General features: G+C 60.5%; 49 protein-coding genes (1 of these 49 running past the window's edge). 33 read left to right on the top strand and 16 right to left on the bottom strand.

Going from position 1 to position 57,671, the window contains the following annotated elements; genetic code table 11:
* The 4 genes in view from gyrB to dnaA are tightly spaced (at most 38 nt apart) and all read right to left on the bottom strand, a layout consistent with a single transcriptional unit that may run on beyond the window.
* Window positions 1–788 carry the start of a DNA topoisomerase (ATP-hydrolyzing) subunit B gene (gene gyrB, locus ACW9IB_RS14585; protein ID WP_457365473.1) on the bottom strand. The gene continues 1,630 nt to the left of window position 1, outside the view, so the window shows 788 of its 2,418 coding nt (coding positions 1–788); the start codon lies at window positions 786–788; its stop codon lies beyond the left edge, outside the window.
* A 4-nt stretch (window positions 789–792) separates the two neighbouring features.
* A complete protein-coding gene (recF, locus tag ACW9IB_RS14580) occupies window positions 793–1,896 on the bottom strand; it encodes a DNA replication/repair protein RecF (RefSeq protein ID WP_457414201.1) in 1,104 nt (367 codons plus the stop codon).
* Between the two features lie 20 nt (window positions 1,897–1,916).
* The gene (gene dnaN / locus ACW9IB_RS14575; protein ID WP_457365475.1) at window positions 1,917–3,020 is read right to left on the bottom strand and encodes a DNA polymerase III subunit beta; all 1,104 of its coding nucleotides are present in this window, start codon (window positions 3,018–3,020) and stop codon (window positions 1,917–1,919) included.
* Window positions 3,021–3,058: 38 nt separating this feature from the next.
* Window positions 3,059–4,558: a chromosomal replication initiator protein DnaA gene (gene dnaA / locus ACW9IB_RS14570; protein WP_457365476.1), complete on the bottom strand. Its 1,500-nt coding sequence runs from the start codon at window positions 4,556–4,558 to the stop codon at window positions 3,059–3,061.
* Between the two features lie 586 nt (window positions 4,559–5,144).
* On the opposite strand from dnaA, the gene rpmH reads away from it, so the two are divergent.
* The 5 genes from rpmH to mnmE all read left to right on the top strand — a co-directional run bounded on the left by rpmH (window position 5,145) and on the right by mnmE (window position 9,073).
* The gene (gene rpmH / locus ACW9IB_RS14565; RefSeq protein WP_003213577.1) at window positions 5,145–5,279 is read left to right on the top strand and encodes a 50S ribosomal protein L34; all 135 of its coding nucleotides are present in this window, start codon (window positions 5,145–5,147) and stop codon (window positions 5,277–5,279) included.
* Window positions 5,280–5,292: 13 nt separating this feature from the next.
* On the top strand, window positions 5,293–5,700 hold the full coding sequence (gene rnpA, locus ACW9IB_RS14560; protein ID WP_457365574.1) for a ribonuclease P protein component: 408 nt from the start codon (window positions 5,293–5,295) through the stop codon (window positions 5,698–5,700).
* Window positions 5,693–5,938, top strand: a complete 246-nt coding sequence (yidD, locus tag ACW9IB_RS14555) for a membrane protein insertion efficiency factor YidD (protein WP_003213574.1) — start codon at window positions 5,693–5,695, stop codon at window positions 5,936–5,938. The genes rnpA and yidD overlap by 8 nt, the downstream gene beginning before the upstream one ends.
* Window positions 5,939–5,940: 2 nt before the next feature.
* Complete coding sequence (gene yidC, locus ACW9IB_RS14550) at window positions 5,941–7,623, top strand: membrane protein insertase YidC (RefSeq protein ID WP_457414199.1); 1,683 nt, start codon at window positions 5,941–5,943, stop codon at window positions 7,621–7,623.
* Between the two features lie 79 nt (window positions 7,624–7,702).
* Window positions 7,703–9,073, top strand: coding sequence for a tRNA uridine-5-carboxymethylaminomethyl(34) synthesis GTPase MnmE (gene mnmE, locus ACW9IB_RS14545; RefSeq protein ID WP_457414198.1), 1,371 nt, complete (start codon window positions 7,703–7,705; stop codon window positions 9,071–9,073).
* 19 nt (window positions 9,074–9,092) lie between these two features.
* Here mnmE and ACW9IB_RS14540 read toward each other — a convergent pair whose 3' ends face one another.
* The 3 genes from ACW9IB_RS14540 to ACW9IB_RS14530 all read right to left on the bottom strand — a co-directional run bounded on the left by ACW9IB_RS14540 (window position 9,093) and on the right by ACW9IB_RS14530 (window position 13,073).
* Entirely contained in the window at window positions 9,093–11,531 is a 2,439-nt protein-coding gene (locus ACW9IB_RS14540) for a TonB-dependent siderophore receptor (RefSeq protein ID WP_457414196.1), read from the bottom strand.
* Window positions 11,532–11,622: 91 nt separating this feature from the next.
* Complete coding sequence (locus ACW9IB_RS14535) at window positions 11,623–12,567, bottom strand: FecR domain-containing protein (RefSeq protein WP_457414195.1); 945 nt, start codon at window positions 12,565–12,567, stop codon at window positions 11,623–11,625.
* Complete coding sequence (locus ACW9IB_RS14530) at window positions 12,567–13,073, bottom strand: sigma-70 family RNA polymerase sigma factor (RefSeq protein WP_457414194.1); 507 nt, start codon at window positions 13,071–13,073, stop codon at window positions 12,567–12,569. Before ACW9IB_RS14530 ends, ACW9IB_RS14535 begins: the two co-directional genes overlap by 1 nt.
* Window positions 13,074–13,629: 556 nt before the next feature.
* Here ACW9IB_RS14530 and mnmG point away from each other — a divergent pair.
* From mnmG to ACW9IB_RS14435, 19 genes are all read left to right on the top strand, one after another.
* A complete protein-coding gene (gene mnmG, locus ACW9IB_RS14525; RefSeq protein ID WP_457414193.1) occupies window positions 13,630–15,522 on the top strand; it encodes a tRNA uridine-5-carboxymethylaminomethyl(34) synthesis enzyme MnmG in 1,893 nt (630 codons plus the stop codon).
* The gene (rsmG, locus tag ACW9IB_RS14520) at window positions 15,519–16,163 is read left to right on the top strand and encodes a 16S rRNA (guanine(527)-N(7))-methyltransferase RsmG (protein ID WP_457414192.1); all 645 of its coding nucleotides are present in this window, start codon (window positions 15,519–15,521) and stop codon (window positions 16,161–16,163) included. Before mnmG ends, rsmG begins: the two co-directional genes overlap by 4 nt.
* Before the next feature lie 18 nt (window positions 16,164–16,181).
* The gene (locus tag ACW9IB_RS14515; RefSeq protein ID WP_457365484.1) at window positions 16,182–16,979 is read left to right on the top strand and encodes a ParA family protein; all 798 of its coding nucleotides are present in this window, start codon (window positions 16,182–16,184) and stop codon (window positions 16,977–16,979) included.
* Between the two features lie 9 nt (window positions 16,980–16,988).
* Window positions 16,989–17,861 carry a ParB/RepB/Spo0J family partition protein gene (locus ACW9IB_RS14510; protein WP_457365485.1) on the top strand — a complete coding sequence of 291 codons (873 nt, stop codon included), beginning with the start codon at window positions 16,989–16,991 and terminating at the stop codon, window positions 17,859–17,861.
* 148 nt (window positions 17,862–18,009) lie between these two features.
* Complete coding sequence (locus tag ACW9IB_RS14505) at window positions 18,010–18,417, top strand: F0F1 ATP synthase subunit I (protein WP_457365486.1); 408 nt, start codon at window positions 18,010–18,012, stop codon at window positions 18,415–18,417.
* A gap of 16 nt (window positions 18,418–18,433) precedes the next feature.
* Window positions 18,434–19,303, top strand: a complete 870-nt coding sequence (gene atpB, locus ACW9IB_RS14500; protein ID WP_457365487.1) for a F0F1 ATP synthase subunit A — start codon at window positions 18,434–18,436, stop codon at window positions 19,301–19,303.
* Between the two features lie 133 nt (window positions 19,304–19,436).
* Window positions 19,437–19,694: a F0F1 ATP synthase subunit C gene (atpE, locus tag ACW9IB_RS14495; RefSeq protein ID WP_002555987.1), complete on the top strand. Its 258-nt coding sequence runs from the start codon at window positions 19,437–19,439 to the stop codon at window positions 19,692–19,694.
* A 57-nt stretch (window positions 19,695–19,751) separates the two neighbouring features.
* Window positions 19,752–20,222, top strand: coding sequence for a F0F1 ATP synthase subunit B (locus ACW9IB_RS14490; protein WP_457365488.1), 471 nt, complete (start codon window positions 19,752–19,754; stop codon window positions 20,220–20,222).
* A 12-nt stretch (window positions 20,223–20,234) separates the two neighbouring features.
* Window positions 20,235–20,771: a F0F1 ATP synthase subunit delta gene (locus tag ACW9IB_RS14485; protein ID WP_457414190.1), complete on the top strand. Its 537-nt coding sequence runs from the start codon at window positions 20,235–20,237 to the stop codon at window positions 20,769–20,771.
* A 21-nt stretch (window positions 20,772–20,792) separates the two neighbouring features.
* On the top strand, window positions 20,793–22,337 hold the full coding sequence (gene atpA / locus ACW9IB_RS14480; protein ID WP_101273699.1) for a F0F1 ATP synthase subunit alpha: 1,545 nt from the start codon (window positions 20,793–20,795) through the stop codon (window positions 22,335–22,337).
* A 50-nt stretch (window positions 22,338–22,387) separates the two neighbouring features.
* Window positions 22,388–23,248 carry a F0F1 ATP synthase subunit gamma gene (gene atpG / locus ACW9IB_RS14475; protein WP_457365490.1) on the top strand — a complete coding sequence of 287 codons (861 nt, stop codon included), beginning with the start codon at window positions 22,388–22,390 and terminating at the stop codon, window positions 23,246–23,248.
* 27 nt (window positions 23,249–23,275) lie between these two features.
* The gene (atpD, locus tag ACW9IB_RS14470) at window positions 23,276–24,652 is read left to right on the top strand and encodes a F0F1 ATP synthase subunit beta (protein WP_457365491.1); all 1,377 of its coding nucleotides are present in this window, start codon (window positions 23,276–23,278) and stop codon (window positions 24,650–24,652) included.
* A gap of 44 nt (window positions 24,653–24,696) precedes the next feature.
* Complete coding sequence (locus ACW9IB_RS14465; protein WP_457414189.1) at window positions 24,697–25,113, top strand: F0F1 ATP synthase subunit epsilon; 417 nt, start codon at window positions 24,697–24,699, stop codon at window positions 25,111–25,113.
* Window positions 25,114–25,235: 122 nt separating this feature from the next.
* The gene (glmU, locus tag ACW9IB_RS14460; RefSeq protein ID WP_457414188.1) at window positions 25,236–26,603 is read left to right on the top strand and encodes a bifunctional UDP-N-acetylglucosamine diphosphorylase/glucosamine-1-phosphate N-acetyltransferase GlmU; all 1,368 of its coding nucleotides are present in this window, start codon (window positions 25,236–25,238) and stop codon (window positions 26,601–26,603) included.
* Between the two features lie 229 nt (window positions 26,604–26,832).
* Window positions 26,833–27,600, top strand: coding sequence for a DeoR/GlpR family DNA-binding transcription regulator (locus ACW9IB_RS14455; protein WP_457365494.1), 768 nt, complete (start codon window positions 26,833–26,835; stop codon window positions 27,598–27,600).
* A gap of 10 nt (window positions 27,601–27,610) precedes the next feature.
* The gene (gene glmS / locus ACW9IB_RS14450; protein WP_457365495.1) at window positions 27,611–29,443 is read left to right on the top strand and encodes a glutamine--fructose-6-phosphate transaminase (isomerizing); all 1,833 of its coding nucleotides are present in this window, start codon (window positions 27,611–27,613) and stop codon (window positions 29,441–29,443) included.
* Between the two features lie 162 nt (window positions 29,444–29,605).
* Window positions 29,606–31,126 carry an AMP-binding protein gene (locus ACW9IB_RS14445; RefSeq protein ID WP_457414186.1) on the top strand — a complete coding sequence of 507 codons (1,521 nt, stop codon included), beginning with the start codon at window positions 29,606–29,608 and terminating at the stop codon, window positions 31,124–31,126.
* Between the two features lie 98 nt (window positions 31,127–31,224).
* On the top strand, window positions 31,225–31,806 hold the full coding sequence (locus ACW9IB_RS14440) for a LemA family protein (protein ID WP_457365498.1): 582 nt from the start codon (window positions 31,225–31,227) through the stop codon (window positions 31,804–31,806).
* Window positions 31,803–32,969 (top strand): hypothetical protein, encoded by a 1,167-nt coding sequence (locus tag ACW9IB_RS14435; protein WP_457414185.1) that lies wholly within the window; start codon window positions 31,803–31,805, stop codon window positions 32,967–32,969. Before ACW9IB_RS14440 ends, ACW9IB_RS14435 begins: the two co-directional genes overlap by 4 nt.
* Here the strand turns inward: ACW9IB_RS14435 and pbpC are convergent, their stop codons facing one another.
* The 3 genes from pbpC to ACW9IB_RS14420 form a co-directional block, all read right to left on the bottom strand.
* On the bottom strand, window positions 32,970–35,267 hold the full coding sequence (gene pbpC, locus ACW9IB_RS14430; protein WP_457414184.1) for a penicillin-binding protein 1C: 2,298 nt from the start codon (window positions 35,265–35,267) through the stop codon (window positions 32,970–32,972).
* Window positions 35,248–41,058 (bottom strand): MG2 domain-containing protein, encoded by a 5,811-nt coding sequence (locus tag ACW9IB_RS14425; protein ID WP_457414183.1) that lies wholly within the window; start codon window positions 41,056–41,058, stop codon window positions 35,248–35,250. Before ACW9IB_RS14425 ends, pbpC begins: the two co-directional genes overlap by 20 nt.
* Window positions 41,059–41,136: 78 nt before the next feature.
* Complete coding sequence (locus ACW9IB_RS14420) at window positions 41,137–41,766, bottom strand: LysE family translocator (protein ID WP_457414182.1); 630 nt, start codon at window positions 41,764–41,766, stop codon at window positions 41,137–41,139.
* 144 nt (window positions 41,767–41,910) lie between these two features.
* On the opposite strand from ACW9IB_RS14420, the gene ACW9IB_RS14415 reads away from it, so the two are divergent.
* The gene (locus ACW9IB_RS14415; RefSeq protein WP_457414213.1) at window positions 41,911–42,387 is read left to right on the top strand and encodes an Lrp/AsnC family transcriptional regulator; all 477 of its coding nucleotides are present in this window, start codon (window positions 41,911–41,913) and stop codon (window positions 42,385–42,387) included.
* Between the two features lie 64 nt (window positions 42,388–42,451).
* Here the strand turns inward: ACW9IB_RS14415 and ACW9IB_RS14410 are convergent, their stop codons facing one another.
* From ACW9IB_RS14410 to ACW9IB_RS14385, 6 genes are read right to left on the bottom strand one after another with little or no spacing between them, the layout of a single operon-like run.
* Entirely contained in the window at window positions 42,452–43,384 is a 933-nt protein-coding gene (locus ACW9IB_RS14410) for a phosphatidate cytidylyltransferase (protein ID WP_457365503.1), read from the bottom strand.
* A gap of 1 nt (window position 43,385) precedes the next feature.
* Window positions 43,386–44,006 carry a lysophospholipid acyltransferase family protein gene (locus ACW9IB_RS14405; RefSeq protein ID WP_457414181.1) on the bottom strand — a complete coding sequence of 207 codons (621 nt, stop codon included), beginning with the start codon at window positions 44,004–44,006 and terminating at the stop codon, window positions 43,386–43,388.
* A 9-nt stretch (window positions 44,007–44,015) separates the two neighbouring features.
* Complete coding sequence (locus tag ACW9IB_RS14400; protein WP_457414180.1) at window positions 44,016–44,459, bottom strand: hypothetical protein; 444 nt, start codon at window positions 44,457–44,459, stop codon at window positions 44,016–44,018.
* Window positions 44,449–45,747, bottom strand: a complete 1,299-nt coding sequence (locus ACW9IB_RS14395) for a phosphatase PAP2/dual specificity phosphatase family protein (RefSeq protein WP_457414178.1) — start codon at window positions 45,745–45,747, stop codon at window positions 44,449–44,451. The genes ACW9IB_RS14400 and ACW9IB_RS14395 overlap by 11 nt, the downstream gene beginning before the upstream one ends.
* A 2-nt stretch (window positions 45,748–45,749) precedes the next feature.
* Entirely contained in the window at window positions 45,750–47,498 is a 1,749-nt protein-coding gene (locus ACW9IB_RS14390; RefSeq protein ID WP_457414177.1) for a bifunctional alpha/beta hydrolase/class I SAM-dependent methyltransferase, read from the bottom strand.
* 11 nt (window positions 47,499–47,509) lie between these two features.
* On the bottom strand, window positions 47,510–48,130 hold the full coding sequence (locus ACW9IB_RS14385) for a CDP-alcohol phosphatidyltransferase family protein (RefSeq protein WP_457414175.1): 621 nt from the start codon (window positions 48,128–48,130) through the stop codon (window positions 47,510–47,512).
* 300 nt (window positions 48,131–48,430) lie between these two features.
* Between ACW9IB_RS14385 and hflK (ACW9IB_RS14380) the strand changes: the two genes are divergently transcribed.
* From hflK (ACW9IB_RS14380) to cfaB, 8 genes are all read left to right on the top strand, one after another.
* Window positions 48,431–50,335 (top strand): protease modulator HflK, encoded by a 1,905-nt coding sequence (hflK, locus tag ACW9IB_RS14380; protein WP_457414174.1) that lies wholly within the window; start codon window positions 48,431–48,433, stop codon window positions 50,333–50,335.
* A 12-nt stretch (window positions 50,336–50,347) separates the two neighbouring features.
* A complete protein-coding gene (gene hflC, locus ACW9IB_RS14375) occupies window positions 50,348–51,343 on the top strand; it encodes a protease modulator HflC (RefSeq protein ID WP_457414173.1) in 996 nt (331 codons plus the stop codon).
* On the top strand, window positions 51,340–52,374 hold the full coding sequence (gene hflK / locus ACW9IB_RS14370) for a protease modulator HflK (protein ID WP_457414171.1): 1,035 nt from the start codon (window positions 51,340–51,342) through the stop codon (window positions 52,372–52,374). The genes hflC and hflK (ACW9IB_RS14370) overlap by 4 nt, the downstream gene beginning before the upstream one ends.
* On the top strand, window positions 52,371–54,257 hold the full coding sequence (locus ACW9IB_RS14365; RefSeq protein WP_457414170.1) for a cation-translocating P-type ATPase: 1,887 nt from the start codon (window positions 52,371–52,373) through the stop codon (window positions 54,255–54,257). Before hflK (ACW9IB_RS14370) ends, ACW9IB_RS14365 begins: the two co-directional genes overlap by 4 nt.
* A gap of 116 nt (window positions 54,258–54,373) precedes the next feature.
* Complete coding sequence (bufA2, locus tag ACW9IB_RS14360) at window positions 54,374–54,628, top strand: BufA2 family periplasmic bufferin-type metallophore (RefSeq protein WP_457365512.1); 255 nt, start codon at window positions 54,374–54,376, stop codon at window positions 54,626–54,628.
* A gap of 68 nt (window positions 54,629–54,696) precedes the next feature.
* Complete coding sequence (gene bufB / locus ACW9IB_RS14355; RefSeq protein WP_457414168.1) at window positions 54,697–55,542, top strand: MNIO family bufferin maturase; 846 nt, start codon at window positions 54,697–54,699, stop codon at window positions 55,540–55,542.
* Complete coding sequence (locus tag ACW9IB_RS14350; protein WP_457414167.1) at window positions 55,533–56,321, top strand: HvfC/BufC family peptide modification chaperone; 789 nt, start codon at window positions 55,533–55,535, stop codon at window positions 56,319–56,321. The genes bufB and ACW9IB_RS14350 overlap by 10 nt, the downstream gene beginning before the upstream one ends.
* An 88-nt stretch (window positions 56,322–56,409) precedes the next feature.
* Window positions 56,410–57,594: a C17 cyclopropane fatty acid synthase CfaB gene (gene cfaB / locus ACW9IB_RS14345; RefSeq protein ID WP_457414166.1), complete on the top strand. Its 1,185-nt coding sequence runs from the start codon at window positions 56,410–56,412 to the stop codon at window positions 57,592–57,594.
* Window positions 57,595–57,671: the final 77 nt, after the last annotated feature.

The raw sequence follows: 57,671 nt of genomic DNA, 5'->3' as shown, positions 1-57,671 counted from the left end.
AAGCTGTCGTTCCACTGCAGGGCGATTTCCACGCCGATGCCATCTTCACGCTGGATGTTGAAGTGGAACACCTGGTTGACTGCGGTCTTGTTGGTGTTCAGGTATTCGACGAACGCGCGTAGGCCACCTTCGTACTTGAACAGCTCTTCCTTGCCGCTGCGTTCATCTTTCAGGAAGATGCCAACGCCGGAGTTGAGGAAGGAGAGTTCACGAATCCGCTTGGCCAGGATGTCCCAGCTGAAGTGGATGTTCTTGAAGGTTTCGGCAGATGCCTTGAAGTGAATCTGGGTACCGGTGGTTTCACTGTCACCCACGATCGCCATCGGTGCCTGAGGCACGCCATGGACGTAGGTTTGCTCCCAGATCTTTCCGCTGCGACGCACGGTCAGAACCAGCTCTTCCGACAGGGCGTTCACTACCGACACACCTACGCCGTGCAAACCGCCGGATACTTTATAGGAGTTGTCATCGAACTTACCGCCGGCGTGGAGCACGGTCATGATGACCTCTGCTGCCGAAACGCCTTCTTCTTTATGCACATCTACCGGAATACCGCGACCGTTGTCGCGCACGGTGATGGATTCATCCGGGTGGATGATGATGCTGATGTCGTCGCAGTAACCGGCCAGCGCTTCGTCGATAGAGTTATCGACCACCTCAAACACCATGTGGTGCAGACCGCTGCCGTCATCGGTATCGCCGATGTACATACCGGGACGTTTGCGTACGGCATCCAAACCTTTCAGCACCTTGATGCTGTTTGAGTCGTACGTTTGTTCTTCGCTCATGCCTTCACTCCCGATGGTCGTGGGTCTGGGTGATACGGCCCTGTTCCACGTGGAACAAAGCGACTGGCGTTTCCGTCTGCCAGCCTTCCCTCAATAATTCGTGGTTTACACAGGTAATGAACACCTGGCAGCGTAAGTCTTCCAACAAGCGGCATAGCGCCCGGCGGTGTTGATCGTCCAACTCGGACGGCAGGTCATCCACCAGATAAATACATTGACCGCGGCGGGCCTGGCTAACCAGATGCCCCTGCGCGATACGCAACGCACACACCACCAACTTCTGTTGGCCTCGGGACAAAATGTCCGCGGCGTTGTGCGCACCCAGTCTTAGACGCAAGTCCGCTCGCTGGGGGCCGGCCTGGGTATGACCCATCTGCTGATCCCGTTGCAAGGAAGCGCCGAGTACTGCACTCAGTTCCCGGTCCTTGTCCCAACCACGGTAATAACTCAGCGTCAGCCCCTCGAGGTCCAATAACTCACTCAAGGTCTGCTCAAAGACTGGTTTCAAGGCTTTGATGTAAGCGCGGCGGTATTCATCTATCTCATCGCTGGCGTGGCACAGTTCCCGGTCCCAAGCCGCTTGCGAAGCGGCGTCAAGTGTACCATGCCGTAGCCACGAGTTCCGCTGCCGCAGGGCCTTCTGCAACCGCTGCCAAGTGGCCATGAACCGTGGTTCCACGTGGAACACTCCCCAATCGAGGAATTGCCTGCGAATTTTAGGAGCACCTTCCAACAGCCGGAAACTGTCGGGGTTGATCAGTTGCAATGGCAGGATTTCGGCCAATTGCGCAGCACTGCGGGCGTTCTGCCCGTCGATGCGAATTTGAAATTCCCCGCCGCGATCACGGGATATCCCCAGATTACTGTGCCCTCCCTCGGCCAACTCGACCTGGCCAAATACCGTGCATGCCAGCTGTTCGTACTGAATCACCGGCAAAAGACGAGTACTACGGAAGGAGCGGGCAAGACCCAGCAGATGAATGGCTTCCAGCACGCTGGTTTTGCCACTGCCATTGGCGCCATGGAGGATATTGATGCGGGGGGAGGGGGAGAAGGTCACCGGGTGCAGATTGCGCACCGCGGTGACCGAGACGCGACTAAGGGACATCTAGGTTCTGCTGAGCATGATTACAGGCGCATCGGCATGACAACGTACGCCGAATCATCGTTGTCGGATTCCTGCACCAGGGCGCTGCTGTTGGAGTCGGACAGAATCAGGCGAACCTGCTCGGTAGTCATCACACCCAGTACGTCCAACAGATAGCTCACGTTAAAGCCGATCTCCAGCGAGCCGCCGTTATAATCGACACCCACTTCTTCCTCAGCTTCTTCCTGCTCCGGGTTATTCGCCTGGATCTTCAACTGCCCGTTGGCCAGTTGCAGACGGATGCCACGGTACTTTTCGTTGGACAAAATTGCGGTGCGGCTGAAGGCTTCGCGCAACGCTTGGCGATCGCCCAGCACCAGCTTGTCACCACCTTTTGGCAGAACACGCTCGTAATCCGGGAATTTGCCGTCGACTAATTTGGAAGTGAACGTGAATTCACCGGTGGTCGCGCGGATATGGTGCTGGCCCAACACGATGCTGACGTTGCCATCAGGCTCGGTCAGCAAACGCGCCAGTTCCAAAATACCCTTACGTGGAACGATCACCTGGTGACGATCAGGCTGACCGATATCGGCCTGCATCGCACACATCGCCAAGCGGTGCCCATCGGTGGCCACGGCGCGAATTACACCAGCGGACACTTCCAACAGCATGCCGTTGAGGTAGTAACGGACGTCCTGTTGCGCCATGGCAAAGCTGGTGCGCTCGATCAAACGACGCAGTTTGCTCTGCTCCAGGCTGCAGGTCAGCGAGCCCGGACCTTCTTCCACGGTAGGGAAGTCATTGGCCGGCAAGGTGGAGAGGGTAAAACGGCTACGACCCGCCTTGACCACCAGCTTCTGCTCGTCAACCTTGATGTCGATCAGTGCATCGTTCGGCAAGCTCTTGCAGATGTCCATCAGCTTGCGCGCGGGCACGGTGATCTCGCCAGGCTCGGCGGGCTCTTCCAACTGCACACGACCGACCAGTTCGACTTCGAGGTCGGTACCGGTCAAGGACAACTGCTGGCCTTCGACAACCAGCAATACGTTGGAAAGCACCGGCAAGGTCTGTCGGCGCTCGACGACGCCTGCGACCAGTTGCAGGGGTTTCAACAGGGCTTCGCGTTGAATGGTGAAATGCATGGTCTAGTCCCTTGCCTTAATAAGCTGCGCTGGTGTCATCACGTAGTCAGAGTACGCAGCAGGTTCTTGTAGTCCTCGCGAATATCCGCGTCGGATTCCTTAAGTTCGCTGATCTTGCGGCATGCGTGCAAGACCGTGGTGTGGTCACGGCCACCAAAGACATCGCCGATCTCCGGCAGGCTATGGTTGGTGAGTTCCTTGGAAAGCGCCATGGCCACCTGACGCGGACGAGCCACCGAGCGCGAACGGCGCTTGGACAGCAGGTCGGAAATCTTGATCTTGTAGTATTCGGCAACAGTGCGTTGGATGTTATCCACACTCACCAGCTTGTCTTGCAGTGCCAGCAAATCTTTCAAGGACTCGCGAATCAACTCGATGGTGATGTCGCGGCCCATGAAGTGTGAGTGCGCGATGACCCGCTTGAGTGCGCCTTCCAGCTCACGCACGTTGGAGCGAATGCGCTGGGCAATAAAGAACGCCGCATCGTGTGGCAGCTCGACTTTTGCCTGGTCGGCCTTTTTCATCAGGATCGCGACGCGAGTTTCCAGCTCCGGAGGTTCCACCGCGACGGTCAGACCCCAGCCGAAACGCGACTTCAGGCGCTCTTCCAGGCCTTCGATTTCCTTCGGATAGCGGTCACTGGTCAAGATGACCTGCTGGCCGCCTTCGAGCAGAGCGTTGAAGGTGTGGAAAAACTCTTCCTGGGAACGCTCCTTGCGAGCGAAGAACTGAATGTCATCGATCAGCAGCGCATCAACCGAGCGGTAGAACCGCTTGAATTCGTTGATGGCGTTGAGCTGCAGTGCCTTGACCATGTCGGCCACGAAGCGCTCCGAGTGCAGGTACACAACCTTGGCATTCGGGTTCTTCTTCAATAGATGGTTACCCACAGCGTGCATCAAGTGGGTTTTACCCAAGCCAACGCCGCCATACAGGAAGAGTGGGTTGTAACCGTGCTTGGGGTTGTCGGCGACCTGCCAGGCGGCCGCACGAGCCAGTTGGTTGGATTTACCTTCGACGAAGTTTTCAAAGGTAAAGGTGCGGTTGAGGTAGCTGGTGTGCTTGAGGGCACCTTCAACCTGCACGGTGCGCTGTTCGGCGCGTACCGGGGCCTGCTGGGAGCTGGCCCCGGCCATTGGGTCGAAGCTATCGCGGGACGGCTCTTCACTCTCGGGCGTGCTGTTCTGTGGCGTGGGCGCAGGCGCGGCAACCACCGGAGCTGCAGCAACCTGGGCTTGGGACGCCGCCGCGGCCGCCAACGGTGCGTTGGGTGCGGCACGAGGTGCCGAGCTGCGTTTGCTGCCTATTAATAAGGAGAGTACCGGGGCGAGACCGTTGCCATGCTCATCAAGCAATTCGAGAACGCGGCTCAGGTACTTTTCGTTAACCCAGTCGAGAACAAAACGGTTGGGCGCATAGACACGCAACTCGTCGCCTTCGGCTTCGACCTGTAGCGGACGGATCCAGGTGTTGAATTGCTGGGCAGGCAGCTCATCGCGCAATAGCTCCACGCACTGCTGCCAAAGTTCCACTGACACGGATATCCCCTAAGTTGAAAGCCGGTGAGGCAAAAACAAGCCGCCATTGTAGCGGCCAAGCGGCCACTTATCCACATGTAGGTTGCTGACAGACCACCCAAAATCAATGCTTTAACCGCTAAAAAAGCGACCGATGGTCTGTGCATAAGCTCTGTGGATAAACGTGCATGAGCTCATTGTACAAGTGGACTCGAAAGTCTGTGGGTAACCTGGCTGTGGATAAACATCCCTTCCACACACAGGTTATCCGACAGCGCAGCACAGGCAAGACACCGTTTCTCCCCGAGGTTGTCATTCTCTGTACAGCATATGAAACAAGGCTTTCAGCTACTTATCCACAGACCGATGGCTGTATAGCTTTTATAAGCTTTACAGAAAAGCTTTAAATAAGGTTCTTCTTTATTTTTATATCTGCGTCCGGATTCATCGGAAGACGGCGAACAGAAAAAGTACCGGCGTCTATAGAAGAGCGTTCAAAGGAAAAGCTGGTTGGAAATTGACCTAGAGGCTTGCTTTCTCTAGAATCGCCGGTCTCTTAAAACGGGGGCCATTCCGGCCCGTTGTCGACGAACCAGGTAACAACGCCATGAAACGTACTTTCCAACCCAGCACCATCAAACGCGCCCGCACCCACGGCTTCCGTGCTCGCATGGCTACCAAGAACGGCCGTGCCGTCCTGTCGCGTCGTCGCGCCAAAGGTCGTGCGCGTCTGGCAGTTTGATAATCCGGCACTGGTGGTGAGTCAGGACTTCAGTCGGGAAAAGCGTCTGCTAACCCCCCGGCATTTCAAGGCAGTCTTTGACTCCCCCACCGGCAAGGTTCCGGGGAAAAATCTCCTGCTCCTTGCGCGTAACAACGATCTGGATCACCCCCGTCTAGGGTTGGTGATCGGCAAGAAGAGCGTAAAGCTCTCCGTTGAGCGCAATCGCCTCAAGCGTCTTATGCGCGAATCGTTTCGCCTCCACCAGGACACTCTGGTTGGCTGGGATATTGTTATCGTCGCGCGCAAAGGCTTGGGTGATGTAGAAAACCCCGAATTGATTCAGCATTTCGGCAAACTCTGGAAACGTTTGGCGCGTACCCACAAGCCAGCACCAGCAGTGAGTCCCGAAACTGTAGGGGTAGACAGCCTTGATGCGTAAACTGGCCCTCGTTCCGATCCAGTTTTACCGCTATGCCATTAGCCCTCTGATGGCCAATCACTGTCGTTTCTACCCCAGTTGTTCCTGCTACGCGTTAGAGGCCATAGAAAATCATGGTCTTCTGCGCGGTGGCTGGCTGACCTTTCGTCGTTTAGGTCGCTGTCATCCGTGGAATCCCGGTGGTTATGACCCGGTTCCGCCTATCCCTACCTCCCGTTCTTCTTCGATGGCCGAGTAATCATGGATATTAAACGCACGATCCTGATCGTCGCCCTGGCAATCGTGTCCTACGTCATGGTCCTTAAGTGGAACCAGGACTACGGCCAGGCTGCCCTGCCGACTCAGAATGTTGCTACCAACCAGGCCGCGCCGGCCATTCCGGACGCGCCGCTGGGCACCAATGGTTCTGCCAGTGCCGATGTGCCTAGCGCGAATACCGATACCAGCGCCCCTGTAGAAACCCCTGTGGTCACCAATAAAGACCTCATCCATGTAAAAACGGATGTGCTCGACTTGGCTATCGACCCGCAAGGTGGTGATATCGCGCAACTGAAACTGCCGCTGTATCCACGTCGCCAGGACCATCCGGATGTACCGTTCCAACTGTTCGATAACGGTGGTGAACGTACTTATCTGGCGCAAAGCGGCCTGACCGGAACCAATGGTCCGGATGCGCGTGCTACCGGTCGTCCGGTTTACTCGACCGAACAGAAGGTTTATCAACTGGCTGATGGCCAGAACCAGTTGAATGTCGACCTGAAATTCAGCCTCGACGGCGTCAATTACATCAAGCGCTTCAGCTTTACCCGTGGCTTGTACGACTTGAAGGTCACTTACCTGATCGACAACGAAAGCGACAAACCCTGGACTGGCAACCTGTTTGCCCAGCTCAAGCGTGACAACAGCTCCGATCCTTCTTCCAGCACTGCTACCGGTACCGCGACTTACCTGGGCGCCGCCCTGTGGACAAGTAGCGAGCCGTACAAAAAAGTGTCGATGAAAGATATCGACAAGGGCTCGCTGAAAGAAACGGTACAGGGTGGCTGGGTTGCCTGGCTGCAGCACTACTTCGTGACCGCCTGGATCCCCGCGAAAGGTGACGCGAACCTGGTGCAGACCCGCAAGGACAACCAAGGTAACTACATCATTGGTTTCACGGGTCCATCGCTGACTGTAGCGCCGGGTGCCAAGGCTGAAACCAGCGCTACCCTGTACGCCGGTCCGAAAAGCCAGGCTGTTCTCAAAGAGTTGTCCCCAGGCCTGGAACTGACCGTTGATTACGGCTTCCTGTGGTTCATTGCCCAGCCGATTTTCTGGCTGCTGCAACATATCCACAGCATCGTCGGTAACTGGGGCTGGTCGATCATCTTCCTGACCATGCTGATCAAAGGCTTGTTCTTCCCCCTGTCGGCTGCAAGCTACAAGTCGATGGCACGTATGCGTGCCGTGGCGCCAAAACTGGCCGCCCTGAAAGAACAGCATGGTGATGACCGGCAGAAAATGTCGCAGGCCATGATGGAGTTGTACAAGAAAGAGAAGATCAACCCGCTGGGTGGATGCTTGCCGATTCTTGTACAGATGCCGGTTTTCCTATCGCTCTACTGGGTACTCCTGGAAAGCGTGGAAATGCGTCAGGCACCGTTCATGCTGTGGATAACTGACCTGTCGATCAAAGACCCGTTCTTTATCCTGCCGATCATCATGGGCGCGACCATGTTCATTCAGCAGCGCCTGAACCCAACGCCTCCGGATCCGATGCAGGCCAAGGTGATGAAAATGATGCCAATCATCTTCACCTTCTTCTTCCTGTGGTTCCCGGCGGGTCTGGTGCTGTACTGGGTGGTCAACAACGTCTTGTCGATCTCTCAACAGTGGTACATCACGCGTAAGATCGAAGCGGCTACCGCAAAAGCCGCTGCGTAATTTACTCTGTGGATAACCACTCAAAACGCCCCTTCGTGGGGCGTTTTGCTTTCCGCCACCTTTGTTCTGGAACCTGCTGATGAGTGCTCCCCGTGAAACCATCGCTGCTGTCGCTACCGCTCAAGGTCGCGGCGGTGTCGGTATCGTTCGTATCTCCGGACCGCTTGCCGGTAAGGCTGCCGAGGTCATCAGCGGTCGTACTTTGAAGCCACGTTACGCCCACTACGGGCCATTTCTGGATACCGATAACAGCGTGCTGGATGAAGGGCTGGCGATCTATTTCCCTGGGCCGAATTCATTCACCGGCGAAGATGTCCTGGAATTACAGGGACATGGCGGTCCTGTCGTCCTGGACATGTTGCTGCAGCGGTGCCTGCAATTGGGCTGTCGTCTGGCACGCCCGGGAGAGTTCAGCGAACGGGCATTCTTGAATGACAAGCTCGACCTCGCCCAGGCCGAAGCCATCGCTGACTTGATCGAGGCCAGTTCAGCACAGGCGGCGCGCAATGCATTGCGTTCGCTGCAGGGGGCGTTCTCCCTGCGTGTGCATCATTTAACCGAGCAATTGATCAGCCTGCGCATCTATGTCGAAGCGGCCATTGACTTCCCGGAGGAAGAAATCGACTTTCTTGCCGACGGGCATGTGCTGGCGATGCTCGACAACGTACGCAATGAGTTATCCACAGTGCTGCGCGAAGCCGGCCAGGGAGCATTATTGCGGGATGGCATGACTGTGGTGATAGCCGGTCGACCCAACGCCGGTAAATCCAGCCTGCTCAATGCACTCGCCGGGCGTGAAGCCGCCATTGTGACCGAGATAGCCGGTACGACCCGGGATATCCTGCGCGAACATATCCACATCGATGGTATGCCGCTGCATGTGGTGGATACGGCCGGTTTGCGTGATACCGACGACCAGGTGGAAAAAATCGGCGTGGAACGTGCGCTCAAAGCCATCGGTGAAGCTGATCGGGTGCTGTTGGTCGTGGATGCCACCGCACCCGAGGCTGTGGATCCTTTTGCGCTGTGGCCGGAATTCCTCGAGCAGCGACCTGACCCGGCCAAAGTGACCTTGATCCGCAACAAAGCCGACCTTACGGGTGAAACCATCGCGATGGAAACCAGCGCGGATGGCCATGTCACCATCAGCCTGAGTGCCAAGGCGGCGGGAGAAGGCTTGGAGTTGCTGCGCGAACACCTCAAGGACTGCATGGGCTATGAGCAGACCTCGGAAAGCAGCTTCAGTGCACGTCGCAGGCACCTTGAGGCACTGCGTCATGCAAGCGCGGCGTTGGAGCATGGCCGCGCGCAGCTGACCCTGGCGGGCGCAGGGGAGCTGCTGGCTGAAGATTTACGTCAGGCCCAGCAGCTGTTGGGTGAAATCACCGGCGCGTTCAGCTCCGATGATTTGTTGGGACGCATCTTTTCCAGCTTCTGCATTGGTAAATAAGCGAGTTATCCACAGCGTGTTACCAGTTATAGGACACCGTACCCAGCAGGGTACGGCTATCGCCCCAGTAGCAACGGCCTGCGTCGTTGCAGCCTGATACGTATTCCTTGTCGAACAGGTTTTTGGCGTTCAGGTCGACTGACCAGTGCGTGTCGATCTGATAGCCAACAGCTGCATCCACCAAGGTGACGCTACCTGCATCCAACTTCCCGTATAGCGTTGGCGCGGTGTAGGAAAAGGTACTGTCGAAATAGCGGACCCCCCCGCCAACGGACAAACCTTTGAGATGGCCATCGAGGAAGCGGTACTTGCCCCACACCGAAGCTTGATTGCGGGGAACACCTGTCATCTGATGCCCCTCGACCAGTGAGGTCGCCGAATCCTTGGTAATCCGCGCATCGGTGTAGGTATAAGCCGCAGTCACATTCAAGTTGGGTGTGAGGTTGCTGTTTATCTCGAGTTCCGCACCCTTGGCTCGGCTTTCACCGACCTGGCGGTAACTGTTGGTGGTGGCATCGAGGTAGGTGTCGTCTTCCTTGCGCAGGTCGTATACAGACACAGTCATCGCGGTATCCCACCCGACCGGCTCGTACTTCACACCCACTTCGTACTGGCTGCTGGTGATCGGTTTCAACGGTGAACCGGCATTGGAGATCTGCTGAACCGGAACAAACGCGGTGGAGTAGCTGACATATGGCGTGAGGCCGTTGTCGAACTGGTACATCACACCGCCCTGATAGGTGAACTTGCGGTCTTCGGAGCCTGTGTTGCTGGCCTTGTTCACCTTGTCGCGGAAGTCACTGTCGACCCAGTCCTGACGGCCTCCCAACAGGAACAACCAATGGTCGTACTTGCTCTGGACCTGTGCATAAACCCCCTTCATCTGCTGCTCCAGCAAGGTGTTTTGCACTGCCACCGGGGTGAGCGGGTCCCGCAGGTATACGGGGTTATACACGTTGATGGTGCCGGCAAAACCTGCGTTCCAATCCTGGTTGAATGAGGTCCGGTCATAGCTGGCGCCAAAGAGAACGGTGTTTTCCAGGCCACCCACCTGGAATTTGCCTTCCAGTTGGTTATCCAGGGAGTAGACCATCGACTTGTTGTAGCGGTCGTAGGCCGTCATGTTCAGTTGAGTACCAAAACCGCCGTTATTGAGCGCACTCGGCCAGGTTTCATGACGGTTGATCCGCGACTGCATGTAGCGCGAGTTTTGGCGGAACTGCCAGTCGTCATTGAAGCTGTGGCTGAACTCATAACCAGCGCTCCAGGCCTCCCGCTCAAAGGTGTTCCAATCCGGGTCGCCGAGCATTGTGTGCTTGGATAGCTTGCCATTGGGGTTTGTAAGCAAGGTACCGGCAGCGGGTAGGCCGAGCTCCAGATTGGTGTGGTCTTTCTGGTAGTTGGCCAACAGGGTGAGCGTGTTGTAGTCGTCGAAATTCAGGGTCAGGGAGGGGGCGAGGTATAGACGGTCGTCCGGGACGTGATCGGTCTGTGTATCCGACTTGCGGCCAAGCATCACAACACGTCCAAGGACAGTGCCACCGTCATTGAGCGGACCCGAGATATCCACACCCATCTGGCGTCGATTGTTCGAGCCATAGCCCAACTGGACTTCACCTTGAGGCGCAGCCGTCGGATGTTTGCTGACCAGGTTGACCAAGCCCCCCGGGGCGTTTTCGCCGTAAAGCAGGGAAGAGGGACCACGGAAGATTTCGACGCGTTCCAGGCCATAGGGCTCACTGGTGGTGTCGTACCGATTACCTTGTACACGCAGGCCATCACGCAGCAGGCCGTAGCCGTAATCCGTGGCATTGAAACCGCGAATGAAGAACAGATCACCCGCAAGGCCATCGCCGGCGGCGAAGGGGGGCGCGAAGATACCGGGCACATAGCCCAGCACTTCAGTCAGGGTCTGGGACTTTTGATCCTTGATGCGCTGGTTCGTAACGATCGATACCGAACGCGGGGTTTCCGACAACGGCGTGCTGGTTTTAGTACCGATGCGGCTGTTTTGCGCCTTGTAACCCACATCGCCGGCGATCTCCTGGTTGAAGCCTCCCTGTTGATAAGTACTGACAGTGGTCGGCGCGAGCGTCAGTTGTCCGGTGGGTGCAGCCTGCAACACATAACTGCCCGGCGCCTGGACCACAGCCTGTAGCCCGGAGCTTTGCAGCAGCAACGCAAAGCCCTGGTCCACCGAATAGTCCCCCTCCAGCCCTGGTGTATTCAACCGTGCGGTTTGCTGGGGAGAGAAAGACAGAATCACATTCGCCTTGGCAGCAAACTGGCTCAACGCACTGTCCAGCGGCCCGGCCGCAATGGAGTAATGCTGCTCCGCACTGGCCGCGATCGCGTGGGTCGATAACAGGACACTGGCGGTGGCTGCCGTGCCAAGCAGTAGGCTGCAGGTCATACCGTGGTAGGAAAATCGCTGGCGAAGCTTGTTGGAAAGGCGCATAGATGGGGAAGCCCTGAAGGTTGCATCGTGATTACCTGTAGGGCCGCGCCAGGCAAAAAAAAGATAACCCCTGCATGTGGAATTTTTGCGATCAACCGATTCGTTTCACCGATACCCAATAACGCGTGAAATACTTCACTTGAATCGGCAGCGTCGCCTGCAAGTTGGCCAGTACCGCGTCGGAAGCATCCAGGCGGAAGGTTCCAGAAACACGCAAGCGCGCCGACGCCAGATCACACTGCAGAACACCAGGACGATAACGGGCCAATTCGTCTATCACATCCCCGAGTCGAGCATCCAACACGACCAACTGCCCTTCGACCCAAGCCACCTGAGCGTTTCGATACACGTGGTTGGGGCCCACCTTTTGACGATCGAAATCAGCGCTTTCACCTGCACCCAGCAACCGTATCTGAGTGGGCTGGTCACCCGGCGATACGCTCACCTGGTCCTCCAGCACACCGACACGCGTGGTGTCCGGCAATTGGCGCACAGTAAACCGGGTTCCCAATGCCTGAACGCGGCCCTGGCGTGTTTCGACATAAAAAGGCGTGTGTCCACCTGACGTGCCGGTGTGGATAAGTACTTCACCTTCGCGCAGACGAATGAGACGTTGGTGCCCGTCGAACACCACATCGATCGCCGTGCTGGTATTCAGGTCAATCCGTGTACCGTCAGCCAACTCGACGCGCCGACGTGCGCCTACCGACGTTCGGTAGTCCGCCCATACAGTGCCCAGGCGTGTGTGTTGCTGAACATTCCAGCCCAGGTAGCCGGTACTGCCCATCATCAGCATCCACTTGAGTACCTGGCGACGCTGCTGCGTGGTCGATAACGCGCGCCGGGTCAAATCCCGGGGCAGGGCGCCAAGGCTACGTTGCAGTTGTTCCATCTGGTTCCATGCGGCCTGATGGGACGGATCCCCATCGAGCCATTGCTGCCAGGCCTGGCGTTGGGCAATCGTCGGCGTACAGGACTGAAACTGCACATACCAACTGGCAGCCGCTTCGAATGTCTTGCGATCTGGCATCGCCATTACAGACTGGCCATGATCAGCGAGCATTCAGTCAACGCGCGAATCATGTGCTTCTTCACCGTGGTCAGGGACACTTTCAGTTGATTGGCGATCTGTTGATAAGTCAGGCCGTCGATTTGCGACAACATAAAGATACTGCGCGCTCGCTCCCCCAAGCCTGACAGGGCTTTATCCACAGCCACCAGCGTTTCAATGATGATTGCCTTGTCTTCTTCGCTGACGGCTACCGGTTCAGGCCGCTCGGCCAAGGCTTGTTTATAAGCCTGTTCAATGGCGTGCCGGCGGTAACGATCGATCACCAGGCCCCTGGCGATGGTCGCCAGGTAATCCCGTGGCTCAACGATCTGCGCTGCATGCCGTCCCCCAAGAATACGGACGAACGTATCGTGCGCCACATCGGCCGCATCGCTGGCGTTATTCAACCTGCCTTTTAGCCAACCGTGCAGCCAGGAATGGTGTTGCTCGTAAATGATCTGGACTGCAGCCATGTGGGAGGGAGGAGGCATAGTGAATGACAAGGCTGGTTAATGATAATCGCTATTATTAACTACCCTGTGGATTTCCCACAACACCTCTCTTTTTTGCCGTACTCATGAGCGAGCAGAAGGATTTTCCATTCCCAGCTCACCGGGAAAACTCACGTTTGTGTGGATTAAGCCCTGTGAATAAACAGCCCTGTGCCCCGTTGATAACAGGGCCTGAAACCTGAGCAAAAACACCTCTGTGGATAACCATTACTTTAATCCACAGGCTTAAAGCACTTATCCAATGGCCTCATCCGCAGATGGCCACAGACTTTTGAAACGCTGTACACAACGTAAAATATGGCTTACAGAACGTTATCCACAGATAGGGGCCTGCCTAAGAATAAACATAAAAACAAAGATTTAATAAATTTCTCTCTTTTTAATTTCTATTGTCCGCAAGTCATCCACAACTGGTTAAATTTTGTGCAAAGGGTTCTTTAGGAAGGGCGAAGTCCCTATACTTGCCCGCAAAGCTGTAAAACCCTTTTCTACAATCAATTCCTGACTACCTACATAAGCAGGCACGAGGTGCGTGGTGGATTTCCCTTCCCGTTTTGAAGTGATCGTCATCGGCGGCGGTCATGCCGGTACCGAGGCAGCACTGGCGTCAGCACGCATGGGTGTAAAAACCCTGTTGCTGACGCACAACGTGGAAACCCTCGGTGCCATGAGTTGCAACCCCGCCATTGGCGGGATCGGCAAAAGCCATCTGGTGAAAGAAATCGATGCCCTGGGCGGCGCGATGGCCATGGCTACCGACAAAGGTGGTATCCAGTTTCGCGTCTTGAACAGCCGCAAGGGCCCGGCCGTACGCGCTACCCGTGCACAGGCCGATCGCATTCTTTACAAAGCGGCCATCCGCGAAACCCTGGAAAACCAGCCGAACCTGTGGATATTTCAACAAGCTGCGGATGACTTGATCGTCGAGCAGGACCAGGTGCGCGGTGTCGTCACCCAAATGGGCCTGCGGTTCCTTGCGGAATCCGTGGTGTTGACCACCGGTACGTTCCTCGGTGGACTTATCCACATCGGTCTGCAGAATTTTTCCGGCGGTCGTGCTGGTGATCCGCCGTCAATCGCGCTGGCTCATCGCTTGCGTGAACTGCCTTTGCGAGTGGGCCGCCTGAAAACCGGGACTCCGCCGCGTATCGATGCCCGCTCCGTGGATTTTTCGGTCATGACGGAGCAGGCCGGCGATACGCCGATCCCCGTGATGTCGTTCATGGGATCCAAAGAACAGCACCCCCGGCAGATCAGTTGCTGGATTACCCATACCAACGCGCGCACCCACGAAATCATTGCCGCGAACCTCGATCGTTCGCCGATGTATTCCGGGGTTATCGAAGGTATTGGTCCGCGTTATTGCCCGTCGATCGAAGACAAGATTCACCGCTTTGCCGACAAGGAAAGTCACCAGGTCTTCATCGAGCCCGAAGGACTGACCACTCATGAGCTGTACCCCAACGGAATTTCCACGTCCCTGCCGTTCGACGTGCAACTGCAGATCGTGCAATCGATGCGCGGCATGGAAAACGCCCATATCGTGCGGCCCGGTTATGCCATCGAATATGATTACTTCGACCCGCGTGACCTGAAGTACAGCCTGGAAACCAAAATGATCGGTGGTTTGTTCTTCGCCGGGCAAATCAACGGCACCACCGGTTACGAAGAAGCCGGCGCCCAGGGTTTGCTGGCTGGAACCAACGCAGCACTGCGCGCGCAGGGCAAAGACAGCTGGTGTCCGCGCCGCGACGAAGCGTATATCGGCGTGTTGGTTGACGACCTGATTACCCTGGGCACCCAGGAACCGTACCGGATGTTCACGTCACGTGCCGAATACCGCCTGATTCTGCGCGAAGACAACGCCGACCTGCGCTTGACCGAAAAAGGTCGCGAGTTGGGGCTGGTCGATGATGCGCGCTGGGCTGCGTTCTGCAAAAAACGTGAAGGCATCACGCTGGAAGAACAGCGCCTGAAAAGTACCTGGGTCCGTCCGGGGACCGAGCAGGGCGACGCGATTGCCGAAAAATTCGGCACGCCATTGACCCACGAATACAACTTGTTGAACCTGCTGTCCCGTCCGGAAATCGACTACGCTGGTCTGGTCGAAGTGACCGGCGGCGGCGCAGAAGATCCACAGGTTGCCGAACAGGTCGAAATCAAGACCAAGTACGCGGGCTACATCGACCGTCAGCAAGATGAGATCGCTCGTCTGCGCGCCAGTGAAGACACTCGGTTGCCTGTGGATATCGATTACACCGCGATTTCCGGCCTGTCGAAGGAAATCCAGAGCAAGTTGGGGATAACTCGCCCCGAAACCCTGGGCCAGGCATCCCGTATTCCGGGTGTCACACCGGCGGCCATTTCGCTGTTGATGATTCATTTGAAAAAACGCGGCGCGGGCCGTCAGTTGGAGCAAAGCGCTTGAGTTCGTTGGTCACCTCGCAACACGCCGAAGAATTATCCACAGGTGCACGCCAGTTGGGCGTCGACCTGACCCCGGTCCAGCACGAATTGCTGCTGGGTTACCTGGCCCTGTTGATCAAGTGGAACAAGGCTTACAACCTGACGGCGGTGCGTGATCCGGACGAAATGGTGTCCCGTCACCTGCTCGATAGTTTGAGTGTGATGCCATTCATCGAAAACGGTCGCTGGCTTGACGTTGGCAGTGGCGGTGGCATGCCGGGCATTCCGTTGGCGATCCTGTTTCCCGAGTCCCAGGTCACTTGCCTGGACAGCAATGGCAAGAAGACCCGCTTCCTGACCCAAGTCAAACTCGAACTCAAGTTGGATAATCTGCAAGTTATCCACAGTCGCGTCGAAGCCTTCACGCCTGAGCAGCCCTTCAACGGAATTGTTTCCCGGGCGTTCAGTAGCATGGAGAACTTCAGTAACTGGACACGCCATCTGGGCGACCGCGACACCCGCTGGCTGGCAATGAAGGGCGTCCATCCAAGCGATGAGCTGTTAGCATTGCCGGCAGACTTCCACCTCGATAGCGAACACGCCTTGGCCGTACCCGGTTGCCAAGGCCAACGCCATCTGCTGATACTGCGCCGCACGGCATGATTGGGAACACAAGCAAGAATGGCTAAGGTATTCGCGATAGCGAACCAAAAGGGTGGCGTGGGCAAGACCACCACCTGCATCAACCTCGCAGCATCCCTGGTCGCTACCAAGCGTCGGGTGCTGTTGATCGATCTCGATCCACAGGGCAACGCCACCATGGGGAGCGGTGTGGATAAACACGGCCTGGAAAACTCGGTCTACGACTTGCTGATTGGCGAGTGCGACCTGGCTCAGGCAATGCACTTTTCCGAGCACGGCGGTTATCAACTGCTGCCGGCCAACCGCGATTTGACCGCCGCCGAAGTCGTGCTGCTGGAAATGCAGATGAAAGAAAGCCGCCTGCGCAGTGCGCTGGCGCCGGTCCGCGAAAATTACGACTACATCCTGATCGACTGCCCGCCGTCGTTGTCGATGCTCACGCTGAACGCACTGGTGGCCGCCGACGGGGTGATCATCCCCATGCAGTGCGAGTATTACGCGCTGGAAGGGCTGAGCGACCTTGTGGATAACATCAAGCGTATCGCCGAGTTGCTGAACCCGAACCTGCAAATCGAAGGTCTGCTGCGAACCATGTTCGATCCGCGCCTGAGCCTGATGAACGATGTATCGGTGCAACTCAAGGAACACTTTGGCGACAAGCTCTACGACACCGTGATCCCGCGCAATATCCGCCTGGCGGAAGCCCCCAGCTACGGCATGCCCGCGCTGGCCTACGACAAGCAATCCCGTGGTGCCCTGGCGTACCTGGCATTGGCCGGCGAGATGGTTCGCCGTCAGCGCCGTCCTTCACGCACCGCTGCAGCCCAGCCAACTTAAGGAACCCCCATGGCCGTCAAGAAACGAGGTCTCGGACGTGGACTGGATGCACTGTTGAGTGGTCCGACTGTCACTTCGCTTGAAGAACAAGCGGTGCAGGCTGACGAGCGCGAGTTGCAACACTTGCCCCTGGACCTGATCCAGCGCGGCAAATACCAGCCGCGTCGGGACATGGATCCCCAGGCGCTGGAAGAACTGGCCAACTCGATCAAGACACAGGGCGTGATGCAGCCGATCGTGGTTCGCCCGATCGGCAGTGGACGTTTTGAAATCATCGCCGGCGAACGCCGCTGGCGCGCCAGCCAGCAGGCTGGCAAAGACACTATCCCCGCGATGGTGCGCGATGTACCGGATGAAACCGCCATCGCCATGGCGCTGATCGAGAACATTCAGCGTGAAGACCTCAACCCGATCGAAGAAGCCATTGCCTTGCAGCGTCTGCAGCAAGAGTTTCAGCTGACTCAGCAGCAAGTGGCGGAGGCCGTGGGCAAGTCCCGCGTGACGGTATCCAACTTGCTGCGCCTGATCGCGCTGCCGGAAGTCATCAAGACGATGTTGTCCCATGGCGATCTGGAGATGGGACACGCCCGTGCTTTGCTCGGTTTGCCGGAAAATCAACAGGTTGAAGGGGCGCGACACGTTGTCGCACGGGGACTGACCGTTCGTCAGACCGAGGCTCTGGTTCGCCAGTGGCTGAGCGGCAAACCTGCACCGGTCGAAGCGGCCAAACCTGATCCGGATATCGCACGCCTCGAGCAGCGCCTGGCCGAGCGGCTGGGCTCTGCGGTACAAATTCGTCACGGCAAGAAAGGCAAAGGGCAATTGGTTATCGGCTATAACTCATTGGATGAGCTTCAGGGCGTCCTTGCCCACATCCGCTGAAACATTTGCTTATGTAGCGTGCGATCGGAAAAGACTACCCGACAGTTGAATAGGGGCTGAACCGCCCCTATACTCTGCGCGCATTTTGTCGGCACAAATTATGCCAAGTTATTGATTTCCGGCAGCCGACCATTGAGGAGCAAGAGTGATGGAAACCCGCACGCCAAACACGTTGCCGTTCCATCGCTTGGCCGTTTTTCCGGTTTTATTGGCCCAGTTAGTCATTTTACTCATCGCGGCATTGGCGCTTTGGTATTGGCATGGAGTCGTTGCCGGATATTCAGGACTCTGCGGAGGCCTGATAGCCTTGCTGCCCAATATGTATTTTGCTCACAGGGCCTTTCGGTTTTCCGGCGCCCGAGCAGCCCAGGCTATCGTCCGGTCCTTTTATGCCGGCGAAGCGGGGAAACTGATTTTGACGGCAGTGCTGTTTGCACTGACCTTTGCAGGTGTGAAGCCACTGGCACCGCTGGCGGTATTCGGCGTGTTCGTGCTGACCCAACTGGTCAGCTGGTTCGCTCCCCTGCTTATGAAAACAAGACTTTCGAGACCTTAGGGCGTTTGAGGCAACCATGGCAGAAACAACCGCTTCGGGCTATATCCAGCACCACTTGCAGAACCTGACCTTCGGTCAGCTACCCAATGGCGGCTGGGGCTTTGCCCACTCCGCAGCAGAGGCCAAAGAAATGGGCTTCTGGGCATTCCACCTGGATACTCTGGGCTGGTCTGTCGCACTGGGCCTGATCTTCGTCTTCCTTTTCCGCCTGGCGGCAAAGAAGGCCACCTCCGGTCAACCGGGTGCCCTGCAGAACTTCGTTGAAGTACTGGTCGAATTCGTCGATGGCAGCGTGAAAGACAGCTTCCATGGCCGTAGCCCGGTGATTGCGCCGCTGGCACTGACCATCTTCGTCTGGGTGTTCCTGATGAACGCCGTCGACCTGATCCCGGTCGACTGGATTCCTCAGCTGGCCATCCTGATCTCCGGCGATCACCACATTCCTTTCCGTGCGGTTTCCACCACGGACCCTAACGCCACCCTGGGCATGGCCCTGTCGGTGTTCGCGTTGATCATTTTCTACAGCATCAAGGTCAAGGGCATCGGCGGCTTCATCGGCGAACTGACCCTGCACCCGTTCGGCAGCAAGAACATCTTCGTTCAAGCCCTGCTGATCCCGGTGAACTTCCTGCTGGAGTTCGTGACCCTCGTTGCAAAGCCTATCTCCCTGGCCCTGCGACTGTTCGGCAACATGTATGCCGGCGAACTGGTGTTCATTCTGATCGCTGTGATGTTCGGCAGCGGTCTGCTCTGGCTTAGCGGCCTGGGCGTTGTCCTGCAGTGGGCATGGGCTGTGTTCCACATCCTGATCATCACCCTGCAGGCCTTCATCTTCATGATGCTGACCATCGTCTACCTGTCGATGGCGCACGAAGAGAACCATTAAGACCAGTCTCGACTAGTCTGATGTCCTTCCCGGTGAAACGGGAAGGTGGCCCTTCAGGGCTATGAAACGATTTGTTTTACCGCTTTAAAATCTAAAAAACCTAAACCATACGACGTAAAAGTCGGGAGGAAAGATGGAAACTGTAGTTGGTCTAACCGCTATCGCTGTTGCACTGTTGATCGGCCTGGGTGCTCTGGGTACTGCCATTGGTTTCGGCCTGCTGGGCGGCAAGTTCCTGGAAGGCGCTGCGCGTCAGCCAGAAATGGTTCCAATGCTGCAAGTTAAAATGTTCATCGTCGCCGGCCTGCTCGACGCCGTGACCATGATCGGCGTTGGTATCGCTCTGTTCTTCACCTTCGCGAACCCCTTCGTTGGTCAACTCGCTGGCTAATCACTCGAATTTTCGAGTTGATTGGTGTGATGGACAACGAACGAGCGAGGTGTTGGCGTGAACATTAATGCAACCCTGATCGGCCAGTCCGTTGCGTTCTTAATCTTTGTACTGTTTTGCATGAAGTTCGTATGGCCTCCGGTCATCACTGCCTTGCACGAACGTCAGAAGAAGATCGCGGACGGATTGGACGCTGCCAACCGTGCAGCTCGCGACCTGGAACTGGCCCAAGAGAAAGCGGGTCAGCAACTGCGCGAAGCGAAAGCTCAGGCGGCTGAAATCATCGAGCAGGCCAAGAAACGCGGTAACCAGATCGTCGAAGAGGCCGTTGAAAAAGCCCGTGTCGACGCTGACCGTGTGAAGGTCCAGGCTCAAGCCGAGATCGAACAGGAACTCAACAGTGTCAAAGACGCGCTGCGTGCCCAAGTGGGCTTGCTGGCAGTCGGCGGCGCCGAGAAGATCCTGGGTGCCACAATCGATCAAAACGCGCACGCAGAGCTGGTTAACAAACTGGCTGCTGAAATTTAAGCGAGGGCGATCATGGCAGAACTGACCACGTTGGCCCGACCTTACGCTAAGGCGGCCTTCGAGCACGCTCAGGCCCACCAGCAACTGGCCAATTGGTCAGCCATGCTCGGCCTGGCTGCAGCGGTGTCACAAGATGACACCATGCAGCGCGTGCTCAAGGCCCCGCGACTGACGAGCGCAGACAAGGCCGCCACGTTTATTGACGTGTGCGGCGACAAGTTCGATGCCAAGGCACAGAATTTCATCCACGTCGTTGCTGAAAACGACCGTCTCCTGCTGTTGCCGGAGATCGCCGCTCTGTTCGACCTGTACAAGGCCGAGCAAGAGAAATCGGTAGATGTGGAAGTCACCAGTGCATTTGCATTGAACCAAGAACAGCAAGACAAACTCGCCAAGGTTCTCAGTGCACGACTCAGCCGGGAAGTGCGCCTGCATGCTACGGAGGACGCATCGCTGATTGGCGGTGTTGTTATCCGTGCCGGCGACCTGGTTATCGATGGCTCGATTCGCGGAAAAATCGCGAAACTTGCCGAAGCATTGAAATCTTGAGTTTGAAGGGGCAGCAGAGCAATGCAGCAACTCAATCCTTCCGAAATTAGTGAAATTATCAAGGGCCGCATCGACAAGCTCGATGTGACCTCCCAAGCCCGTAACGAAGGCACCGTCGTCAGCGTGTCTGACGGTATCGTGCGGATTCACGGTCTGGCCGACGTAATGTACGGCGAAATGATCGAGTTTCCGGGCGGCGTCTACGGTATGGCCCTCAACCTGGAGCAAGACTCCGTAGGTGCCGTTGTACTGGGCTCCTACCAGTCTCTGGCTGAAGGCATGAGCGCCAAGTGCACCGGCCGCATCCTGGAAGTTCCTGTTGGTAAGGAACTGCTGGGTCGCGTAGTCGACGCACTGGGTAACCCTGTTGACGGCAAAGGTCCACTGGGCAACACCGAGACCGACGCGGTCGAGAAAGTTGCTCCAGGCGTGATCTGGCGTAAGTCGGTAGACCAGCCTGTACAGACTGGCTACAAGGCTGTCGATGCCATGATCCCTGTCGGCCGTGGCCAGCGTGAGCTGATCATCGGTGACCGTCAGATCGGTAAAACCGCTCTGGCGATCGACGCGATCATCAACCAGAAGAACAGCGGCATTTTCTGCGTCTACGTAGCTATCGGTCAGAAGCAATCGACCATCGCCAACGTGGTTCGCAAGCTGGAAGAAAACGGCGCCCTGGCCAACACGATCATCGTGGCTGCCAGTGCTTCGGAATCGCCTGCGCTGCAATTCCTGGCACCGTACTCCGGTTGCACCATGGGTGAATTCTTCCGCGACCGCGGTGAAGACGCGCTGATCGTTTATGACGATCTGTCCAAGCAAGCAGTGGCTTACCGCCAGATTTCCCTGCTGCTGCGCCGTCCACCAGGCCGTGAAGCTTACCCAGGCGACGTGTTCTATCTCCACTCCCGTCTGTTGGAGCGCGCATCCCGCGTTTCGGAAGAATACGTAGAGAAGTTCACCAACGGCGCAGTGACCGGCAAAACCGGTTCCCTGACCGCACTGCCGATCATCGAAACCCAGGCTGGCGACGTTTCCGCGTTCGTTCCGACCAACGTGATTTCCATCACCGACGGTCAGATCTTCCTGGAATCGGCCATGTTCAACTCGGGCATCCGCCCAGCAGTGAACGCCGGTGTTTCGGTATCCCGTGTGGGTGGTGCCGCTCAGACCAAGATCATCAAGAAGCTGTCCGGTGGTATCCGTACCGCTCTGGCTCAGTACCGTGAACTGGCGGCATTCGCCCAGTTCGCTTCTGACCTGGACGAAGCGACCCGTAAGCAACTTGAGCATGGTCAGCGCGTTACCGAGCTGATGAAGCAGAAGCAATACGCCCCGATGTCGATCGCTGACATGGCGTTGTCGCTGTATGCCGCTGAGCGTGGGTTCCTGACCGACGTTGAAATCGCCAAGGTCGGCAGCTTTGAACAAGCGCTGATTGCTTACTTCAACCGCGATCACGCCGAACTGATGGCGAAGATCAACGTGAAGGGTGACTTCAATGACGATATCGACGCTGGCATGAAAGCCGGTATCGAGAAGTTCAAGGCCACCCAAACCTGGTAAGCCGCAGCGGGAGCCGCAAGGTTCCCGCTTGCTAACCTGATAGGTGTTACATGGCAGGCGCAAAAGAGATTCGCAGTAAGATTGCGAGCATCAAAAGCACGCAAAAAATTACCAGCGCCATGGAAAAAGTGGCGGTCAGCAAAATGCGCAAGGCACAAATGCGCATGGCTGCTAGCCGTCCTTATGCGGAGCGTATCCGCCAGGTAATTGGGCATTTGGCTAACGCCAACCCGGAATACCGCCACCCGTTCATGATCGACCGCGAAGTGAAGCGCGTTGGTTATGTGGTTGTGAGCAGTGACCGTGGTTTGTGCGGTGGTCTGAATACCAACCTGTTCAAGGCCCTGGTCAAGGACATGGCGGTAAACCGCGAAAAAGGCGTCGAGATCGATCTGTGTGTGATTGGTAGCAAGGGTGCGGCCTTCTTCCGCAACTTCGGCGGTAACGTCGTTGCAGCTATCAGCCACCTGGGTGAAGAACCGTCGATCAATGATTTGATCGGCAGCGTCAAGGTGATGCTGGATGCGTACCTGGAAGGCCGGATCGACCGCCTGTCCGTGGTATCCAACAAGTTCATCAACACCATGACCCAGCAACCTACCGTGGAACAGTTGGTTCCATTGGTTGCGACCCCGGATCAGGAACTCAAGCACCACTGGGACTACCTCTACGAACCGGACGCCAAAGAGCTGCTTGACGGCTTGATGGTGCGCTACGTGGAGTCGCAGGTGTACCAGGCGGTGGTCGAGAACAACGCAGCTGAACAAGCGGCGCGGATGATCGCAATGAAGAACGCTACCGACAACGCCGGTGATCTGATCAGCGATTTGCAGCTGATCTACAACAAGGCGCGTCAGGCTGCGATCACCCAAGAGATCTCGGAAATCGTCGGCGGCGCTGCCGCGGTTTAACGGTTCAAATATTCAGAGGATCCAGCTATGAGTAGCGGACGTATCGTTCAAATCATCGGCGCCGTTATCGACGTGGAATTTCCACGCGACAGCGTACCGAGCATCTACAACGCGCTGAAAGTACAAGGCGCGGAAACCACTCTGGAAGTTCAGCAGCAGCTGGGCGACGGCGTGGTGCGTACCATTGCGATGGGTTCGACCGAAGGCTTGAAGCGCGGTCTGGACGTTATCGACACCAACGCAGCCATCTCCGTACCGGTCGGTAAAGCGACCCTGGGCCGGATCATGGACGTGCTGGGCAACCCGATTGACGAAGCTGGCCCGATCGAGACCGAAGAGCGTTGGGGTATCCACCGCGCTGCGCCATCGTTCGCTGACCAGGCAGGCGGCAACGACCTGCTGGAAACCGGCATCAAGGTTATCGACCTGGTTTGCCCGTTCGCCAAGGGCGGTAAAGTCGGTCTGTTCGGTGGTGCCGGTGTAGGCAAGACCGTCAACATGATGGAACTGATCCGTAACATCGCCATCGAGCACAGCGGTTATTCCGTGTTCGCCGGTGTGGGTGAGCGTACTCGTGAGGGTAACGACTTCTACCACGAGATGAAGGATTCCAACGTACTGGACAAGGTTGCTCTGGTATACGGCCAAATGAACGAGCCACCAGGAAACCGTCTGCGCGTAGCGCTGACCGGCCTGACCATGGCCGAGAAGTTCCGTGACGAAGGTAACGACGTTCTGCTGTTCGTCGACAACATCTATCGTTACACCCTGGCCGGTACCGAAGTATCCGCACTGCTGGGCCGTATGCCTTCGGCAGTAGGTTACCAGCCGACCCTGGCTGAAGAGATGGGCGTTCTGCAAGAACGTATCACTTCGACCAAGGAAGGTTCGATCACCTCGATCCAGGCCGTATACGTACCTGCGGACGACTTGACCGACCCGTCGCCAGCGACCACCTTCGCCCACTTGGACGCCACCGTCGTTCTGTCCCGTGACATCGCTTCCCTGGGTATCTACCCAGCGGTAGACCCACTGGACTCGACTTCCCGTCAGCTGGACCCGAACGTGATCGGCAACGAGCACTACGAAACCGCTCGCGGCGTTCAGTACGTGCTGCAGCGCTACAAAGAGCTGAAGGACATCATTGCGATCCTGGGTATGGACGAGCTGTCGGAAACCGACAAGCAGTTGGTAGCCCGTGCTCGTAAGATCCAGCGCTTCTTGTCGCAGCCGTTCTTCGTGGCTGAAGTCTTCACCGGTGCTTCGGGTAAATACGTTTCCCTGAAAGACACCATTGCTGGCTTCAAAGGCATCCTCAACGGTGACTACGACCACCTGCCAGAACAAGCGTTCTACATGGTTGGCGGCATCGAAGAAGCGATCGAGAAAGCCAAGAAACTGTAATCCAGGCGCCCGGCAACGGGCGCTCATCAGGTTGAGGCAATCAGATGGCTATGACAGTCCATTGCGATATCGTCAGCGCGGAAGGGGAAATCTTCTCCGGTCTGGTCGAGATGGTAGTAGCGCACGGCGAACTCGGTGATCTTGGTATCGCCATGGGTCACGCCCCGCTGATCACCAGCTTGAAGCCAGGTCCGATCACGCTGACCAAGCAGGGCGGGGAAAAGGAGGTGTTCTACATCTCTGGCGGTTTCCTCGAAGTTCAGCCGAACATGGTCAAGGTTCTTGCCGACACCGTGCAACGTGCTGGCGACCTGGATGAAGCCTCCGCTCAGGAAGCCGTCAAGGCTGCCGAGAAGGCCCTGCACGAAAAAGGTGCGGACTTCGACTACAGCGCTGCTGCTGTACGTCTGGCCGAGGCTGCAGCTCAGCTGCGCACGCTCCAGCAGATCCGCAAGAAGTAAGCGGCCAAGCCGTCGTACGTCATGCGCGATTGATTAAAAAGGGTAGCCTCGGCTACCCTTTTTTCTTTTTGCAAAACACTTCTCTGGTCTGAATCCGGACCGCCCAGGATTGGTAGCCATTCATGTCTCTCGAAATCGTAATTCTTGCCGCCGGCCAAGGCACCCGCATGCGTTCTGCCCTGCCCAAGGTCCTGCACCCGGTGGCTGGCAACTCCATGCTGGGCCATGTTATCCACAGCGCCCGGCAACTGGCACCCGAGCGTATCCATGTGGTGATCGGTCACGGCGCCGATGCTGTGCGTGAGCGCCTGGCCGCGGATGACCTGAATTTCGTATTGCAAGACAAGCAACTGGGTACCGGCCACGCCACTGCGCAAGCGGTGCCGTTCATCACGGCTGACACCGTGCTGATCCTGTATGGCGACGTGCCGCTGATCGAGGTGGACACCCTCCAGCGCCTGCTCAAGCATGTGGTGCCGGGCCAGATGGGCCTGCTCACCGTCGAGCTGGACGACCCCACCGGTTATGGACGCATCGTGCGCAACGCCGATGGCAAGGTTGCCGCCATCGTTGAGCACAAGGATGCCAGCGAAGCCCAGCGCGCCATCACCGAAGGCAATACCGGCATTCTTGCGGTGCCTGCCAACAAGCTTGGCGATTGGATGAGCCGCCTGTCCAATAACAACGCTCAGGGCGAGTACTACCTTACCGACGTCATCGAGATGGCCGTCAGTGATGGCCTGCTGGTCGCCACCGAGCAGCCCCACGACCCGATGGAAGTGCAGGGCGCCAACGACCGCAAGCAACTCGCCGAGCTGGAGCGTCACTACCAGCTGCGCGAAGGTCGCCGCCTGATGGCGCAAGGCGTGACCCTGCGTGACCCGGCGCGCTTCGATGTACGCGGTGAAATCACCGTGGGCCGCGATGTACTGATCGACATCAACGTGATCCTCGAAGGCCGCGTCATCATCGAGGACGACGTAGTGATCGGCCCGAACTGTGTGATCAAGGACAGCACTCTGCGCAAAGGCGTAGTGGTCAAGGCCAACAGTCACCTGGACGGCGCGGTGATGGGCGAGGGCAGCGATGCCGGCCCGTTTGCGCGTCTGCGTCCGGGCACCGTAATGGAGGCCGGTGCCCATGTGGGTAACTTTGTCGAACTGAAAAACGCCCACCTGGGCGAGGGCGCCAAGGCCGGTCATTTGACTTACCTGGGGGATGCCGTGATCGGCGCACGTACCAACATCGGCGCGGGCACCATCACCTGCAACTACGATGGGGCCAACAAGCACCAGACCGTATTGGGCGAAGATGTGTTCATCGGGTCCAACAACTCGTTGGTCGCTCCGGTAAAAGTCGGGGATGGCGCCACCACGGCCGCCGGCTCGACCATCAACGTGGATGTGGATAACTCGCAGCTCGGCGTGGCCCGCGCCCGCCAGCGCAACATCGACGGCTGGAAGCGCCCGGTCAAAATCAAAAAGAGCTGAGTTATCCACAGCTCCATGGCCTCGTGCGGTTCACTGTGGGAGCTGGCTTGCCTGCAATAGCGGTCTGACATCCAAGATGGATGTCGCCTGACACTCCGCTATCGCAGGCAAGCCAGCTCCCACATTTGGTTTGTGATGACCCAAAAAATTTGCTCGCCCCGCTTGACGATCTTTCGCCAATAGGTTTTGATTGCCTTCGTTATCTTTCGAAACGAAACTTATCATCACCATGTCGAAACGAAATACCCCCCAACGACGCCACAACATCCTGACCTTGCTCAATGAATTGGGCGAAGTCAGCGTGGACGACTTGGCCAAGCGTTTCGAAACTTCAGAGGTAACGATCCGCAAGGATCTGGCCGCCCTGGAGAGCAATGGCCTGTTGCTGCGTCGCTACGGCGGCGCCATCACCATGCCTCAGGAACTGGTAGGCGATGCCGCCCAGCCCATCTCGGTGTATAAGCGCGCCATCGCCCGGGCCGCCGTGATGCGCCTGCGCGAACATGCCCGCATCATCATCGACAGCGGCAGCACCACCGCCGCCATGATCCCGGAACTGGGCCACCAGCCCGGCCTGGTGGTGATGACCAACTCCCTGCACGTGGCCAGCGCCTTGAGCGAACTGGAGCACGAGCCGGTGCTGCTGATGACCGGCGGTACTTGGGACCCACATTCGGACTCGTTCCAGGGCCAGGTCGCCGAGCAAGTGCTGCGCTCTTACGACTTCGATCAACTGTTCATCGGTGCCGATGGCATCGACCTGGAGCGCGGCACCACCACCTTCAACGAATTGCTGGGCCTGAGCCGCGTCATGGCCGAGGTCGCGCGTGAAGTGGTGGTGATGGTCGAGTCCGACAAGATCGGCCGCAAGATTCCCAACCTGGAACTGCCCTGGAGCAGCGTCCATACCCTGATCACCGATGATCGCCTGCCGCTTGAGGCCCGCGACCAGATCCAAGCCCGCGGCATTACGCTGATATGCGCGGCAATCATCTAGGAGAAACACCATGTGTGGCATCGTAGGCGCAGTCGCTGAACGCAACATTACCCCCATCCTCCTCGAAGGCCTCAAGCGCCTGGAATACCGTGGCTATGACAGCGCCGGTGTGGCGGTTGTCACCAATGCGGGCAAGCTGGAGCGCATGCGTCGTCCGGGCAAGGTCAGCGAGCTGGAACAGGCCCTGGCCGGCGAGCCGCTGCTCGGTCGCCTGGGCATCGCCCATACCCGTTGGGCCACCCACGGGGCGCCGTGCGAGCGCAACGCCCACCCGCATTTCTCCGGTGACCTGGCGGTGGTGCACAACGGCATCATCGAAAATCACGAGGTGCTGCGCGAACAGCTCAAGGCCCAAGGTTATGTGTTCACCTCGGATACCGACACCGAAGTCATCGCCCACCTGCTCAACCACAAGCTCAAGGACCTCGGCGACCTGACCGTGGCCCTCAAGGCCACCGTCAAGGAACTGCACGGCGCCTACGGCCTGGCCGTGGTCAGCGCCAGCCAACCCGACCGCGTGGTCGCCGCCCGCAGTGGCAGCCCATTGGTGATCGGCCTGGGCCTGGGTGAAAACTTCCTGGCGTCGGACCAGTTGGCCCTGCGCCAGGTCACCGACCGCTTCATGTACCTGGAAGAAGGCGATATTGCCGACATCCGCCGTGAAAGCGTGCAGATCTGGGACGTCAACGGCCAGGCCGTCGAGCGCGAAGCCGTGCAATACCGCGACGGCGCCGAAGCCGCCGACAAGGGCGAATATCGCCACTTCATGCTCAAGGAAATCCACGAGCAGCCAGCGGTAGTGCAACGCACCCTCGAAGGTCGCCTGAGCCAGAACCAGGTCTTGGTCAACGCATTTGGCCCGCAGGCGGCCGAGTTGTTCGCCAAGGTGCGCAATGTACAGATCGTCGCCTGCGGCACCAGCTACCACGCCGGCATGGTTGCCCGTTACTGGCTGGAAGAACTGGCCGGCATCCCGTGCCAGGTCGAAGTGGCCAGCGAGTTCCGCTACCGCAAAGTGGTGGTGCAGCCCGACACCCTGTTCGTGACCATCTCCCAATCCGGCGAAACCGCCGACACCCTGGCCGCGTTGCGCAACGCCAAGGAGCTGGGCTTCCTCGCCAGCCTGGCCATCTGCAACGTCAGCATCAGCTCGCTGGTGCGTGAGTCCGACCTGACCCTGCTGACCCAGGCCGGTCGCGAAATCGGGGTGGCGTCCACCAAAGCCTTCACCACTCAATTGGTCAGCCTGTTGCTGCTCACCCTGGCCCTGGGCCAAGTGCGCGGCACCCTGGCCGCTGGCGTCGAAGCCACCCTGGTGGAAGAGCTCCGCCGTCTGCCAACCCGCCTGGGCGAAGCGCTGGCGATGGACAGCACCGTGGAAAAAGTCGCTGAACTGTTCGCCGACAAAAACCACACCCTGTTCCTCGGTCGTGGCGCGCAGTACCCGGTGGCGATGGAAGGGTCGCTCAAACTCAAAGAGATTTCGTACATCCACGCCGAAGCCTACCCGGCCGGCGAACTGAAACACGGCCCGCTGGCGCTGGTGGATGACGACATGCCCGTCGTCACCGTGGCGCCCAACAACGAACTGCTGGAAAAGCTCAAATCCAACCTGCAGGAAGTCCGCGCCCGTGGCGGCCAACTGGTGGTGTTCGCCGACGAAAAAGCCGGCATGACCAACGGCGAAGGCACCCACGTCATCAACATGCCGCACATCAACGACACCCTGTCGCCGATCCTCTACACCATCCCGCTGCAACTGCTGTCGTACTACGTCGCCGTGCTCAAGGGCACCGACGTCGACCAGCCACGCAACCTGGCGAAGTCGGTGACGGTGGAATAAGGCGGTCAAGACGATGAGAAAAACCCCCGGCCCTCCGGGGGTTTTTCATATCCGCCGCTTGATCGATAAACCAATCTTCACGAAATAAACCACCCGGCTCGGGTGTTCCCTTGGGGAGAGCGCGCCATGGCGCGCGTCGTTTCAGCCCCTTGGAAGATACCCATGCTGACCTGTTTTGAAACACTCGACCCGCTGGCCCCTACCCAAACGCCGCTGCAGGCGCTGTTGCATCATGCCGCCGAACGGCCCAATGCCATTGCGCTGATTGCCGACGGTGATGTCTGGTCCTATCACCGCCTGGCCACTGAAGTGGTGCGGTTGAGCAACGGGCTCAAGCAGGCCGGTGTCGAGCCGGGCGATCGCATCGTGATGCTGGTGCGCACGTCGCCGGTGTACGCGGTGTTCCTGTTCGCCGCGATGATGAGCGGCGCGATCCTGGTACCGTTGAAAACCGAATTCACCGCTCGCGAGCTCAATGAGTTCCTGGGTTGGCTGCGACCGGCGTTGTTTATCCATGAAGCGGATTTGCAAGGCGTCGTTGCGCAGATGGATGCCGAAACACTCGCGTGCACGCGCACGTTTGTGTGTGCCGACGAGGCGCAACGCAGCTGGCGTCAACTGCTGGGCGATACCCGTCGTGCACCCGTACCGGTGGATATCGACGCGGTCTTCCTGCTGCTCGCGACCTCCGGCACCACCGGCATGCCCAAGCTGGTGGCCTATAACCAGCGAGCGATTGCCCACGCCGTGAGTGCCCTGGAAATGTGGTCCATCGAGCCGGGTTCCTGCACCATCGGCAGCACGCCGGTGGCCCATGTGTCGGGTTCGCTGGTGTTGCTGGCGACGATTGTCCATGGTTGCCAGGAAGTGATGTTCAGTGGTTTTGATCCCGACGCCATCCTCGATGCCATCGAGCAGGAAGGCGGTACCACGATGTTTGTCGCGCCGTTTATCTGCATGCCGTTGGTGGAGGCGCAGCGCAAGCGTGCGCGTGATCTCGGCTCAATGCGCGTGTGCGGTATCGGCGGCGACGCCTGCCGGCCCCACATTGCCGAAACCTTCCAGGAGGCCTTCGGTTTCCCGCTGCACAATGCCTACGGTCTGACCGAATGCCTGGGCAGCATGGCGTTCGGCTCGGCCTGGGACACCATGAGCGCCGTGCCCGGGCGTGCCCGTCTCGTCGATGCCAACGGCGTCGAAGTCGCCCGCGGCGAAATCGGCGAGTTGCAGATGAGCGGCCCCAACCTCAGCCTCGGCTACTGGACCGGCCCCGGCGATATTATCAGCCACAGCCGTGATGGCTGGTTCGCCAGTGGCGACCTGATGCTGCAAGAACCCAATGGTGATTTCCGTTTTGTGGGGCGCAGCAAAGACCAGATCGTTTTCTTCACCGACAAGATCTCTCCGGTGGAAGTGGAGAACCAACTGGTCCTGCACCCCGCCGTGGCCGATGCCGCCGTGGCTGGCGCGCCGGACGGCGAAGCGGGGCAGCGCGTGGTGGCGCTGGTCCGCCTGAAAGACGAGGCCGCCGACACCACGTCGGACGACATCCTCGCCTGGCTGAGCACCCGTCTGGCCCCCTTCAAATGCCCGCAACGCATCGTGCTGAGTACGACTATTCCGCGTAATGCGCTGGGCAAGGTGGATAGGAATGAGGTGGTGAGAATGGCGACTTCGAATTAATCGCCTTTTGTCGTTTCTGTGGGCTATTACCCGGCGTGCAAGCTGGCTTTACCCCTAAAATGCGTCCCTGTGGATAACTCAGTCAGGGACGCTTCACCATGAATATCGAATTGCTTATCGCCGGCATCGTTGCGCTGATCCTTGTCGTCGGGCTGGTCGGCTGGATGGTGGGGGTCTACAACGGCCTGGTGATGCGGCGTAACGATGTGGACAAGGCCTTTGCCAACATCGATGTGCTGCTCAAGCAGCGTGCCGATCAGATTCCCGACCTGATGCGGGTGGTGCAGACCGCCATGAACCATGAGCACGCCCTGTTCACCCGTCTCAGTGATGCGCGTCAGCAGTACCTCAAGGCCGGCAGCCTCAACGACAAGGTGGAGGCCTCCAACCAATTGAATGCAGCGCTCAAGTCGGTGATTGCGGTGGCGGAGGGTTATCCCACGCTGATCTCCGGGCCGAATATGGTCGAGTTGCAGCAGGCCATTTCCGCCGTGGAGGAGCGCATCGCCGACCGTCGCGAGTTCTTCAACGAGTCGGTGAACCTGTACAACATCGCCATCGCGGTGTTTCCCGATCTGTTCTTTGCGCGGATGCTCGGCTACGTGCGCATCCCGTTGCTGGCCATCAGTGCCGAAGAAACCCGTTACGAAGGCGTGAAGCTTGAGGTGCCGGGAGCATGAAAACCATCCAGGGCGATGCGGTAAAGAAAAAATCGCGCTGGAAAACCGTGCTGGCGCTGGTGTTCCTCGCGGCCTTTATCGGCGCGATGATCTACATGCCGATGACGGTGGTGGCGCTGTTCTTCCCGGTATTCATCCTGGTCTGCCTGCTGACCAGCTTCGGGCCGGATTTCTATAAGACCGAAGCACGTCTGGCCACCAGCCAGATCCGTTCACTGGCCATGGGCCTGGTGGAAGTCCGTGGCAAGGTGATCGTGGATGAACCCCTGCTGTCACCCATTTTCGGCAAGCCGTGTGCCGGCTATGTGTGGGTCATGGAAGACGGCAAGCAGGATGATGACGGGCGCTGGGACTGGAGTCGGGTCAAGGGTGAGGCCCGCTGCAATGACTTTCGCGTCCAGGATGCGACGGGCGAGATCCGCGTGATCGCCGAAGGCATCGACCTGTTCGGCAGCAAGAACCCGGACGATTACCAGTCGATCAACCTCACGCGTCGTCAGGGTGAGCTGCTGCTGACCCAGGACATGGACATCATGCTGATCGGCGATGCCTGCGAACGGGACGGCCATATCGTGATCGCCCAGGGGCGTGACCCCAAGGCAGTGTTCGGCCTGGCACTGACCCGGGACGTAGAGGATCGCCGTGTGCTGGCGCCGTTGTGGCGGGCGGGTGGTTTCTACGGGGCGGTGGCAGGGATACTCGGCGTGGGCATCATGGCCATGACCCCGGAGCATGTCGCCCAACTGCATTTACCGGGCCCCGACACGTATCAACAGATGGAATCACTGGGCCCGGCGTATCAACTGCTGGCCTGGCTGTACCGTGAGGGTGGGTTTCCGATTCCCTTCATGGCGGCGTTCGGCTTCATGCTGACGATCTTCGTGGTGATGATGTGGATCCGGCTGCTCACGCCCAAAGGTATCCGCATGGCCCTGGGCCGGGTTCTCGGGGCCTGGATGGGGTTGGGCATGGTCATCGGCGGCGTGGTGACGTTGTTGATGTACGTGGCCCACGTGGATGTGCTCAAACAGTTTCTGGTGTGGATGCTGGTGCTGCTCGGCACGCTGGTCTTTTCACTGTTCGAGCAACGCAAGATGGGTGTCGCATACCGGCATTTTTCCAAGCGCATCAGTCAGCAACGTTCAGCCAGCAACGACGGCTGATCAGGGCACGAATTCCACCTTCAGCCCCCGGCTGGCGCTGCGCCCCTGATCGTCGCTGACCCGCAGCCGATACTCGCCCGATTTGCCCGGCCGCCAGTTCAGTGGAGTGTGCGGCGTGCCCTGGCCGATCAGGGTCTGGTCGGCAAACCAATACAAGGTCGTTGCATCGCTGGCCGCGTTGGCGCTCAGCGCGATGCTTTCCTGGGGTTGGGACAGGCGCAACTGATAGCTCACCTGGGTCAACGGCGAGCGAATCTGCGGCGCCTCACTCTGGTCGCTGATGCGGTTGGGCTGGCAGTTCTTCATCACCGTGGGCGGCGTGCGCCGGGGCAAACCGGCGGCGCGATACAGGCGCTGCACGTCGCTGGGCCAGAACTCGAAGACTTCCTCGCGGGTATATTGCGCTTCGAACGGCGGGCACGCCGCCTTGCCGGTGCGGGTGTCGATCAGCACCGGGCGGTGCAGGTTGGACACGCGAATCGGCGACACGCCGGGGATGTACCAGGTCTTGCGGGTTTGCGGGCACCAGCGGTTGGGCAACTCACCCGATGCGGCGCAGATGTCGATGCGCACCAGCCCGGCGGGCGGCTTGTCGGGTTTGATCACCACAGTGGGCAACGCCAGGGGCAGGGCGTCGGCGATGCGAAAGAACAACGGCGCGGCGGTCTTGGCGCCGATGAACGCGGGATTGGGTCGGCCATCGAAGTTGCCCACCCACACCACCAGCACATAGGGCCCGACCAGGCCCGCGCTCCAGGCATCGTGAAACCCCCAGGAAGTGCCGGTTTTCCACGCGGTGCGCCAATGACTGCCGGGCAAGCCATCCGGACGCGGGTTGCGGCGCAGCATGTCGCGCACCATGAACGCAGCCTGCGGCGAGAGCAACTGCGGGCCGGTGGCGGGCGGCTGTTCCTGCACATAACGCAAAGGCCGCAAATGCCCGTCGCCGGCCAGCATCACATACAACCGCGCGAGTTCTTCCGGGGTCATCTCGCCGCCGCCCAGGGCCAGGGCCAGACCGTAATGGCTCTCGTCGCGCAGGCCCTTGATGCCGGCGCGTTGCAGCAACCCATACAGCGAAGGCGCCTTCACCTGGCTGGCCAGCCACACCGCCGGGATGTTGCGGCTGCGGATCAACGCATCCCGCGCTGTCAGCGGGCCGGCGAAACTGCCGTCGAAATTTTCCGGCTGGAAGTAGCCGAAATTGCTCGGCAGGTCCTTGAGGATGCTCATGGGGTGGATCACCCCCTGGTCCAGCGCCAGCCCATACAGGAACGGCTTGAGCGTCGAACCGGGCGAACGCCGCGACAGCACGCCGTTGACCTGGCCCTGAATGCCTGTGGATAAATAATCCGCCGAGCCCACCAGGGCCTTGACGCTCTGGTCGCGGCTGTCGATCAGGATGGCCGTCGCGTTTTCCACCCCCGTGCTGCGGCGTTCGGCGATAAAACCGCTGATCAGGCGCTCGAGCAATTGCTGCAACGGTAGATTGAGGGTGCTGTTGATTTCATTGCCGGGTTGCGACGCCAGCAACTGTTCGCTCAAGTGCGGTGCCAGAAACGCGATCTGCTGGCGGTTGCGCGCTTCCAGCGGCAGGTCCAGCAAACTGTCGTTGCGCGGGTCCTGTGGATAAGTCTCGCGCCAGTCGGTCATCAGGCGCAGCCGCGCGTTTTGCAGTGACGGCCCGAAGCGCGCACGCCGCCCCGGTTGCTGCGGGATCACTGCCAGCGCCAGGGCTTCGGACAACGAAAGCTGCGCCGCCGACTTGCCAAAGTAAATCCGGCTGGCAGCCTCGGCACCCTCGATATTGCCACCCATGGGCGCCATGTTCAGGTAGGCCTCGAGGATATCGTGCTTGCTGTAGCGCGCTTCGAGCCACAGCGCCAACGCCATCTGCTGCAACTTGCCGGGTACCTGCCGGGTGTTCAGGTCCCATAGGCGTCGCGCCAGTTGCATGCTCAAGGTCGAGCCGCCCTGGCGCTGGCCACCGCTGTAGGTGGCCATGGCCGCGCGCAGCAATGCCGGAGGATTGACCCCCGGGTGCCAGTAGAAATTGCGGTCTTCCTTGAGCAGCAGGGCTTCGACCAGTGAAGGCGATATCCGCTCCAGCGGCAGCCAAAGGCGATATTGCCCGTCATCCGCCAGGGTCATGCGCAACAGCGAGCCGTCATCGGCCAACACCACCCGCGATGACGTCACCGCCTGTTCCAGCGAGGCATGGGGCCAAAGCCGCAACCCCGCCAGAACGGCCACCGCTGCCAGCAGCGGTGTCAGGCGTTTAAGGCTTGGTAATTTCAAGCTGGCCTACTTTGCCGCGCCCTTGCAGGGTGGTTTCGTACATGCCCTCGGCGTAGGCCGGTGGCGTGTTGAAGGTCCCGGCGTTGGTGGCGCGCACACGGTAGACGAAGGTACCGACATCGCGCAGGGCCGTGCCGTACAGCACCACCCGGTCATCGCGCACATCCACGTACTCCGGTTGCCAGTTGCTCAGCTCGGTTTCGCCGATGGGGGCTTGCCAGGTGTCGGCCTCTTCGCTGTCCTCGGCAGTTTCCACGTACTCGGCTTCTTCGCCTTCGCCTTCCTCGGTACTGGCGGCTTCCGGTTCCGGCGGCACGTTATACACAGGCTCGACGCCACCGGGCAGCAGGTCGACCACGGCCACTTGCTGCACCTGATCGCGATCAGTGGCGCGCAGCCGCAGGCGCACCAGGAATTCATCGCCCACCGCTACTTTGCTCACGGGCTCGCCCTTGAGGTCGAGGTACTCGTGGATGATCTCCAGGCCATTGTTGATCGGCTTGAGCGTGGTGCCCTTGTCGAACCCGGCTTCGCTGAGCATGTAGAACGCCGCTGGCCCGTCGGATTTTTCCAGCACCAGCTTTTGCGTAGCGTCCGGTACCGCGGCGCGGGGTGGCTGACCGGCCATCTCCAGCAATTGCTGTTGCTTGTCGCCCAGCCAGGCGGTGGCCTTGAGGGTCATGTCGCTTTGTGCGCGCTGGCCGTAATTGTCCAGGGCGCGCAGCAGCAGGGCTGCCGACAGCGAGTTATAGCGCTGCTCGTTGAGGCGCTTGCCGAGTTTATCCAGCAGTGCTGTCGGCACATCGTCCATCAACTCAGGGAAATGTCGCGCCAACAGGTGCAAGTGTTCGGCGTCATGCACCAGCGGGTCGTAGTACAAACCGTCGCTGTCCCACTTATCCACAAGCGAACGCCAGGGGATTTTGCGGAGCAGCGTGTCGGCCTGGCGATCCTGCTTGAGCAGCTTGTAGCTGGCGGCCAGGTAGGCGGCGCCAATATCGTTCTGCCAGGTGTCTTTGAAGTAGTTTTCGTAGCGCTCGCGGATATCGCTCAAGGCTCCGCTCACCAGAATCCCCTGACGGCTCAGCAGGTAACTGGCGTAGGCCCGGTTGCGCAATTCCGACAGCCCTTCGCTCGGGCCGTTGGCCAGGTCGGTCAGATAAGCATTGGAGCGCGCCAGCAGGTCTTCCGGCACCGGCAACCCACGTTCCCGGGCTTCGATCAGGAAGTCGGTGGCGTACAGGCTGGCGTACGGCGCTACATCCGGGTTGGCGGCCCACAAACCAAAGCCACCGGCCTGGTTCTGGCGCTGGCGCAGCATGCGCACGGCACTGCCAAAGGCTTGTTCGGCCTCTGCTGCGTTGCCGCCCCAGATCAACGCCGGCATGGCCTTGGACACCAATTGCTCGGTGCAGGCATAACCGTAGTCATCCAGGTAATGCTTGAGGCCGTTGGCCCACACCAGCGGCGAGGCCGCTACGCCCAGTTGCACGTTGCGCAGTTGGTTGAACAGTTCGCGGGTGGGTTTGAGCTCTTTGCTGGCGCTGTCGAAGCGGCCCAGGCTCAGGGCCACGCGATGCTCGCTCAGTGGACGAATCGAGGTGGTTTCCGCCACCTGGATGCGTTTGCCGTCCGGCAGCACCGCGACGAACCGCAGGTCCGCCGAGCCCAGGGTCTCGCCGACTTTGACCTTGAACTCGGCGGTGCCTTCCTTGCGCGGTTGCAGCGACAAGGTAATGCCCTTGTCGCCCTGTAGATTCAGGCCCGCGCTGGTCTGCACTTCAAACTTCACATCGGCGGCGGCATCGAGGTTGCTGAACACCCCGGCGCTGACGTTGAACACGTCTCCCGGTGCCACAAAGGCCGGCACATTGGGCGTGATCACGATCGGCCCGCGCACTTCGGTGTTGGCGTCGCTGACGCCCACGCTGTCGGCATCCACGGCCACCGCAAACAGGTGCAGCTTGCCGTTGAAGCTGTCGGGCACCTGGTAGTGCAGCACGGTTTCACCGGCCGGCAAGTCCACCAGCCCGGACCACCAGGCCACCGGCGGCTGATGTTTGCGCTTGAACGGGTTGAGGTGGTTGGCCAGGGCACCTTCCGTATCGCCACCAGGCGCTGCCCCACTGAGCAGGCGGCTGAATTCCGGCAGGATCAGGTCCAGAATCTGACTGGTCCCGACTTCCAGGGCGCGCTTCTGGAAGAAGAAGCCCAGCGGGTCCGGCGTCTGGTAGCGCGCCACTTGCAGAATGCCTTCGTCCACCGCGTAGATCACTGCGCGGCCCGGACGGTCCGCCGTGACCTTGATGTCCAGCGTCTGCCCCGGTTCGATCTTCGCCGGGCCCTCCACTTTCAGGCCCATGCGCCGCGCATCCAGGTTGATGCTAAAGGGCACCACGCCATAGGACAGCGGGCTCATGTACACCTCGGACGAGCCGATATCGCGCACGAACTGCACGTTCACGTAGGCATTGCCCTCAAGCCCTGCGGGCACGCGGATATGTTGCACGCTGTTGGTGCTGTCGGCCTTGAACCACTGTTGGGTGTAGACCTTGTCGCGCTCGATGGTGATCAAGCCCGCGCCGGTGTAAGGCGCACGAATGCTGATGGCGATTTCGTCACCGGTGGCATAGCTGCGTTTATCCAGGCGCAATTGCAGTTCGGCGTTGCGTTCCAGGGAGCGCGAGGTGTTGCCACGCCCGGCCACGCTGTAGTCGATCTGGTTCAGCAAGTTGCCGTTGGCGTCTTTCACTTGCAGGGTGAAATCCCCCGGCGTGCCGGTGTTCAGGGTCTGTTTGGCGCCGTCCTGGGTCATCACCAGCGGTGACGCCGGCTGGCTGATGTTCTTGATGCGCGACTCGTATTTGTAGGTGCCATTGGACTGCTTCACCAGCACCGACACGTAACGGTGTTCGACCACTTCACTGGTCAGGCCGTCCACCGCGATAGGCGTCAGGTCTGGCGCGACCGCCAGCCATTGCACCTGGCGCGGCGCATCCTTGGCGACGTACGACAGCGAATCCTGACTTTTCACACCAACCAGATAAGGTGCGGACGACACCAGCAAGGCACTTTGCGCCGCCACGTTGCGACCGCCTTCGGCTTCGAACACCTGGGTTATCACTTGCAGGCGATAGGTGCTGTTGGCAAAGCGTTGCAGGTTGAGATCGAGCAGCGCCTGGCCGTTGTCGTCGACAGTGGTTTCGGCCAGGTCTTCGGTGCTGGCCTCTTCCAGGGCGTCATTGAGACGGAAGCGGTAATCGGGATAACGCTCGAATGCCGCAAGCGTCGGGCTCAGGGACATTTTCGCGGTGACACGACGGCCTGCCGCCGGGGCGCCGAACAAGTGCATGGCGGTGACCTTGGCCACCACCTGATCCGGTGGGATCCAGCCCGATACGGGCGTGTCGTGCAGGCTCAGGCTGACTTTCATGCGGTCCGGTTCGAAGTCGCGGACCTTGAAGCTGACGCTGCCCAGGTCGGTGCGGGTCTGTTTCTGTCCGATCAACTGCAAGGTGGCGGTGTACTCGCCGGCGGGGGCGACTTCGCTGCTGGGGAAATCGAAGGTTTCAAAACCGCTGGAAGACAGTTTCAGCGGCTGTCGAATCACTTCCAGGCCCCGTGGGTCGGTGATTTGCAGCTCCACCGGCAGGCCTTGCAACGCACCTTTCCAGTTGCCGCTGCGCACGATCATGCCCAGGTGGGCGGTTTCACCGGGCCGGTACAGGCCACGGTCGGTAAACAGGTAAGCGCTGAGGCGATCGATCGCACCGTCCTCTTCCAGACCGCCTACGTCGAAGCGCGACAAATCCAGCTGTTGGGACTGACGGGCAATAGGCAGGAAGGATTGGTCATTGCCTCGGGTGACCACATACATCAGCGGCGTTTTCTCACGGCGCAATTCATCCAGCTTGGCGAAATGCGCGTGGCCTTCTGCATCGGTACGACCACTGCTGACCGGCAAACCGTTGCGGCCAATGATATCGACCTGTGCCTCGGAGACCGGCGAGCCATTGCCGATGGACTGTACGTAAATATCATGGCTGCCGTCGCTGGAGCGCTTGGCGATGATGCCCAGGTCCGTCACCACGATGAAGCGCAGGTCGCTGGTGCCGCTGCGGTCGTAGTCGAAGGTGCGCAGGGCCGGGTCATCCTGCGGGCTCAGCTTGAGCACGAAAATGCCGCGCCGGCCGCCATTGGCGGTGAGGTAGTGACTGAGGTCGACATTGTCGTAGACGGTTTTCGCCGGGTCGCTCGACGACAGCGGAATGTCCAGGGACTGGCGCTCGACCATGCGGTCGAAGTACTCGTTGCCGAAGCTGGGCCGGGCGAAGCTGCCGCTGCTCTGGTCCACCAGGTGTTGCAACTGGTTGGGCAACAGGCGGGCGATTTCCACATGGGCGCCGGGCACGCCGCGGGCCATGAAGCCCAGGCGTTTTTCGCCGTTGAGGCTGAGCAACGCGCCGTCGGACAGGAACTGCAAGGTGCGTGGATAGGCCGGCATGCTGATCAGCGATGCCGTAGGATTTTTGGCCAGGTAGCCGCCGATGGCTTCCAGGTTGGCGGGAACGCGCACATATACGGCGCGCCCGGCCGGAGCCTTGAACTTGAAGGCATGCAGGGTATTGAGCGGTTCGACGCTGGGCACGTGGGTCAGGGTGAGCTTGGTGCTGCGGGCCAGCAGGGCGTCATCGATGTCGTTGTTGTTGTAGGGGCGGGTGTCGTCTTCGGCTTTTTCCGGCAGCAGCCAGGCCTGGACCTTATGGGCGATGGTTTCATCGGCCACGGCGCTGGAACTGCTGAACATCAGCACCGGCTCGGGCTCGCCGCGCTCGTTGTCGACAAAGCTCACTTCGGCGCCGGTGAACGTCAGGCGATAACGGCCGGGCACGGTGACTTCCGCCACCAGCGGCGCGGTACTGGCATTGCCGCCGTCACGGGCTTTGATGCCTTCGTCGAGCCGGGCGCTGACCGGTGTGCTTTCCAGCGGCGTGGCCAGGGCGGCGGAACGCACGTAGGCGTTGAGCTTTTTCTCGTCGAAGGTGACTTCGGGGCGGTTGGGCAACTGCGCGTCACGGTAGCTCAGGCCCTTGGCGAGGGTGACCGAGACACGCTTGCGCAGGCCGTCTTCATCCACCGGGTGGGAAAAATGGAAGGTCGCCACCAGCTGTTTCAGCGTGGGGTTGGATGGGTCCTGATACAGCTCGTTGTGCGCCAGGGTGGCGCGAAACGGCTGGGTGGAGAATTGAGCGCTGTATTGATCCAGCAGCACGCCATCGGCCAGCAGGTTTTTCTTCGCCAGGTCGAGGGTGTAATGGGCGTCGACGGGCCAATCCTTTTCCGGCACGAACAACAGCGTACGGTCATCGGCCCAGCGCCAGGCACCGGCCACGGCGGGTTTGAGGGTAATGCCCTCGGTGATGGGCTTGCCAATGGCGGCCAGTGGCGCCACGGACTCGGCAAAGCGCACCTGAACGTTATCCGGCACCGGCGTTGCCTGGGTGTAGTCGGTCAGGTTGGGCTTGTGCAGGGAATAACCCACGGTGTGCGGTTGCGGCAGGTTGGAATACCAGTGCCAGCCGTAGAGGCCGGCGCCGGCCAGCAGCACCAGGCCCAGCAGCCCGAAACCGGCCTGGCGTGGATAAGCCCGCGCCTTGCGGCCCAGATTCGCCAGGCCATGGCCGATGGCCCGCAACCAGAACGGCGGTTGCCACTGGCCGAAAACGGCGCTCACCACAGTCAATAATCCATCGGCAATACGGCGACTGATCGCTTTCAACGCGTCGAACATGGTGAGCATCCCTGGCTGATTGCGGCGTATCTTACACGCGTCTTTGATACAAAAGATGACGTGGATACGCCGACCAGCTCAGGCGTGTTGCACAAAAGTGAGGCGTACCGCAAAACCGATCAAAAGACTGCCGAATAACCATTGTTGCAGGCGCTGAGCCGAGCGATTGCGTGCCAGCCATTGGCCGATCCGGGCGCCGGTCAGGGCGTAGCAGCAATCGAATGCGAACCCCACGGCCACCAGAATCATCCCGAGCAACGCGAACTGCATCGCCACCGATCCGGCCTGCGGCTCGATGAACTGCGGCAGCAGCACCGAGCAGAACAACAGCGCCTTGGGGTTGAGCAGGTTGGTCAGCAGGCCGCGTTGAAACGCGCCGCGCCAAGCCCGGGCTGGCGGGGTGCCGTGTGCTCCGTCGAGCGAGGGCAGCCCATTGGCCCGCAGGCATTGCACGCCCAGCCACAACAGATAGGCCGCGCCGCCCAGGCGCACCACATCGAAGGTCCAGGGCGCCACTTTGAACAAGGTCGCCAGGCCCATGCCGGCCAACGCCACATGGCACGCCCGGGCCAACCCCAGGCCAATCGCCGTGGTCAGCGCCAGGGCCTTGCCTTGGCGTGCGCCGGTTTGCAGCAGCAGGATCATGTCCGGCCCGGGCAACAGATATGCCACCGAAAGGGCCACCAGAAATAACCAGAGTTCCGCCATGTTCCACCCCGTCAGTTGCGTGATTGATGGGCAGATTCTAGGGCTGAAGGGCAGGGCAGGTGCTTGCGTAGTTGGCTGTAAAAGCGTCTAGTCTTGGCACTATCTGCCACTGATACAGCGAATGGCCATTCACTTATGCCAAATCTGAAACTTGATGCCTTTGACCGCAAAATCCTCGAGGCCCTGCAGCGGGACGGTCGCCTGACCAATGTGCAATTGGCTGACGAAATCGGCCTGTCTGCCTCACCTTGCCTGCGGCGCGTGCGCCTGCTGGAAGAAGCCGGCGTGATTCGTGGCTATCAGGCCACGCTGGATCGCGACGAAGTGGGCCTGGGCATGATGGTATTCGTGGGGGTGAAAGTGGAGCGGCACAACGACACCGAGGCCAATGCTTTTCGCGAGGCAGTGATGGCCTTGCCGGAAGTGATTTCGGCGTTCCTGGTGTCGGGGGAGTCGGACTTTCTCTTGCAGGTGGTGGTGCCGGATTTGCGTGGGTACGAGCGCTTCGTCACCGGCAGCCTGTTGAAGCTGCCGGGGGTGCGGGACATCCGCAGCAATTTTGCGATCCAGACCGTGAAGACCCCAGGCGCGTTGCCCCTGGGCCATTTACCAATCCAGTGATGTTCTTGGAGCCACCACTAAGCCCGCTCCCACAATTTGATCTTCACGTTGCTTGAAATCGGGGTCAGGTCCACCAGTAGCGCACGAGATGGAAGAAGATGGGCGCGGCGAAGCATACCGAGTCCAGCCGATCCAGCATCCCGCCGTGACCTTCGATCATGTGCCCCCAGTCCTTCACGCCCCGGTCACGCTTGATCGCCGACATCACGATGCCGCCGGCAAAGCCCAGCAGGTTGATCAACAGCGCGATCAGGAATGACTGCCACGGGTTGAACGGCGTGGTCCACCACAGCGCCGCGCCGATCAGCGACGAAAGCAGAATGCCGCCGACAAAACCTTCCACGGTCTTGGACGGTGACAGGTTGGGCGCGATCTTGTGTTTGCCGAACAGCTTGCCGCACACGTACTGCAATACGTCGGACAGTTGCACCACGATCACCAGGTAGGCGATCAGCAGCAGGTTGCGGCCTTCGTAGCCGGGGATGTCGAGGGTGAGCAGGGCGGGCACGAACGACACGCAGAACACCGCGATCATCAAGCCCCATTGCACTTTCGAAGCGCGCTCCAGGAAGTGCGTGCTGTCGCCGCCCAGTGACGCGAGGATCGGCAGCAGCAGGAACACGTACACCGGGATGAAAATCGAGAACAGCCCGTACCAGTCGGAGTAGATCAACAGGTATTGCAGCGGCAAGGCCAGGTAGAACGCGGCCACCAACGCCGGGTAGTCGCTGCGACGGGTGGGGGTGAGGGTGAGGAATTCGCGCAGGGCGTAGAACGATACCGCATAGAACAGCAGGATCACCGCGCCGGTGCCGAGCCAGAAGGCGACGCCGATCACCACCACCATCACCCACCAGGCGTTGATGCGCGCGTTGAGGTTGTCGATCACCGCGTTTGGTGTGCCACGGGTGCGCAGTTTGAGGATCAGGCCGATCAGCGAAGCGACCACCAGGATCACGCCGATCCCGCCGAACAGCATCAGGGTTTGGCTATCCATGTCAGACATGCTCCGGGGCAAGGGCGAGCAGAGCATCGCGGGTGCGGGCGAGGAATGCGGCCTTGTCTTCACCCTCTTCCAGGTGCAGCGGTGCGCCGAAGCTGGTGGTGCACAGTAAAGGCAGCGGCAGTACGCGGCCCTTGGGCATGACCCGGTTGAGGTTGGCGATCCACACCGGGATCAGCTCAGCCTGTGGGTAACTTTTTGCCAGGTGATATAACCCGCTCTTGAAGGGCAGCAGGCCTTCTTCCAGATTGCGCGTGCCCTCCGGAAAGATGATCAGCGAGTCGCCGCCTTCCAGCGCGGCCAGCATGGGCTGCAAGGGGTTATCCACAGGGTCCTTGCGCTCACGGTCGATCAGCACGCCATTGAAGACACGGCTGATGATGTAGCGGCGCAACGCGCTTTTGTTCCAGTAGTCACTGCCGGCCACCGGGCGCGTGAATTTGCGCAGGTTCTGCGGCAAGGACGCCCACAGCAGCACAAAGTCGCCGTGGCTGCTGTGGTTGGCGAAGTAAATGCGCTGCACCGGCACCGGCGCACAGCCGAGCCAAAGGCTGCGGGCGCCGGTGACGGTGCGGGCCAGGGAGGTAATCAGCGTGGCGACCACGGGTTCGAGCATGGGGATTCCTTATCCGGCGAACGGCAGCCAAGGGCTGGCGAGGATCACGCCCAGAGTCAGCAGCGCTTGTGCGCCCAGCAGCCAGGCTTGTTTACGCAACAGTTTGAGAGCACCACGACGGCGCTCGGTCCAGGGTCGACCGGCGCGCTTGGCCGATTGCAAGCCGAGGCTCTGCAAGGCTTGGTCGAGGTCGGCGGTGCGCTCGATGTCGCGGGCCAGCAGGGCGAACAGGTCGGCGTCGAAGGCCACGCGCAGCGCCCAGTACTTTTGCAGCAACCCGAGAATAATCATCCACAGGCTGAGCAGCAGACAGATCGGCGCGATGCTGGCCATCAGCAGCTGCGCCAGGCCGAACAGTACGCCGAGCAGCGTCAGACCTGTGGATAACTGATCCAGCGAACGGCCACGGCGCAGCAGGCTGGCGACGACCTGGAGTTCCATATCAGCTGGCATGGGGCACGCCCTCCAACGCTTGACGGTGAGCAGGATGCAGGACCACATCGGCCCGCGCTGTACGAATGATAGTCAGCGCCTCTTCAACCGTCGCGGCGCGCCCGGTGTGCAGCAGCCAGGCCGCGACGGCGGTGGCGCTGCGCGAGTAGCCGAGGGCGCAGCACACCAGCAGCGGGCCGCTTGCGCGCAGGCGTTCGATGGCGTGGGCAGCTTGCAGGCACGCTTCGGGCGTGGGCGCGATCAGGTCCAGCACGGGAATGGAGTGATAGGCACGGCCCTGTGGGTCCATCGGCAATTCAGCGCAGAGATCGACGATGGCCTTGAAGGGGGCCTGCTCGCTCGCGGCAGGAATGCGCCCCAGCCAAACGTTATCCACAATCAGGTCGGGCTGGGGATGTTTGCGTGTCCACAGACGCGAGTTGATCCAGGCGGCGGCCAGATAAGGGGCATACAGCCAACGCGCGGCAGGCGTCAGTCGGCCATCGGCACGCTTCTGAAAGCCCGAAGCGCCCAATACGAAGTAATTCGCCTTGATCAATGCCAGAGAAACCGCCGGCCACACTAGCCACAGCCATGCTCCGCGCAACGCAAAGGCGAGCATCACCAACGCCAGCGCACCCAGCCCGTAGCGCACACCGAGCCGCCAGCGTGCGGGATCGCGCGTCAGCCGGGCATTCAACAACGGGCTCGGGTGTTCCACGGGCCACAACCACACACAGATCCACCCAGCCAGGGCGCCTGTGGGTAAGTCGATAAAGTGATGTTGATAAGTGGTCAGCACCGAAAGGCCGATCAGCGCGAACCAGCCATGCACCAGCCAACGCCAGATGCCCTGGCTGTGGCGCTGGTACATGACCCACAGGATCACCAGCAACGCGATATGCAGCGACGGCGCCTGGTTGAACGGCTTGTCGAACCCCGCCAGTACCGCAAACAGCCAGCCGAACACGCCATCCAGCTCCGGCCGCTCGAAGGTGAAGCGCAGCGGCCAGATCAGAAAGCAGCTCACGGCGATGATTTGCGCGCTCAACAGCCGCAGTGCGTGCTGTTTCAACTCATGACGGGTGTTGGGCAGCAGCAGCGAGAACCCGTAGAGCAGGTCGATGGACCAGTAGGGCACGATGGTCCATGCCCAGAACGGCATATGGCTTTCCCAGCCGAATACCAGCGTGCCGACGTCGTTGCGCTGGCTGGTGACCCAGGTGGCGAAGCCGTAGGTGCTGAAAAACAGCGGCGCCAGCAGCAACAACCAGAGGACTGCGGGCTTTAACAGGCCGGGTTCGCGCATGGTCAGATCTTCTGGGCCAAGGACACGGTAAAGATGCCCCACTCGTCCACGCGCTGGGTGATCTTGCGAAAGCCCGCCGCTTCGACCAGTTGATCCATCTCTGCCTGGCTGCGTCGGCGCATCACCCAGGCCTGGCCCTGGCGATGGCTGGTCAATGCGCGGGCGATCAGCTCCAGTTGCGGGTGCCACGGCTGGCCGGTGTAGACCAGATAGCCACCCGGTTCCACCGCCTCGGCCAGACCCGCCAGCGAGCCGCCGACCAGGGTGTTATCGGCAAACAGTTCATACAGGCCGGACACCACCGCCAATGTTGGCTTGGGTTCCAGCGCAGCGAGGTCGGCGCGATCGAATGCATCGCCTTTGACGAACTGCGCGATATCCCCCAAGCCTTTTTCGCGGATCAGTGCACTGCCGTCGCGCACGTTGATATCGCTGTAGTCGCGCAGCAGGATAGATTCCGGCAACGGCGACACGCCCTGCAAGGCTTCGAGAATGTAGCGGCCATGCCCGGCAGCGATGTCGACGATGCGCACTTCGCGCTGTTCTTCCCGCAGCCTGGCCATGGCCAGGCGCAGCAGTTCCTCAACGTTCAGCTTGCGCTGGCGAATGCCGCGCCAGCCGATGGAGTTGAGGTAGTTGGTGTCGATCATCCGCCCCAACCCACCTTTGCCGGTGGGCATGTTGCGGTATACGTAGTCCAGGGTGCTGCCGGAATCGAAACCGGTGTCGAAGCCCAGCTTTACGCCCTCCGACAGGTGCTTGCCCAGGCCCATGCTGGCACGGGTCAGGCGCCAGTACAGGTCGCGCAGGGAATTGCGCGGCAGCGGCGCGGCGAGGGCTTCGGATTCGGCGCAGGTGGCGCCGATTTTGTCGGCGTCCAGCAACGCGGCGCGGTCCAGCGGGTGTTCGAAGTTCTGCAGGACGAACCGCCTGGCACTGTTTACCGCGCTGGCCCGGTCGCGTTCGCCCAGGGTGTCATGGAAGAAGCCGGGCAGGATGTGCAGCTCTTTTTTCAGGCTGCCCAAACGGTCGAAGAACTGCTGTTGGGGTTTGCGGTGTACCACAAAGTCCGAACCCGAGATCAGCAACTGCGTCGGTACCTGGATCGCCTGGGCATCGGCTACAACGCGGTCGGCGGCCTCGTACAAGCCCAGCAGCACATTCACCGAGATGGCCTTGGTGATCAGCGGGTCGCTGTCGTAGGACGCCACGCGCTGCGGATCATGGCTGAGGAACTTGGCCTTGACGTAGCTGTTGACGAAAAAATTGCCGCGAAACTTGCGCATCAGCGCCAGGCCTGGCCGTGCAAAAGGTACGTAGAGCTTGACCTTGAAGGCCGGGGAGGCGAGTACCAGCGCGCGGATTTTCGGCGCGTAATCGTGTACCCAGGTGGCGGCGATCACCGCGCCGACGCTCTGTGCAACCACGGCGAGGTTTTCTTCGGCGATGGCGTAGGTGGCGCCAATGTGGTCGCAAAAGGTCTGCACATCGCGGGCGCTGGTGGCGAAGCTGGGGCTGTCACCGCGCTCGCCGGGCGATTGGCCGTGGCCACGGGCGTCCCAGGCGAAGAAGTCGAAGTGCGGCAGGTCGAGTTCATCGACCAGGTGAGCAATGCGCCCCGAGTGCTCGTGGCCGCGATGGAACAGCAGGATCGCCTGGCGCGGCCCGGTGGTGTCCGTGGCCGGCCAGTGGCGGTAGAAAAGCTCGACGCCATCATGGGTACTGAAGCTGTGCTCTTGCTGTTCGCGCATCGCAAAAATCCTTATGCAATCGGAGAGTGTTGTTCTTCTTTGAGGCCTTGGCGCACCCGGTTGACCAAGGTGTAGGCGAGCAGGGCGGCCACCAGCCACATCACCGTGTTTACCCAGCCGGCACCCAGCCAGCCCAGGGCCACGCCGGTGGCCAGCACGCCCAGTACGAACGCCCGGTCACTCTTGCCCATCGGCCCGTCGTAGCGGCGGGATGCACCGACCATCGGCCCGAGTACGCCGGCGTATTCGCTGAATACGGCCAGCAGCGCCACCAGCAGCACGGGAATGAGGCTGACACCGGGGATCAGCGCAAACGGCAGGATCAGCGCGCTGTCGGCGATCACGTCGCACAGCTCATTGAGGTAGGCACCCAGTCGCGACTGCTGGCCGAATTCCCGGGCGAGCATCCCGTCGATGGCATTGAGAGCCATGCGCAGGATCATCCACAACGGGATCAGCGCAAACAGCCAGAGGTATTGGGCGAAGCCGGCGATCAGCAGGCCCACCAGCAGCGAGACCACGCCGGCCAGCACGGTGATCTGATTGGCGGTGGTGCCGTTGTCGTAGAGGCGCTGCACGAGAGGGCGCAGCAGGTTTTGAAAGCGCGGCTTGAGCTGATAGATCGAAATCATGGGGGTGACGCTTCCTTGTCCGTGGGCCCGCGAAAAACTGTTTCGGAGTGTGCCGATTATTCGTGGGCTGCACCAGTGATGGCGTGTGTTTCTGGGGGGTTAGTCACGGTCTTGAACGCGACGATGTTCCTCTGTGGGAGCTGGCTTGCCTGCGATGCAGGCATCTCGGAGTTTCAGTTGCACCGAGTCGAGGCTATCGCAGGCAAGCCAGCTTCCACAGGGATTAGCATTGGTTTCGAACAAAAATTTCACGCTCCGTGTTATATCGTAACGAATTATGTACAAACGGGCGCTGAGTGGATGCAAGTGGATCTGGAAGCTGAGGGCGCTTCGGTGGAAGGCCTTGCGCGGTTTCAACAGGGGCTGTTCCATGCCCGTCGATTGCGCCAGGCCGGCATCGGCCTGATGACCCTGGCGGTCACCGGCTGGGTGCTGGCGTTGTTTGTCGCGCTGTTTGCGCCGCTGTCGGTCTGGCCGGTGGTACTGATCAACTGCGCGTCCGCACTCTTGCTGTTGGTGGCCGGTTTGCAGTCGGCCTGGTGGGTGGCGGACTGGCGCGCCCAGGCGCTGGAAGAACCCGCGGTTGAAGTGCCGGTTGAACACACGAGCCGCTACGCGCGCCTGGTGGAGCGTGTTGGCCAGCAGATCGGCGCGCCGGTGTTGTGGCTGGCGGGCTGGTCGTTGCTGGCACTGGTCAGCGTTATCGAGTTCTGGAGCCTGACCTTGCCGGCGGCAGCCGTGGGGCAAGCCGCCAGCGTCGGTGCCGCGCTGGCGTTGGCGTTGGCCTTCGGTTTGCTGGTGTTTGAACGTCGCCTCGCCCAGGAAACCACCGCGCAGTGGCCAGAAGCCGCGCAACTGGCGCAGTTGAGCCGGGTGGCGATCCTGGTGCTGGTGGTCAGTGCGGTGTGTCTGCTATTTGCCGGGGTGGACTCGGTCTGGCCGCTGCGTCTGGCCGTATTGGTCGGCGTGTTGCCGGCGCTGGTGGCGGTGGAGTTTCTGTTCAGGGCGGTGCTGTCGTTGTTCAGCCCGCGTCAGCCAAGTCTCGAACCGCGCCTGATGGCGCAAAGCTTTATCGCCGACCTGCTGCGTTGGCCGCCGCAACCCTTGCTGGCCTTGCAGCATGAATTGCACAACCGGTTTGGTATCGACCTGCGCCAGATTTGGGCGTTTACCTACATGCGCCGGGCATTCCTGCCGGTGTTGCTGGTGGTGCTGGCGGTCGGCTGGGCGCTGACCGGTGTGCACGAAGTACCGCTGCAAGGTCGTGGGATTTATGAGCGCTTCGGCAAGCCGGTGCAGGTCTTCGGCCCAGGTCTGCATGCAGGCTTGCCGTGGCCGTTGGGACGGGTGATCCGTGTGGAAAACGGCGTGGTGCACGAACTGGCCACCAGTGTCACTGACGCTGCCGCGCCGGAACTGGCTGCGGCGGAAGGGCCCGCGCCGCTGATCGCCAACCGGCTGTGGGACGCCAGCCATGTAAATGACAAATCCCAGGTGATCGCCAGCAGCAGCGGCGACAAGCAGGGCTTCCAGATCGTCAACATGGATGTGCGCTTCGTCTACCGTATCGGCCTGACCGACCAGGCTGCGCTGGCCGCCACTTATCACAGTGCGGATGTGCCGACCCTGATTCGCAGCACCGCGAGCCGCATCCTCGTGCACGATTTTGCCTCGCGCACCCTCGACGAATTGCTCGGTGAGCAACGCACCCGCCTGGCCGATGAGATTGGTCGCGCCGTGCAGGCCGACCTGCAAGCCCTCGACAGTGGCGTGGAAATTCTCGCCACGGTGGTGGAAGCCATCCACCCACCCGCCGGTGCCGCCAATGCCTACCACGGCGTGCAAGCGGCGCAGATCGGCGCGCAAGCGTTGATTGCCCGGGAGCGCGGCGCAGCCAGCGAACAGACCAACCAGGCCTTGCTGCAAGCCAGCACCGCCCGCGATCAGGCTCAGGCCACCGCGCGTGAAGTGAATGCCGGTGCCCGCGCCGCCGACCTGCGGTTCGCCGCCGAACAAAAAGCCTATGCCAGCGCAGGCCAGGCGTTTGTGCTGGAGCAGTACTTCACTCAACTCAGCCAGGGCCTGGCCCGCGCCAAGCTGCTCATTCTGGATCATCGCCTGGGCGCCGACAGTGCACCCACCCTCGATCTGCGTTCTTTTACCTTGCCGGCTGACCCTTCGGTGCCGCGTAAAGCCGTTCAATAAGGAGTCTGTCTGTTGAGCGCTCATTCTCACGATCACGGTCATCATCATGGCCATCACCACCACCATCATCACCCTCATGGCGATGAACAGGCCGCGGGGCCGTTCCCTTGGCGGCGCATGGCGTGGGCGTTGTTGCTGGTGCTGTTCGCGGTCGCGGCCGCCAGCCTGGTGCAGGTACGTTCCGGCGAGGCGACGGTGATCACCCGTTTCGGCAACCCTTCCCGGGTGCTGCTGGAGCCCGGCCTGGGCTGGCGCTGGCCGGCACCGTTCGAAGCGGCGATTCCGGTGGACCTGCGTCTGCGCACCACCTCCAGCGGTTTGCAGGATGTGGGCACCCGTGATGGCCTGCGGATCATCGTGCAGGCTTACGTGGCCTGGCAGGTGCAGGGCGATGCCGACAATGTGCAGCGCTTCATGCGGGCGGTGCAGAATCAGCCGGATGAAGCCGCGCGGCAGATTCGCACCTTCGTCGGTTCGGCGCTGGAAACCACGGCGGCCAGTTTCGACCTGTCGAGCCTGATCAACACCGACGCCAGCCAGGTGCGCATCGCCGATTTCGAGGCGCAGTTGCGCCAGCAGATCGACCAGCAATTGCTCACTACCTATGGCGTGCGCGTGGCGCAGGTGGGCATCGAGCGGCTGACGCTGCCGTCGGTGACGCTCACCGCGACGGTCGATCGCATGCGTGCCGAGCGTGAAACCATCGCCACCGAGCGCACCGCCGTGGGCAAGCGTGAGGCGGCGCAGATCCGCTCCGCCGCCGAGCGTGATGCGCGCATTGTGCAGGCCGATGCCACCGTGAAGGCCGCCGATATCGAAGCGCAATCGCGGGTCGAAGCCGCGCAGATTTACGGGCGTGCCTACGCGGGCAACCCGCAGTTGTACAACCTGCTGCGCTCCCTCGATACCCTGGGCACCGTGGTGACACCCGGCACCAAAATCATCCTGCGCACCGACGCCGCGCCGTTTCGCGCGCTGGTGGACGGGCCGAAGGATGTTCAGCCATGACGACGCGTGACAGCCCGGACAGCCCGTGGGTCCAGGCCGGGCGCCTGACATTCATGGCGTTGTATGCGGTGACGGTATTGGCCGCGCTGGCCTGGGCGTTTTCCAATGTGCGGCAGATCGACCCACAGAACCGTGCGGTGGTCCTGCACTTCGGTGCCCTCGACCGTATTCAGAATGCCGGGCTGCTGTTGGCGTGGCCGCAGCCGTTCGAACAGGTTGTGCTGCTGCCGGCGGCCGACCGGGTGATCGAGCGTCGGGTGGACAACCTGCTGCGTTCCGACGCGGCGATCCAGGCCGACCGTGTGGCGAGCTTTGCCACGCCGCTGAGCGATGCACTGGCCGGGTCCGGTTACCTGCTGACCGGCGATGCCGGGGTGGTTCAGCTGGATGTGCGGGTGTTCTACAAGGTCACTGAGCCCTACGCCTATGTGTTGCAGAGCGATCACGTCTTGCCGGCCTTGGATCGATTGGTGACCCGCAGCGCGGTGGCGCTGACGGCCGCACGCGACCTGGACACGATCCTGGTGGCGCGTCCCGAACTGATCGGCAGCGACAACGGCGCCGCCGAGCGCCGTGAGCGGTTGCGTGGCGATCTGGTGCAGGGCATCAATCAACGCTTGGTGGCGTTGGCCTCCACGGGGTTGGGGCTGGGTATCCAAGTGACTCGCGTGGACGTGCAATCGAGCCTGCCGGGCCCGGCGGTGAATGCGTTCAACGCCGTGCTTACTGCCAGCCAGCAGGCGGACAAGGCGGTGGCCAATGCCCGCACCGATGCGGAAAAACTCACGCAAACCGCTACCCAGCAGGCCGACCGCGTGGTGCAGGTCGCCCACGCCCAGGCCAGCGAGCGCCTGGCCAATGCCCAGGCGCAAACTGCGACGGTCGCGAGCCTGGCCCAGGTGAAAGACCGGGGTCTGTTGCTGCGTCTGTACCGCGAGCGCTTGCCGAAGATCCTCGGCCAGGCCGGTTCGGTGACCACGGTCGATCCCAAGGACGACTCCCGCTTGATCATCCAGGGAGCCGAACAATGAGCGCACCTATGTTGACGTCCGCCGAGCAGCGCAGTGCCGCGCGGCAATTGACCCTGGCCATGCTCGCCCTGGGGTTGCTCGCGCTGGGCCTGGTGTGGCGCTGGCTGGCACCGGACCAGAGCGGCGTGAGCCAACTGCTGCTGGGCGTTGCCTCGTTGCTGGTAGCGGTGCCGGTGATGCGTTCGGCCTGGTACAGCCTGCGGTTTCCCAGCCTGCACGGCATCACCGACCAACTCATCGCCTTGGCCATGCTCGGTGCCTGGGCCACGGGGGACCTGCTGACCGCTGCCTTGTTGCCGATCATCATGATCTTCGGCCATGTCCTGGAAGAGCGCAGCGTGATCGGCTCCCAGGAGGCGATCCATGCGCTGGGCAAGCTGACCCGCAGCCATGCGCGTCGGGTGCAGGCCGACGGCAGCATCCAGGAGGTGGATAACGGCACGCTCCAGACCGGCGATATCGTCGAGGTGCGCGCCGGTGACCGCGTGCCGGCCGATGGCGTGGTGCTGTCGGGCCAGGCGAGCCTGGACACGGCGCCGATCACCGGTGAGTCGGTGCCGCTGGAGGCCAGTGTGGGGGCGCAGGTGTATGGCGGGGCGATCAACCTCGACGGCTTGCTGCGCCTGCAAGTGACCCGCACGGGGGGCGAATCCACCTTGGGCAAAGTCATCGCATTGATGCAGAACGCCGAGCGCGCCAAGCCGCCGATCACCCGGCTGCTGGAGCGTTACGCGGGCAGCTATATGGTGTTGGTGCTGCTGCTGGCGGCGGTCACCTGGTTTGTGACCAACGACGCTCAGGCGATGCTTGCCGTGTTGGTCGCGGCGTGCCCGTGCGCGTTGGTGCTGTCGGCTCCGGCCACGGCGATTGCCGGGATTGCCGTGGCGGCGCGCCATGGGATTCTGATTCGCAGCTCGGCGTTCCTGGAGGAGTTGGCGGACCTGACGTCGCTGGTGGTCGACAAAACCGGCACCCTGACCTTTGGCACCCTGCGCCTGCAATCGGTGGAAACCACCGCGCCGGATCGGCAGCGCTTGCTCAACCTGGCCGCCAGCCTGGGGTCGGCCAGCAGCCACCCGGTCAGCCGGGCGCTGGCGGGGTTGGCGACCCAGGAGCATTTGCTGGCGTTGACGCAGATTCGTGAGCGCCAGGGCTTGGGGGTGGTGGCGCAGACCGCTGAGGGCGAAGCGGCATTGGGCCGGCCCGAGTTGTTCGAGCAATTGGGGATCCTTACCAGCGCTGTGCCGAACCACGACGGCCCGATTGCCGGGCTGGCGCTGAACGGGCAGTTTCTGGCCTGGCTGTTGTTGGCGGACAGCGTCAAACCCGAAGCGCGTCAGGCGTTGCAGGAGCTGCGCGACTTGGGCCTGGGGCGTCAATTGCTGCTCACCGGCGACCGCCAGAGCGTGGCCGACAGCCTGGCGCTGGACGTGGGTATCAGCGACGTCGAAGCCCAGGCCTTGCCCGAAGACAAACTCAACCGGGTGCTGGGCGAAATCGACAGCGGTTTTCGTCCGATGGTGGTGGGCGACGGCATCAACGATTCGTTGGCGCTCAAGGCCGGGGTGGTGGGCGTGGCCATGGGCGCGGGCGGGGCGGATATCGCCCTGGCGTCGGCGGACGTGGTGCTGATCGGCAGTGACCTGCGTCGCCTGGGCACTTGCGTGCGCCTGAGCCGTCAGTGTCGGCAGACATTGCAGGTGAATGTGATCATCGGCCTGGGCTGGACGCTGGCCATCGTGGTGTTCGCTGCGTTCGGCTGGCTGGGGGCGGCGGGGGCGATGATCGCGGCGGTGCTGCACAACCTCAGCACCTTGCTGGTACTGGGCAACGCCGGGCGTTTGCTGCGCTTTCAGGAGCCGCTGTTGAAGCTGAAGGAATAATTTTCAGAAATATTTTGCGCGGGCTGTAACGCCGATAGGGCACCTCACTCTAGTGGGGTGTCGAGACTGAACAATCCGTTCAGACCGACACCCCAACGATCATGAGGAATACAACAATGAACATCAAATCCGCTGCTGCTGGTGCCGCCCTCGCAATGGCCGCCGCCACTCTGTTCGCCGGTGTCGTCACTCAGGCCCAGGCCGCTGACACCTCCGTGCACTGCTACGGCATCAACGCGTGCAAAGGCCAGAACGACTGCAAAACCAAGGACCATGCCTGCAAGGGCCAAGGCTCCTGCAAAGGTCAGGGCTTCAAGGTCCAGGCCAGTGCCGATGCTTGCACCAAGGCTGGCGGCACCGTCGGCGAATAACCGGCAACCGAGTGCTCCCGCAGCGGTTGCCCCCCCACCGCTGCGGACACTTTGCCCTGGAGTGTCTGATGTCCACTTCCCTTTCGAGCCTGGGTTACGGCCTGGGTTTACGCAGCGAGTACTACCCGCAGATCCTTGAACAATCGCCGGCGGTGGATTGGTTCGAAGTGATCTCCGAGAATTATCTGGTCCCGGGCGGCAAAGCCCTGTACTACCTGGACGCGATTGCCGAGCGCTACCCGCTGGTGATGCATGGCGTGTCCTTGTCCATCGGCGGGCCCCATGCCCTCGATACCGACTACCTCAAGCGAATCCAGCAGCTCGCCGAGCGTATTCAGCCAGCGTGGATTTCCGATCACCTGTGCTGGAGCCGTGGCAGCGCTCACCAATTGCATGACTTGCTGCCCCTGCCTTACACCGAAGAAAGCCTGTACCACGTGGCCGCCCGCGTGCGCCAGGTGCAGGATGTGTTGCAGCGCCCGCTGGTGCTGGAAAACGTCTCCAGCTATGTGCGCGCCAAGGCGGACGAGTTCACCGAATGGGAATTTCTCAACGCCCTGACCCATTTGTCGGGGTGTCAGCTGTTGCTGGACGTCAACAATGTGTATGTCAGCTCCCGCAACCATGGGTTCGACGCCTGGACGTTTATCCGCAACCTGCCGCCGCAGAGCATCCGCCAGCTGCATCTGGCCGGGCATATGGATTACGGCGACTACGTGGTCGATACCCATGACCACCCGGTGTGCGATCCGGTGTGGGCGCTGTATCAACAGACCCTTGAACACGTGGGGCCGGTTTCGACGCTGCTGGAGCGCGATGACCATTTTCCGCCGTTCGAAGAACTGCTCACCGAGTTGGGCAAGGCCCGTGAGCTGGGCGCTTCGGCGTTGGCCAGGAGGTCGTTATGCGCCTGACCGATTGGCAGTTGGCTTTCGAGCAGCATCTGTTAGCCGAGACGTCGGTGGCCAACAGCGGTTTTGCCGCGACGTTAATGGGCGGGCCGACGCTGGACGTGCAGACGGGCCTGGCGATTTACCACAACGCCTACGTGTCGCGGTTGCAGGAGGTGTTGCGCCATGACTTTGGCGCGATCGTGTACTGGCTGGGCGACGATGAGTTCGCGCGGTTGAGCGAAGCCTACGTACGCCGCTACCCTTCGGCCCATTACAGCCTGCGCTGGTTGGGTGAGCGCTTTCCGGCATTTATCGTGGAACACCTGGTGGCGGAACAGAGCGCGCCACTGGCCGAGCTGGCGCGTCTGGAGTGGGCGTTTACCCTGGCGTTCGATGCGCCGGAGGGCGAGCCGCTGACCCTCCCTGATATGGCGCAACTGGCGCCTGAAGCATGGCCGGGCCTGCAGGTGACGCTGGCGCCGTCGGTGCAGCAGATGCTGTGCCATTTCAATAGCGTGGCGATCTGGCGTGCCAGCAGGGATGAGTCGGATTTCCCCGGCAGCCATGCTTTGGAATTGGCGCAGATTTGCCTGGTGTGGCGGCACCAGAATGTGTGCCACTACCGCAGCCTGGAGCCCGCCGAGGCCTGCGCGCTGGCAGGGATGGTGACTACCGGTTGGAGTTTTTCAGAACTGTGCGCCGAGTTGGCAGTCACTTATGGAGAGGGTGCCCCCCTGCAGGCCGTCACATGGCTGAAGCAGTGGATCCAGGACGGTTTGCTCGAGCGCCGAGCCCCATAGAAACGAGCTATCAAATCGATAGCGTCCTACTTTGTCTCCGGATGGTCTACCCTCACACCCAGACGTCTGAAACAAGGGGGGACTACTCATGCTCGCGCAACTTCCACCGGCCTTACAGAATCTTCAGCTACCGCTGCGTCTTCGACTCTGGGACGGCCATGAATTCAACTTGGGCCCCGAGCCCAGTGTGACCATCGTGGTGAAGGACCCCACGGTGGTGACCCAACTGACCCATCCCACGCTCGATTCACTGGGCGAAGCCTTTGTCGAGGGCAAAGTGGAGCTGGAAGGCTCCATCTCCGAGGTCATTCGGGTTTGTGACGAATTGAGTCACGCCCTGATCGAAGACGGCGAGGGGAGCCGTCCGGTGCGCTCGATCCACGACAAGGCCACTGACGCAGCGGCTATTTCCTATCATTACGACCTGTCCAACGAGTTCTACCAGTTGTGGCTGGACCAGGACATGGCGTACTCCTGCGGTTATTTCGAGACCGGCAGCGAGTCCATCGACCAGGCCCAACAAGACAAATTTCGCCACCTGTGCCGCAAGCTGCGGCTGCAGCCGGGGGAATATTTGCTCGACGTGGGCTGTGGCTGGGGCGGGCTGGCGCGCTATGCCGCGCGGGAGTTCGGGGTCAAAGTGTTTGGCATCACCCTGAGCAAGGAACAGTTGGCCCTGGCTCGGGAGCGGGTCAAAGCCGAAGGCCTGGAGGACCAGGTCGAGCTGCAACTGCTTGACTACCGTGACCTTCCCCAGGATGGCCGCTTCGACAAAGTGGTCAGCGTGGGCATGTTCGAGCACGTCGGCCACGCCAACCTGGCGGAATATTGCCAGACCCTGTTCGGTGCGGTGCGTGAAGGCGGCCTGGTGATGAACCACGGCATTACCGCCAAGCACACCGACGGTCGCCCGGTCGGTCGTGGCGCCGGGGACTTTATCGAACGCTACGTGTTCCCCAACGGCGAGCTGCCGCACCTGGCGATGATGACCGCCGAGATCAGCGAAGTCGGGCTGGAAGTGGTCGATGTCGAAAGTCTGCGCCTGCATTACGCGCGCACCCTGGATCACTGGAGCGAACGCCTGGAAGACAACCTGGAAGCGGCGGCGAAGATGGTGCCGGAGCAAGCGTTGCGTATCTGGCGGTTGTACCTGGCGGGATGCGCCTATGCGTTTGCGCGGGGCTGGATCAACCTGCATCAGATCCTGGCGACCAAACCTCACGCCGATGGCAGCCATGAACTGCCGTGGACGCGGGAGGATATCTACCGCTAACTCGGTTTTCAGAACAGTGAAGGCCCAAATGTGGGAGCGGGCTTGCTCGCGAATAAGGTGTGTCAGCAACGCATCAG

The sequence above is a fragment of the Pseudomonas sp. SDO524_S393 genome, from assembly GCF_054071875.1.
This window is presented reverse-complemented; position numbering and strand designations above follow the sequence as displayed.

Bases quoted from the DNA above. Each gene is read 5' to 3' on its own strand.
- recF (WP_457414201.1), bottom strand. From the start codon at position 1,896: ATGTCCCTTAGTCGCGTCTCGGTCACCGCGGTGCGCAATCTGCACCCG.
- dnaN (WP_457365475.1), bottom strand. From the start codon at position 3,020: ATGCATTTCACCATTCAACGCGAAGCCCTGTTGAAACCCCTGCAACTG.
- rpmH (WP_003213577.1), top strand. From the start codon at position 5,145: ATGAAACGTACTTTCCAACCCAGCACCATCAAACGCGCCCGCACCCAC.
- yidD (WP_003213574.1), top strand. From the start codon at position 5,693: ATGCGTAAACTGGCCCTCGTTCCGATCCAGTTTTACCGCTATGCCATT.
- yidC (WP_457414199.1), top strand. From the start codon at position 5,941: ATGGATATTAAACGCACGATCCTGATCGTCGCCCTGGCAATCGTGTCC.
- mnmE (WP_457414198.1), top strand. From the start codon at position 7,703: ATGAGTGCTCCCCGTGAAACCATCGCTGCTGTCGCTACCGCTCAAGGT.
- ACW9IB_RS14540 (WP_457414196.1), bottom strand. From the start codon at position 11,531: ATGCGCCTTTCCAACAAGCTTCGCCAGCGATTTTCCTACCACGGTATG.
- ACW9IB_RS14535 (WP_457414195.1), bottom strand. From the start codon at position 12,567: ATGGCGATGCCAGATCGCAAGACATTCGAAGCGGCTGCCAGTTGGTAT.
- ACW9IB_RS14530 (WP_457414194.1), bottom strand. From the start codon at position 13,073: ATGCCTCCTCCCTCCCACATGGCTGCAGTCCAGATCATTTACGAGCAA.
- ACW9IB_RS14515 (WP_457365484.1), top strand. From the start codon at position 16,182: ATGGCTAAGGTATTCGCGATAGCGAACCAAAAGGGTGGCGTGGGCAAG.
- ACW9IB_RS14510 (WP_457365485.1), top strand. From the start codon at position 16,989: ATGGCCGTCAAGAAACGAGGTCTCGGACGTGGACTGGATGCACTGTTG.
- ACW9IB_RS14505 (WP_457365486.1), top strand. From the start codon at position 18,010: ATGGAAACCCGCACGCCAAACACGTTGCCGTTCCATCGCTTGGCCGTT.
- atpB (WP_457365487.1), top strand. From the start codon at position 18,434: ATGGCAGAAACAACCGCTTCGGGCTATATCCAGCACCACTTGCAGAAC.
- atpE (WP_002555987.1), top strand. From the start codon at position 19,437: ATGGAAACTGTAGTTGGTCTAACCGCTATCGCTGTTGCACTGTTGATC.
- ACW9IB_RS14485 (WP_457414190.1), top strand. From the start codon at position 20,235: ATGGCAGAACTGACCACGTTGGCCCGACCTTACGCTAAGGCGGCCTTC.
- atpA (WP_101273699.1), top strand. From the start codon at position 20,793: ATGCAGCAACTCAATCCTTCCGAAATTAGTGAAATTATCAAGGGCCGC.
- atpG (WP_457365490.1), top strand. From the start codon at position 22,388: ATGGCAGGCGCAAAAGAGATTCGCAGTAAGATTGCGAGCATCAAAAGC.
- atpD (WP_457365491.1), top strand. From the start codon at position 23,276: ATGAGTAGCGGACGTATCGTTCAAATCATCGGCGCCGTTATCGACGTG.
- ACW9IB_RS14465 (WP_457414189.1), top strand. From the start codon at position 24,697: ATGGCTATGACAGTCCATTGCGATATCGTCAGCGCGGAAGGGGAAATC.
- glmU (WP_457414188.1), top strand. From the start codon at position 25,236: ATGTCTCTCGAAATCGTAATTCTTGCCGCCGGCCAAGGCACCCGCATG.
- ACW9IB_RS14455 (WP_457365494.1), top strand. From the start codon at position 26,833: ATGTCGAAACGAAATACCCCCCAACGACGCCACAACATCCTGACCTTG.
- glmS (WP_457365495.1), top strand. From the start codon at position 27,611: ATGTGTGGCATCGTAGGCGCAGTCGCTGAACGCAACATTACCCCCATC.
- ACW9IB_RS14445 (WP_457414186.1), top strand. From the start codon at position 29,606: ATGCTGACCTGTTTTGAAACACTCGACCCGCTGGCCCCTACCCAAACG.
- ACW9IB_RS14440 (WP_457365498.1), top strand. From the start codon at position 31,225: ATGAATATCGAATTGCTTATCGCCGGCATCGTTGCGCTGATCCTTGTC.
- ACW9IB_RS14435 (WP_457414185.1), top strand. From the start codon at position 31,803: ATGAAAACCATCCAGGGCGATGCGGTAAAGAAAAAATCGCGCTGGAAA.
- ACW9IB_RS14425 (WP_457414183.1), bottom strand. From the start codon at position 41,058: ATGTTCGACGCGTTGAAAGCGATCAGTCGCCGTATTGCCGATGGATTA.
- ACW9IB_RS14420 (WP_457414182.1), bottom strand. From the start codon at position 41,766: ATGGCGGAACTCTGGTTATTTCTGGTGGCCCTTTCGGTGGCATATCTG.
- ACW9IB_RS14410 (WP_457365503.1), bottom strand. From the start codon at position 43,384: ATGGATAGCCAAACCCTGATGCTGTTCGGCGGGATCGGCGTGATCCTG.
- ACW9IB_RS14405 (WP_457414181.1), bottom strand. From the start codon at position 44,006: ATGCTCGAACCCGTGGTCGCCACGCTGATTACCTCCCTGGCCCGCACC.
- ACW9IB_RS14400 (WP_457414180.1), bottom strand. From the start codon at position 44,459: ATGCCAGCTGATATGGAACTCCAGGTCGTCGCCAGCCTGCTGCGCCGT.
- ACW9IB_RS14395 (WP_457414178.1), bottom strand. From the start codon at position 45,747: ATGCGCGAACCCGGCCTGTTAAAGCCCGCAGTCCTCTGGTTGTTGCTG.
- ACW9IB_RS14390 (WP_457414177.1), bottom strand. From the start codon at position 47,498: ATGCGCGAACAGCAAGAGCACAGCTTCAGTACCCATGATGGCGTCGAG.
- ACW9IB_RS14385 (WP_457414175.1), bottom strand. From the start codon at position 48,130: ATGATTTCGATCTATCAGCTCAAGCCGCGCTTTCAAAACCTGCTGCGC.
- hflK (WP_457414174.1), top strand. From the start codon at position 48,431: ATGCAAGTGGATCTGGAAGCTGAGGGCGCTTCGGTGGAAGGCCTTGCG.
- hflK (WP_457414171.1), top strand. From the start codon at position 51,340: ATGACGACGCGTGACAGCCCGGACAGCCCGTGGGTCCAGGCCGGGCGC.
- ACW9IB_RS14365 (WP_457414170.1), top strand. From the start codon at position 52,371: ATGAGCGCACCTATGTTGACGTCCGCCGAGCAGCGCAGTGCCGCGCGG.
- bufA2 (WP_457365512.1), top strand. From the start codon at position 54,374: ATGAACATCAAATCCGCTGCTGCTGGTGCCGCCCTCGCAATGGCCGCC.
- bufB (WP_457414168.1), top strand. From the start codon at position 54,697: ATGTCCACTTCCCTTTCGAGCCTGGGTTACGGCCTGGGTTTACGCAGC.
- ACW9IB_RS14350 (WP_457414167.1), top strand. From the start codon at position 55,533: ATGCGCCTGACCGATTGGCAGTTGGCTTTCGAGCAGCATCTGTTAGCC.
- cfaB (WP_457414166.1), top strand. From the start codon at position 56,410: ATGCTCGCGCAACTTCCACCGGCCTTACAGAATCTTCAGCTACCGCTG.